This window comes from Cupriavidus sp. CP313 (assembly GCF_054072015.1).
Genome location: NZ_JBSVZB010000001.1, coordinates 225,781 through 282,617, shown reverse-complemented (window position 1 = coordinate 282,617; position 56,837 = coordinate 225,781). Strand labels below are relative to the sequence as shown.

Annotated in this window: 48 protein-coding genes and 1 pseudogene (2 of these 49 only partly in view); 27 read left to right on the top strand and 22 right to left on the bottom strand. The window is 68.4% G+C overall.

Annotation, left to right across the window (positions count from 1 at the left end; translation table 11 throughout):
- The 3 genes in view from ACW4E8_RS01265 to ACW4E8_RS01255 are tightly spaced (at most 12 nt apart) and all read right to left on the bottom strand, a layout consistent with a single transcriptional unit that may run on beyond the window.
- Positions 1-6: the beginning of an ABC transporter permease gene (locus ACW4E8_RS01265; protein ID WP_456802856.1), read on the bottom strand. It extends 792 nt beyond the left edge of the window; only the first 6 of its 798 coding nucleotides appear in the window; it begins with the start codon at positions 4-6; its stop codon lies off the left edge, out of view.
- Positions 7-18: 12 nt separating this feature from the next.
- On the bottom strand, positions 19-855 hold the full coding sequence (locus ACW4E8_RS01260) for an ABC transporter permease (protein WP_456802855.1): 837 nt from the start codon (positions 853-855) through the stop codon (positions 19-21).
- A 4-nt stretch (positions 856-859) separates the two neighbouring features.
- Entirely contained in the window at positions 860-1,990 is a 1,131-nt protein-coding gene (locus tag ACW4E8_RS01255; protein ID WP_456802854.1) for an ABC transporter substrate-binding protein, read from the bottom strand.
- Positions 1,991-2,205: 215 nt separating this feature from the next.
- Between ACW4E8_RS01255 and soxC the strand changes: the two genes are divergently transcribed.
- The 7 genes from soxC (at position 2,206) to ACW4E8_RS01220 (ending at position 8,790) form a co-directional block, all read left to right on the top strand.
- On the top strand, positions 2,206-3,447 hold the full coding sequence (gene soxC, locus ACW4E8_RS01250) for a sulfite dehydrogenase (protein WP_456802853.1): 1,242 nt from the start codon (positions 2,206-2,208) through the stop codon (positions 3,445-3,447).
- Positions 3,434-4,021 carry a c-type cytochrome gene (locus ACW4E8_RS01245; protein WP_456802852.1) on the top strand — a complete coding sequence of 196 codons (588 nt, stop codon included), beginning with the start codon at positions 3,434-3,436 and terminating at the stop codon, positions 4,019-4,021. The genes soxC and ACW4E8_RS01245 overlap by 14 nt, the downstream gene beginning before the upstream one ends.
- Before the next feature lie 176 nt (positions 4,022-4,197).
- Positions 4,198-5,127: a TauD/TfdA dioxygenase family protein gene (locus ACW4E8_RS01240; RefSeq protein ID WP_456802851.1), complete on the top strand. Its 930-nt coding sequence runs from the start codon at positions 4,198-4,200 to the stop codon at positions 5,125-5,127.
- A gap of 81 nt (positions 5,128-5,208) precedes the next feature.
- The gene (locus ACW4E8_RS01235; RefSeq protein ID WP_456802850.1) at positions 5,209-6,219 is read left to right on the top strand and encodes an ABC transporter substrate-binding protein; all 1,011 of its coding nucleotides are present in this window, start codon (positions 5,209-5,211) and stop codon (positions 6,217-6,219) included.
- Positions 6,220-6,221: 2 nt separating this feature from the next.
- Positions 6,222-7,058, top strand: a complete 837-nt coding sequence (locus ACW4E8_RS01230) for an ABC transporter ATP-binding protein (protein ID WP_456802849.1) — start codon at positions 6,222-6,224, stop codon at positions 7,056-7,058.
- 16 nt (positions 7,059-7,074) lie between these two features.
- Entirely contained in the window at positions 7,075-7,956 is an 882-nt protein-coding gene (locus tag ACW4E8_RS01225) for an ABC transporter permease (RefSeq protein ID WP_456802848.1), read from the top strand.
- Positions 7,957-8,016: 60 nt separating this feature from the next.
- Entirely contained in the window at positions 8,017-8,790 is a 774-nt protein-coding gene (locus ACW4E8_RS01220) for a methyltransferase domain-containing protein (RefSeq protein WP_456802847.1), read from the top strand.
- Between the two features lie 2 nt (positions 8,791-8,792).
- Here ACW4E8_RS01220 and ACW4E8_RS01215 read toward each other — a convergent pair whose 3' ends face one another.
- Together ACW4E8_RS01215 and ACW4E8_RS01210 are read right to left on the bottom strand one after the other, a co-directional pair.
- Positions 8,793-9,161: a helix-turn-helix domain-containing protein gene (locus tag ACW4E8_RS01215; protein WP_456802846.1), complete on the bottom strand. Its 369-nt coding sequence runs from the start codon at positions 9,159-9,161 to the stop codon at positions 8,793-8,795.
- Between the two features lie 161 nt (positions 9,162-9,322).
- Positions 9,323-9,556 (bottom strand): hypothetical protein, encoded by a 234-nt coding sequence (locus ACW4E8_RS01210; RefSeq protein WP_010810922.1) that lies wholly within the window; start codon positions 9,554-9,556, stop codon positions 9,323-9,325.
- A gap of 447 nt (positions 9,557-10,003) precedes the next feature.
- On the opposite strand from ACW4E8_RS01210, the gene ACW4E8_RS01205 reads away from it, so the two are divergent.
- Positions 10,004-10,753 (top strand): IclR family transcriptional regulator, encoded by a 750-nt coding sequence (locus ACW4E8_RS01205; protein ID WP_456802845.1) that lies wholly within the window; start codon positions 10,004-10,006, stop codon positions 10,751-10,753.
- Between the two features lie 212 nt (positions 10,754-10,965).
- Positions 10,966-12,210, top strand: a complete 1,245-nt coding sequence (locus ACW4E8_RS01200) for a diguanylate cyclase (protein ID WP_456802844.1) — start codon at positions 10,966-10,968, stop codon at positions 12,208-12,210.
- 5 nt (positions 12,211-12,215) lie between these two features.
- On the opposite strand, the gene ACW4E8_RS01195 is transcribed toward ACW4E8_RS01200, so the two are convergent.
- The 3 genes from ACW4E8_RS01195 to nfsB form a co-directional block, all read right to left on the bottom strand.
- Positions 12,216-13,109, bottom strand: coding sequence for a citryl-CoA lyase (locus ACW4E8_RS01195; protein WP_456802843.1), 894 nt, complete (start codon positions 13,107-13,109; stop codon positions 12,216-12,218).
- Positions 13,106-14,305 carry a CaiB/BaiF CoA transferase family protein gene (locus tag ACW4E8_RS01190; protein WP_456802842.1) on the bottom strand — a complete coding sequence of 400 codons (1,200 nt, stop codon included), beginning with the start codon at positions 14,303-14,305 and terminating at the stop codon, positions 13,106-13,108. The genes ACW4E8_RS01195 and ACW4E8_RS01190 overlap by 4 nt, the downstream gene beginning before the upstream one ends.
- 126 nt (positions 14,306-14,431) lie before the next feature.
- Positions 14,432-15,085 (bottom strand): oxygen-insensitive NAD(P)H nitroreductase, encoded by a 654-nt coding sequence (gene nfsB / locus ACW4E8_RS01185; protein WP_456802841.1) that lies wholly within the window; start codon positions 15,083-15,085, stop codon positions 14,432-14,434.
- Between the two features lie 251 nt (positions 15,086-15,336).
- Between nfsB and ACW4E8_RS01180 the strand changes: the two genes are divergently transcribed.
- Positions 15,337-16,596, top strand: a complete 1,260-nt coding sequence (locus ACW4E8_RS01180) for an Hsp70 family protein (RefSeq protein ID WP_456802840.1) — start codon at positions 15,337-15,339, stop codon at positions 16,594-16,596.
- Between the two features lie 18 nt (positions 16,597-16,614).
- Here ACW4E8_RS01180 and ACW4E8_RS01175 read toward each other — a convergent pair whose 3' ends face one another.
- From ACW4E8_RS01175 to ACW4E8_RS01160, 4 genes are all read right to left on the bottom strand, one after another.
- On the bottom strand, positions 16,615-17,301 hold the full coding sequence (locus ACW4E8_RS01175) for a phosphorylase (RefSeq protein ID WP_456802839.1): 687 nt from the start codon (positions 17,299-17,301) through the stop codon (positions 16,615-16,617).
- Positions 17,298-19,316, bottom strand: coding sequence for a squalene--hopene cyclase (shc, locus tag ACW4E8_RS01170; RefSeq protein WP_456802838.1), 2,019 nt, complete (start codon positions 19,314-19,316; stop codon positions 17,298-17,300). Before shc ends, ACW4E8_RS01175 begins: the two co-directional genes overlap by 4 nt.
- A 59-nt stretch (positions 19,317-19,375) precedes the next feature.
- On the bottom strand, positions 19,376-20,245 hold the full coding sequence (gene hpnD / locus ACW4E8_RS01165) for a presqualene diphosphate synthase HpnD (protein ID WP_456802837.1): 870 nt from the start codon (positions 20,243-20,245) through the stop codon (positions 19,376-19,378).
- A 228-nt stretch (positions 20,246-20,473) separates the two neighbouring features.
- Positions 20,474-20,677, bottom strand: coding sequence for a cold-shock protein (locus ACW4E8_RS01160; protein ID WP_010810931.1), 204 nt, complete (start codon positions 20,675-20,677; stop codon positions 20,474-20,476).
- Positions 20,678-21,692: 1,015 nt separating this feature from the next.
- Here ACW4E8_RS01160 and ACW4E8_RS01155 point away from each other — a divergent pair.
- The 10 genes from ACW4E8_RS01155 to ACW4E8_RS01110 all read left to right on the top strand — a co-directional run bounded on the left by ACW4E8_RS01155 (position 21,693) and on the right by ACW4E8_RS01110 (position 39,874).
- Positions 21,693-24,605, top strand: coding sequence for a bifunctional glycoside hydrolase 114/ polysaccharide deacetylase family protein (locus tag ACW4E8_RS01155; RefSeq protein WP_456802836.1), 2,913 nt, complete (start codon positions 21,693-21,695; stop codon positions 24,603-24,605).
- Positions 24,568-28,662, top strand: a complete 4,095-nt coding sequence (locus ACW4E8_RS01150) for a tetratricopeptide repeat protein (RefSeq protein ID WP_456802835.1) — start codon at positions 24,568-24,570, stop codon at positions 28,660-28,662. Before ACW4E8_RS01155 ends, ACW4E8_RS01150 begins: the two co-directional genes overlap by 38 nt.
- A gap of 59 nt (positions 28,663-28,721) precedes the next feature.
- The gene (locus ACW4E8_RS01145) at positions 28,722-29,288 is read left to right on the top strand and encodes a transporter (RefSeq protein WP_041228943.1); all 567 of its coding nucleotides are present in this window, start codon (positions 28,722-28,724) and stop codon (positions 29,286-29,288) included.
- A gap of 66 nt (positions 29,289-29,354) precedes the next feature.
- A complete protein-coding gene (locus ACW4E8_RS01140; protein WP_456802834.1) occupies positions 29,355-30,794 on the top strand; it encodes a PelD GGDEF domain-containing protein in 1,440 nt (479 codons plus the stop codon).
- Positions 30,787-31,773 carry a tetratricopeptide repeat protein gene (locus ACW4E8_RS01135; protein ID WP_456802833.1) on the top strand — a complete coding sequence of 329 codons (987 nt, stop codon included), beginning with the start codon at positions 30,787-30,789 and terminating at the stop codon, positions 31,771-31,773. Before ACW4E8_RS01140 ends, ACW4E8_RS01135 begins: the two co-directional genes overlap by 8 nt.
- On the top strand, positions 31,770-33,368 hold the full coding sequence (gene pelF, locus ACW4E8_RS01130) for a GT4 family glycosyltransferase PelF (protein WP_456802832.1): 1,599 nt from the start codon (positions 31,770-31,772) through the stop codon (positions 33,366-33,368). Before ACW4E8_RS01135 ends, pelF begins: the two co-directional genes overlap by 4 nt.
- Before the next feature lie 2 nt (positions 33,369-33,370).
- A complete protein-coding gene (gene pelG / locus ACW4E8_RS01125) occupies positions 33,371-34,741 on the top strand; it encodes an exopolysaccharide Pel transporter PelG (RefSeq protein ID WP_456802831.1) in 1,371 nt (456 codons plus the stop codon).
- A 310-nt stretch (positions 34,742-35,051) separates the two neighbouring features.
- Entirely contained in the window at positions 35,052-35,780 is a 729-nt protein-coding gene (locus ACW4E8_RS01120) for a response regulator transcription factor (RefSeq protein WP_456802830.1), read from the top strand.
- Positions 35,773-37,464 carry a FecR domain-containing protein gene (locus tag ACW4E8_RS01115; RefSeq protein ID WP_456802829.1) on the top strand — a complete coding sequence of 564 codons (1,692 nt, stop codon included), beginning with the start codon at positions 35,773-35,775 and terminating at the stop codon, positions 37,462-37,464. The genes ACW4E8_RS01120 and ACW4E8_RS01115 overlap by 8 nt, the downstream gene beginning before the upstream one ends.
- A complete protein-coding gene (locus tag ACW4E8_RS01110) occupies positions 37,439-39,874 on the top strand; it encodes a CHASE2 domain-containing protein (RefSeq protein WP_456803020.1) in 2,436 nt (811 codons plus the stop codon). The genes ACW4E8_RS01115 and ACW4E8_RS01110 overlap by 26 nt, the downstream gene beginning before the upstream one ends.
- A 173-nt stretch (positions 39,875-40,047) precedes the next feature.
- Here ACW4E8_RS01110 and ACW4E8_RS01105 read toward each other — a convergent pair whose 3' ends face one another.
- From ACW4E8_RS01105 to glnT, 4 genes are read right to left on the bottom strand one after another with little or no spacing between them, the layout of a single operon-like run.
- Complete coding sequence (locus ACW4E8_RS01105) at positions 40,048-41,403, bottom strand: FMN-binding glutamate synthase family protein (protein ID WP_456802828.1); 1,356 nt, start codon at positions 41,401-41,403, stop codon at positions 40,048-40,050.
- A gap of 1 nt (position 41,404) precedes the next feature.
- Positions 41,405-42,097, bottom strand: coding sequence for a GltB/FmdC/FwdC-like GXGXG domain-containing protein (locus tag ACW4E8_RS01100; protein ID WP_456802827.1), 693 nt, complete (start codon positions 42,095-42,097; stop codon positions 41,405-41,407).
- Positions 42,085-42,993, bottom strand: a complete 909-nt coding sequence (locus ACW4E8_RS01095) for an amidophosphoribosyltransferase (RefSeq protein ID WP_456802826.1) — start codon at positions 42,991-42,993, stop codon at positions 42,085-42,087. Before ACW4E8_RS01095 ends, ACW4E8_RS01100 begins: the two co-directional genes overlap by 13 nt.
- A gap of 15 nt (positions 42,994-43,008) precedes the next feature.
- Entirely contained in the window at positions 43,009-44,403 is a 1,395-nt protein-coding gene (gene glnT, locus ACW4E8_RS01090) for a type III glutamate--ammonia ligase (protein ID WP_456802825.1), read from the bottom strand.
- A gap of 153 nt (positions 44,404-44,556) precedes the next feature.
- Between glnT and ACW4E8_RS01085 the strand changes: the two genes are divergently transcribed.
- On the top strand, positions 44,557-45,171 hold the full coding sequence (locus tag ACW4E8_RS01085; RefSeq protein ID WP_051591631.1) for a helix-turn-helix domain-containing protein: 615 nt from the start codon (positions 44,557-44,559) through the stop codon (positions 45,169-45,171).
- A 43-nt stretch (positions 45,172-45,214) separates the two neighbouring features.
- Here the strand turns inward: ACW4E8_RS01085 and ACW4E8_RS01080 are convergent, their stop codons facing one another.
- On the bottom strand, positions 45,215-46,399 hold the full coding sequence (locus ACW4E8_RS01080; RefSeq protein ID WP_456802824.1) for an NAD(P)/FAD-dependent oxidoreductase: 1,185 nt from the start codon (positions 46,397-46,399) through the stop codon (positions 45,215-45,217).
- 144 nt (positions 46,400-46,543) lie between these two features.
- Between ACW4E8_RS01080 and ACW4E8_RS01075 the strand changes: the two genes are divergently transcribed.
- Positions 46,544-47,590 carry a LysR family transcriptional regulator gene (locus tag ACW4E8_RS01075; protein ID WP_456802823.1) on the top strand — a complete coding sequence of 349 codons (1,047 nt, stop codon included), beginning with the start codon at positions 46,544-46,546 and terminating at the stop codon, positions 47,588-47,590.
- Here ACW4E8_RS01075 and ACW4E8_RS01070 read toward each other — a convergent pair.
- The gene (locus ACW4E8_RS01070; RefSeq protein ID WP_456802822.1) at positions 47,580-48,953 is read right to left on the bottom strand and encodes a heavy metal sensor histidine kinase; all 1,374 of its coding nucleotides are present in this window, start codon (positions 48,951-48,953) and stop codon (positions 47,580-47,582) included. The genes ACW4E8_RS01075 and ACW4E8_RS01070 overlap by 11 nt on opposite strands.
- Before the next feature lie 89 nt (positions 48,954-49,042).
- Between ACW4E8_RS01070 and ACW4E8_RS01065 the strand changes: the two are divergent.
- Positions 49,043-50,091, top strand: a pseudogene (locus ACW4E8_RS01065) (RNA-guided endonuclease InsQ/TnpB family protein).
- 13 nt (positions 50,092-50,104) lie between these two features.
- Here the strand turns inward: ACW4E8_RS01065 and ACW4E8_RS01060 are convergent.
- On the bottom strand, positions 50,105-50,800 hold the full coding sequence (locus ACW4E8_RS01060; RefSeq protein WP_456802821.1) for a heavy metal response regulator transcription factor: 696 nt from the start codon (positions 50,798-50,800) through the stop codon (positions 50,105-50,107).
- Between the two features lie 165 nt (positions 50,801-50,965).
- Here ACW4E8_RS01060 and ACW4E8_RS01055 point away from each other — a divergent pair, with 165 nt between their 5' ends.
- The 4 genes from ACW4E8_RS01055 to copD are packed head-to-tail and all read left to right on the top strand — an operon-like array spanning position 50,966 to position 55,190.
- Positions 50,966-52,810 (top strand): copper resistance system multicopper oxidase, encoded by a 1,845-nt coding sequence (locus ACW4E8_RS01055; protein WP_456802820.1) that lies wholly within the window; start codon positions 50,966-50,968, stop codon positions 52,808-52,810.
- A 26-nt stretch (positions 52,811-52,836) separates the two neighbouring features.
- Entirely contained in the window at positions 52,837-53,835 is a 999-nt protein-coding gene (locus ACW4E8_RS01050) for a copper resistance protein B (protein ID WP_456802819.1), read from the top strand.
- A gap of 35 nt (positions 53,836-53,870) precedes the next feature.
- Complete coding sequence (gene copC, locus ACW4E8_RS01045; protein ID WP_456802818.1) at positions 53,871-54,257, top strand: copper homeostasis periplasmic binding protein CopC; 387 nt, start codon at positions 53,871-53,873, stop codon at positions 54,255-54,257.
- The gene (copD, locus tag ACW4E8_RS01040) at positions 54,258-55,190 is read left to right on the top strand and encodes a copper homeostasis membrane protein CopD (protein WP_456802817.1); all 933 of its coding nucleotides are present in this window, start codon (positions 54,258-54,260) and stop codon (positions 55,188-55,190) included.
- An 11-nt stretch (positions 55,191-55,201) separates the two neighbouring features.
- On the opposite strand, the gene ACW4E8_RS01035 is transcribed toward copD, so the two are convergent.
- The 3 genes from ACW4E8_RS01035 to ACW4E8_RS01025 form a co-directional block, all read right to left on the bottom strand.
- Positions 55,202-55,714, bottom strand: coding sequence for a DUF6644 family protein (locus tag ACW4E8_RS01035; RefSeq protein WP_456802816.1), 513 nt, complete (start codon positions 55,712-55,714; stop codon positions 55,202-55,204).
- Between the two features lie 15 nt (positions 55,715-55,729).
- The gene (locus ACW4E8_RS01030; protein ID WP_456802815.1) at positions 55,730-56,101 is read right to left on the bottom strand and encodes a DUF6152 family protein; all 372 of its coding nucleotides are present in this window, start codon (positions 56,099-56,101) and stop codon (positions 55,730-55,732) included.
- A 61-nt stretch (positions 56,102-56,162) separates the two neighbouring features.
- Positions 56,163-56,837 carry the 3' portion of a tetratricopeptide repeat protein gene (locus ACW4E8_RS01025; protein WP_456802814.1) on the bottom strand. 654 nt of this gene lie beyond the right edge of the window, so only the last 675 of its 1,329 coding nucleotides appear in the window; its start codon lies off the right edge, out of view — the gene reads right to left on this strand; the stop codon is at positions 56,163-56,165.

The window sequence follows — 56,837 nt, the reverse complement described above, 5'->3', positions numbered from 1 at the left end:
GGTCATCGCGGCCCCGCCTCAGAAGCCCGGCTTGCGCCAGCGCAGCACCGCGCCTTCGGCCAGCGCCAGCGTCTTGTCCAGCGCAAAGCCCACCACGCCCACCACCACCACGGCGGCCAGCACCATGTCCAGCTGGAACAGCTGGCGCCCATAGACGATCATGTAGCCCAGCCCTTCGGACGAGGCCAGCAGCTCCACCACCACCAGCGCCAGCCACGCGTGCGTCAGGCCGTAGCGCACCCCGTTCCACACCGGCGCGGCCGCGGCGGGCAGCACCACGCGCGACAGCGTCTGCCAGCGCGTGAGCTGCAGCACCCGCGCCACTTCCAGGTAGCGGGTCGGCACGCTGCCGATGCCCTTGTACGTGTTCAGCGCCACCGGCACGAAGGCGGCCTTGGCGATCAGGATTACCTTGAGCGCCTCATCGATGCCGACCAGCAGCATCAGCAGCGGCAGCCAGCCCAGCACCGGCACCTGGCTTAACGCCTTGAAGGTCGGGTAGACGTAGTCGCGGAAGGTCGGCGACAGGCCCATGGCCGCGCCCAGCGCCAGCCCGCCGGCCAGGCCCACGGCAAAGCCGCCGGCCACGCGCAGCGCGCTGATCGCCAGGTTGGCCTGCAGCTCGCCGCTTTGCCACAGGTCGGCCAGCGTGCGCGCCACGTCCTCGGGTGCGGGCAGCACCTGCGGCGGAATCCATGCATTGCGGGCGGCCATATACCAGATCAGCAGCAACGCCAGCGGCACGGGCCAGGCCAGCAGCCAGCGCGTGGCATCCTGCCAGCGCAGTGGCTTGCGCGGAGTAGCCACGCGCGGCGCTGCTGCGGCGGGCAGTGAAAGCGAATCGGTGACGGACATGATGTCAGGCTCCCAGGATCTTGCCGTTGGGTTGGTAGACGGGCCAGTAGCTCTGCAGGCTCAGGTCGGTGAGCGCCGCCTTCAGGAAGCGCTGGTCGATCCACTGGTCCACGTCAAAGCGCGCACGGCTCAGCTTGAAGCGATAGGCCTGCTCGACCGCATCCTTGTAGCGGCTGACCAGGAAGGGATCGAAATTCGGGTTCAGCCGCACCCGCAAAGGCTCGCCGTCAAAGTCTTCCTTCCAGTGGTCATAAGGCGTACCCGCACGCGCCCAGGTGCGCAGCACTTCTTCGCGATGGCTTTCGTCCGAGGCCCACCGCGCCGCCTCGACCGCGGCCTTCACCAGGTGCTGCGTGGCCTCCGGATAGCGCCCGGCGAAATCGTCGCTCACCAGCACGTGGCTTTGCCGTGTGTAGATCGGCGACTGGTTCTTGCTGGAGTACAGGATGCGCACCGCGCCCTTGTCGCGCAGGCGCAGGATGTCCATGGCGCCGATGGCGGCGTCGATGTCGCGCGTGGACAGCGCCGCCAGGTAGCCGGCCGTGTCCAGGTTCAGCAGGCGCAGGTCCTTGTCCGACAGCCCGTTCGCTTCCAGCAGGCGCAGCGCGGGCAGATGCATGTTGGTGCCCTTGAACAGCGACACGCGCTTGCCGCGCAGGTCGCTGACCGTCTTCAGCGGCGAATCGGGCGGCACCCCCACGTAGATGTTGGCGCGCACGCCGGTGGCCAGCACCAGCCGCGTCTTCAGGCCGGCGGAGCGCGCCACGATGGACGGCAGGTCTCCTTGCAGCGCAAAGTCGAGCTGGCGGTTGGCCAGCGCCTCGTTGACGGCGGGGCCGGCGCCCTTGAAGAAGAACCACTCCACGCGCGTGCCGGTTGGCTTGAACGATTCCTCCAGCCAGCCGCGCGCATGGGCAATCGCCAGCGAACTGCCGGCAAAGCTGGGCGGCGTGCCGGTGGCGGGCTGGGCCACGCCGACGCGGATCACGTCGGGCCGCGCGGCCGGGCTGGCGCTGAACGCGGACAGCGGCGACAGTGAAGCCGCCATGCCCAGCCCAGACCAGGCCGCGCGGCGCAGCAGCTCGCGGCGGGTCAGCGTGTGTGCAGCGGTGGCATCGGGGCGCGGGGTCGTCATCGTGCAGACCTTCTTGAAGTGGAGGACGGCTCCACGATAAGCGGCGCTGCGCGCGGACCTGAACGAATGATTCCGGCTTTGGTTATCGGCCCCGCGCATATGGCGCGCAGCGCGGCGTTGGCATATCGGCATGCAATCTTCTTCGTTGGCCGAGTGCCTGCGCTGTCCTACAGTCTGCACATTTTGAATCCTGCCAGGCGGACCACGCCCTCACGATGAGCAATAACCTTCCTTCCGGCCGCCGGCGCTTCCTGCAGCGCGGGGCGGTGCTGGGTGCCGCCGCGGCTGGCGCCGCCACCGCAGCGCGCGCTGAACCCCTGACGGTTGCGCCGTGGACGCGCACGCCGGGCGAGCCCGTGCTGTGGCATCCCTATGGCCAGCCGTCTCCGTTCGAGAAAGACGTGGTGCGGCGCAGCCGCAGCGCGGCGCCGCTGCCCGGCGCCAATTCGTCGATGACGCCGCTGCAGGACCTGCGCGGCATCATCACGCCGACCGGGCTGGTGTTCGAGCGCCATCACGCCGGCATTCCGCTGATCGACCCGGCGCAGCACCGGCTGGCGGTGCATGGCCTGGTGGCGCGTCCGCGCATCTTCACCATGGACGACCTGGTGCGCCTGCCGTCGGTGTCGCGCATCCATTTCCTGGAGTGTTCGGGCAACACCGGGCGCGAGTGGAAGGCGCCCGGTGCGAAGTCCGTGCAGATTAGCCACGGCTTGCTATCTTGCTGTGAGTGGACCGGCGTGCCGTTGTCCGTGGTGCTGGACGAAGTTGGCGTGGCGCCGGATGCGGCCTGGGTGCTGGCCGAAGGCGCCGACGGCGCGGCCATGACGCGCAGCGTGCCGCTGGCCAAGGCGCTGGAAGACGCGCTGCTGGTCTATGCGCAGAACGGTGAGATGCTGCGGCCCGAGCATGGCTATCCGCTGCGGCTGTTCCTGCCGGGCTACGAAGGCAACATGAGTATCAAGTGGCTGCGGCGCCTGAAGCTGGGGCGCGCGCCGTTCATGTCGCGCGAAGAGACCGCCAAGTACACGGATTCATTGCCCGACGGCAGCGCGCGGCAGTTCACCTTCCTGATGGACGTGAAGTCCGTGATTACCTTTCCAGCGCCGGACCACAAGCTGCGTGAGCGCGGGTTCTATGAGATCTCGGGCCTGGCATGGTCGGGCCACGGCCGCATCCGCCGCGTCGAGGTGTCGGTCGATGGCGGCCGCAGCTGGCGCGAGGCGCAGTTGCAGGACCCGGTGCTCGACCGTGCGCTGGTGCGCTTCCGCCTGCCGTGGCGCTGGGATGGCGGGCCAGTGTCGCTGGAGAGCCGCGCCATCGACGAAGCCGGCAACGTCCAGCCCACGCCGGACCAGCTGGTGGCCGCGCGCGGCGTGGCTTCCACCTATCACTACAACGCGATCCAGCGCTGGCGCGTGGCCGCGGACGGGAGTATCGCCAATGCGCGCGCTTGAACGGATCAGTGGTACCGCCGCGGTGCTGGCGCTGGCTTGCGCTGCGCAAACGGTCCTTGCGCAGGCATACGGCATAGGCCGCCCCGTCAGCGAGCACGATCTTGCCGCATGGAATATCGACGTAACCCCGGACGCCGCCGGCCTGCCGCCGGGCAGTGGTACGGTTGCGCGGGGCCAGCAGGTCTATGCGCAGCACTGTGCCGCGTGTCACGGCGCCAATGGCGAAGGCAAGCCGGCCGATGCGCTGGTGGGCGGGCAGGGCACGCTGAAGGACGCCGCCAGGGGCAAGGACCCCGTCAAGACCATCGGCAGCTTCTGGCCCTACGCGACCACCGTATTCGACTTCATCAACCGCGCCATGCCCTACAACGCGCCGCAGAGCCTGGCGGCGGACGAGGTCTATGCGGTCACCGCGTGGCTGCTGCACAAGAACGGCATTTTGCCCGCCGATGCGGTGCTGGATGCGCGCACGTTGCCGCAAGTGAAGATGCCGAATCGCGATGGCTTTGTCGCCGACGCGCGTCCGGACACGGCCAACGTGCCGTGCCGCAGCGGCTGCCCCGGCAAGCCCTGATGGCCCGGGAGTACGGCGCTTGCCGTGGGCCAAATGTCGAGACATGGATATGCGATAAGCGGATAAGGGCCAGCAATATGATTCGTTGACCGTGCAATGGCCGGCTCTCTACAGTGCAAGCTTGTACGCGGCATCCCGGATGCCGCATCGGCTTCCCCCGTATGCCAGAGCTTGCCATGACGACCGCAACCGCCCACGCCAGTGTTTTGCGCCAGCAGAGCGCGCCACTTTCCACCGCATTTTCTGCAGACGCAGGCACCTTCGAGATCCGTCCGCTGGACGCGCCGCTGGGCGCGGAAGTGATAGGGCTCGACTTGTCGCAGCCGCTGTCCGACGCGGATTTTGCCCGCATCCATCGCGCCCACCTCGACTACCACGTGGTGGTGTTCCGCGACCAGCAGATCACGCCCGCGCAGCAGATCGATTTCAGCCGCCGCTTCGGCCCGTTGCAGATCCACGTGCTGCACCAGTTCCAGCTGCCGGGCCATGCGGAAGTGCTGGTGGTGTCCAACGTGGTCGAGAACGGCAAGCCGATCGGGCTGGGCGATGCCGGCCACTTCTGGCATTCGGACCTGTCGTACAAGGAAAAGCCCAGCCTCGGTTCGCTGCTGCATGCGCGCGAGCTGCCCGCCGAGGGAGGCGATACGCTGTTCGCCAACATGCACCTGGCCTGGGACACGCTGCCGGCTGCGCTGCAGCGCGCCGTCGATGGCCTGCAGGCCGAGCACACCTACCTGGCGCGCTACGCCGAGCTGCAGCAGCGCAGCCCGTGGCGGCCCAACCTGACGCCGGCGCAGATTGCGCAGGTCAGGCCGGTGCTGCAGCCGGTGGTGCGCACCCATCCGGAAACGGGGCGCAAGGCGCTCTTCGTCAGTGAGCACTTCACCACGCGCATCGCCGGCCTGCCCGAGGATGAAGGCCGCGAACTGCTGGAGCAGCTGTTCGCGCACAGCGTCAAGCCGGCACATATCTACCGCCACCAGTGGCAGCCACATGACCTGGTGTTCTGGGACAACCGCTCGCTGCTGCATCTTGCCGCGGGCTGTCCGCCGGAACTGCGGCGCGTGATGTACCGCACCACCATCGAAGGCGACGTGCCGCGCTGAAGGCGGCAGCGGTATCGCAAGTCATCCCAGGGCGTTCGCAGTGGCGAGCGCCAATCCAACGCATTCCCCGGAGTCTTGATCATGTTCTCTCGTTTTTCCCGCAAGCTTGGCCTGCTGGCGCTGAGCGCCGGCCTGGCATTCACCGGCACCGCACACGCCGAAGGCAAGCTGCGCATTGCCGAGCAGTTCGGCGTGGTCTACCTTGTGCTCAACGTGGCGCGCGACCAGCAGCTGATCGAAAAGCACGGCAAGCAGCAGGGCGTTGACATCAAGGTCGAATGGACCCAGCTGTCGGGCGGCGCGGCAGTCAATGACGCGCTGCTGTCCGGTGCCATCGATATCGCCGGCGCCGGCGTGGGCCCGCTGCTGACGCTGTGGGACCGCACTCACGGCAAGCAGAACGTGCGCGGCGTGGCGTCGCTGGGGAACTTCCCGTACTACCTGGTCAGCAACAACCCCAAGGTGAAGTCGATTGCCGACTTCACCGAGAAGGACCGCATCGCGCTGCCAGCCGTGGGCGTGTCGGTGCAGTCGCGCGTGCTGCAGCTCGCCGCCGCCAGGCAATGGGGCGACAAGGAGTACAACCGCCTCGACAAGTGGACCGTGGCGGTGCCGCACCCGGATGCCGCCGCGGCGATCATTTCCGGCGGCACCGAGATCACCGGCCACTTCGGCAATCCGCCGTTCCAGGAGCAGGAACTGGCCGGCAACCCCAACGCGCGCATCGTGCTGAATTCGTATGACGTGCTGGGCGGCCCCAGCTCCTCCACGGTGCTGTACGCCACCGAGAAGTTCCGCAACGACAACCCCAAGACCTATCGCGCCTTCGTCGATGCGCTGGCCGAGGCCGCGGCGTTTGCCACCGCCAATCCGGAAGCGGCCGCCGACATCTACCTGCGCCAGAGCAAGGCCAGGACCGACCGCGCGCTGCTGCTGCGCGTGCTGAAGAACCCGCAGGTGCAGTTCCGCGTGGCGCCGCAGAACACCTTTGCGCTGGCCTCGTTCATGCACCGCGTGGGCGCGATCCGCAACCAGCCGAAGTCCTGGCAGGACTATTTCTTCCAGGACCCGGTCACCGCGCAGGGGAGCTGAGCATGGCCATCCACAATCTGCGCGTGGTGTCGGAGCGCGCCACGCCCCTGCTGCAGGTGGACGGCGTGTCGCTGGAGTACCGCACGCCCGAGCGCATCGTGCGCGCCACCCATCGCGTCAGCTTCGACGTGCATGCCGGCGACCGCTTCGTGCTGCTGGGCCCGTCCGGCTGCGGCAAGTCCACGCTGCTGAAGGCGGTTGCCGGGTTCGTGCCGCCCAGCGAGGGCGAGATCCGGCTCGAAGGCCGGCGTGTGCTGCAGCCCGGCCCGGACCGCATCGTGGTGTTCCAGGAGTTCGACCAGCTGCCGCCGTGGAAAACGGTGGTGCAGAACGTGATGTTCCCGCTGCGGCAGGCGCGCAAGCTGTCGCGGGCGGAGGCCCGCGAGCTGGCGCTGGACAGCCTGCACAAGGTAGGGCTGGCCGATTTTGCCGATGCCTACCCGCATACGCTGTCGGGCGGCATGAAGCAGCGCGTGGCGATTGCGCGCGCACTGGCCATGCGCCCCAAGGTGCTGCTGATGGACGAGCCCTTTGCCGCGCTGGACGCGCTCACGCGCCGGCGCATGCAGGAAGAGCTGCTGGCGCTGTGGGACGACGCGGCCTTCACGCTGCTGTTCGTCACGCATTCGATCGAAGAGGCGCTGGTGGTGGGCAGCCGCATCCTGCTGCTGTCGCCCCACCCGGGCCGCGTGCGCGCGGAACTCAACAGCCACCAGTTCAGCCTGGCCAGCCAGGGCGGCGCTGAATTCCAGGCCGCCGCGCAACGCATCCATACCTTGCTGTTCGACGAGCCCGCCGCCGAGGCCGCGCCGCGTGCGCGCAGCGCGGCGGGCCGCTGAACCGGGACATCGCATCATGACGCAACCGACACTGACACTGGCCGACACGCTTCGGCCCGAATACGAACGCGAGCCTGAATCCTTCACCGAAGCCCCGCTTGCGCGCGCGCTGCCGTGGCACCAGCGCCTGTGGCAACACGGCTGGCTGCGCAAGGCGGTGATCCTGCTGGCGCTGGGGCTGATCTGGGAGCTGGTGGCGCGCGTACAGGACAACGACCTGCTGCTGCCGTCGTGCCTGGCCACGATGCGCGCCTTTTCCGAGGCGGTGGCCAGCGGCGAGCTGCCGGGCAAGGCGGCGATTTCGCTGTCGGTGCTGCTGCGCGGCTATGCGGCCGGCATCGTGCTGGCGTTCGTGCTGACCTCGCTGGCGGTGTCCACGCGCTTCGGGCGCGATGTGCTGGACACGCTGACGGCCATGTTCAACCCGCTGCCGGCGATCGCGCTATTGCCGCTGGCGCTGTTGTGGTTCGGGCTGGGCACCGGGAGCCTGGTCTTCGTGCTGGTCCATTCGGTGCTGTGGCCGCTGGCGCTGAACATGTACGCGGGCTTCCAGGCGGTGCCGCCGACGCTGCGCATGGCGGGCCGCAACTACGGCCTGCGCGGGCTGCGCTATGTCGCGCTGGTGCTGGTGCCGGCGGCGCTGCCAGCGATCCTGTCGGGCCTGAAGATCGGCTGGGCCTTTGCCTGGCGCACACTGATCGCGGCCGAGCTGGTGTTCGGCGCATCGTCGGGGCAGGGCGGGCTGGGCTGGTTCATCTTCCAGAACCGCAATGAGCTCTATACCGACCGCGTGTTCGCGGGCCTGGCCGCGGTGATCCTGATCGGACTGCTGGTGGAGGGGCTGGTGTTCACCACGCTGGAACGGCTGACCGTGCGCCGCTGGGGTATGCAGCACTAGCCTTGCCCGACGCCGGTATGAAGCGTAGGCTCGGCACCGGTAACCAACCGGAGCCCGCCGATGACCGCCGCCATCCACCACGCCGCCGCACAGGGATTCGCCAGCCAGGCCGATACCTACGCGCGCGGACGCCCCGAATATCCCGCTGAAATCGACACCTGGCTGCGCGGCACGCTGGGCGTGCGCGCGGGCCGCACCGTGCTGGACCTGGGCGCTGGCACCGGCAAGTTCACGCGCCGGCTGGTGGAGACCGGGGCGACGGTGATCGCGGTCGAACCGGTGGCGCAGATGCGCGCGCAGCTGGCCGCGGCGCTGCCGTCGGTGCAGGCGCTGGAAGGCAGCGCCGAAGCCATCCCGCTGCCCGATGCCAGTGTCGATGCCGTGGTCTGCGCACAGGCCTTCCACTGGTTTGCCAATGCGCGTGCGATGGCGGAAATCGGCCGCGTGCTGCGCCCCGGCGGCCGGCTCGGGCTGGTATGGAACGTGCGCGATGAAAGCATGGACTGGGTGGCGCAGCTGACGGCCATCATGACGCCGTACGAAGGCGACGCGCCGCGCTTCTACAAGGGCGACTGGAAGCGGGTCTTTCCCGCCGAGGGCTTCGGGCCGCTGGCGCTGCAGAGCCTGCCCTACACGCATGTGGGGGCGCCGCAGCAGGTGATCGTGGACCGGGTGATGTCGGTGAGCTTTATTGCCGCGCTGCCGGCGGCGGAGCAGGCCCGCGTGCGCGCACGGCTGCAGGCGGTCATTGACGGGCATCCCGCGCTGGCGGGCCGTGCCGAGGCGGCTTTCCCTTATCGCACCGAAGCCTATTGCTGCGAACGGCTGGCCTGACGCTACATCGTCGCCTGCCGCACCCAGAATGCGGCGCCGTGGCGCGCAATGGCGCCGGGCTCGGGTTCCCGGGCCGTCGCGGCAGGCTGACTGGCACGGATGCCGGCCTCGATCTGTTCCCAGATGGCCAGCATGGCGACGACCTTGGGCAGTGCGTTCACGCCCGTGGATGTCGGCAGCCAGTCCGGGCCGCAAGTGCGGAACAGCGGCTTGTCGAGCGCGGCCTCGAGGCGGCGGATATGGTAGTACAGCCTTTGCGGATGGATGCGCAGCGCTTGCGCGGCGCGGACGGCATTACGGTGCCGCATCACTGCGACATAGGCGCGCAACGACAGGAAGCTGACGCGCCGGTTGCTGGATGGGTAAGCCATGCCTGGGCCATGGCCGGGGCATGCTTGGCGCTTGACTGAAAGCACGGTGCCCGGCGGATCGAAAGTGAATCGATCTTAGCGGGACGCAGGCTGGCTGGAGAGTGCGGCTTTCCGAAATGACCCCGGGAAATTTCTGCAATGCGGGGTGGCGCGAACCGGGCTCAGTGCATCGGCAAATGGCCGATAGCGGTCAGCGCCTGCACCACTTCGGGCGACAGGCGGCGTTCCCTGCATGGCACGCCCGCGGTCTCCAGCGTGGTCCACAGGTCTGCGTCGCCGGTGACAATACGCTGCCGCAGGTGGGCCAGGTATGTGTACTCCGCGGAAGTCAGCGGGCGCGGGGCGCTACGCAGGTCATCCAGGATGGCGCCAAGCGAGAGGGCGGGAACGGTCATACCAGGGTCGGGAAAAGCACGGCGGTGAGACATTGCAGCGAGAGTACGGAAAGCAGCGCAGGGATTGCGCAAAGGTCAGCAACACATGATTTTATCCACCCCGTGCAGCGGCTGCTGAATCAAAAGCAGCTAACTTTCCCTCTAATTCCGCTTGCAAACCGGGGAGTGGCGAGTACGCGTACACAATGTGGCGCATGCGGTAGCCGAGGGGGCGGCGAAGGCGCTTGGGCGGCGGCCGGGGCGGCAGCAGGCGCCGGCCACGGTGTTGCAGAAAAACGCCAGCGCGCCGCGCGGTTACATGAATTCGTGCGGCGTCTGTTGCGCGAGGGCGCCGGACGTGTGCCGGTTCATTGACACGCAGCAGGGCGGATTGACAAGCCGGGATGCGTTCTATACGTTGGCGCATCGTTCCGTCATCCGGTCCAGCCAGGATCGCCGCCGTCCGCCATGCCACGCAAAGCCGCACAGGTTTCAGAAGCCGACAAGCACGCCGCCGCAGGCGGCGCCATCGCCGTGGACCGGGCGCTGTTCGTGCTGTCGGTGTTCCGTCTTGGCGATACCGCGCTGGGGCTGGCCGAGCTGGCGCAGCGCAGCGGCCTGTACAAGAGCACGCTGCTGCGCCTGCTGGCCTCGCTTGAGCACGCCGGGCTGGTGCGGCGCCAGTCCGACGGGCGCTATGGCCTGGGTCCCGAGGTGGCGCGGCTCAATGCCGTCTACGCGGCGTCGTTCTCATTGGAGGCAGTAGTGATGCCGGCGCTGCGCGAGCTGGTGCGCATCACGCGTGAAAGCGCGGCCTTCCATGTCGAGCAGGGCGAGCACCGGCTGTGCCTGTACCGCGTCGATTCGCCGCAGCCGGTGCGCGACCATGTCCGCGCCGGCGAACTGCTGCCGCGCGACCGGGGCGCCGGCGCGCGCGTGCTGCGTGCCTTTGCCGGCGAGCCCGGCCAGCTCTATGAGCGCATCCGGCACGAGGGCGTGGCGGCCCTGGTGGGCGACCGCAGCCCCGATCTTGCCGGGGTGTCGGCGCCGGTGTTCGGTCCCGGCGATGTGCTGTGCGGCGCGCTGACGCTGACCTGCCCGGCCTCGCGCTATCGCGAAGACTTCCGCGTCGATGTGCTGCATGCGGCGCGCGTGCTGACCCTGGCGCTGGGCGGCACCTTTCCGGACAGCATTGCGGACAACGCCACCCCGGGCTGAGCCGCCGGGCTTGCGTGTGCAGCCGGCCCGACCCGGCTTGTCGGGGGTGCCACGGCCCGGCGTGCGCGGGCTATCATGCGGCTGGCATTGAAAACAACGCACGTCACATGTTGTGAAAACAAGTGCGGGAGATGCCTGCATCGTGCCCCTGTGGCCTGATGCCCGCCGCTCGATATTGACGGTGCGGCAGACGGCATCCTTGAGGAAATCCCGTGCACCTGGACCAGCAGACCATTGCGGTGGTGATGATGGTGTTTTTCTGCAGCACGCTGATTATTGCGGTGGGGCTGGTGTTCGCGCTGCGCGCGAGCGAGGCGGGGCGGCTGTGGGCGTTCGGGCACGTGCTGGTCTCGGCCGCGGGCCTGGCGCTGGCCATCAGCGCGGCCAGCGGCACGGGCCAGCTGGGCACGCTGGGTGCGTTGGCGTTCGTGGCTGGCTGGCTGCTGATCTATCGCGGCGTGCGGGTCTATTACGGCGTGCCGGCCCATCCCGCGGCGCTGGCCGCCGCGGGCGTGATCGTGCTTGGCTTGATGGCGGCCACCAGCGGCATGCCCGACGGGCAGCAGGTGGTGCTGCGCATCGTCTACGGCTTGCTGGCGCTGGTGTCGATGGCCACCTTTGCCACGCTGGCGCGCGCCGGGCGCGGGCGCCGCAGCATCGGCGCGCCGCTGGTGCTGGTGGCCAGCCTGGTGCATCTGGCCACGCAGCTGGCCGGCTTCAGCCATGCCATGAACCTGCCCGTGGCGGGCGGCGCGCCGCTGACGCTGTTCTTTGCCGGCCCGGCCGGCTCGGCCTGGGTGCTGGCGCCGCTGATCGCCACGCTGCTGGGCCTGTTCGGCTTCACCATGATGGCGATGGAGCAGATCGTCGCGCACAACGAAAGCGGCGCGCGCGTGGATGCCCTGACCGGGCTGCTCAACCGCGGGGCGCTGGAGATGTCGGCACTGTCGCTGGTGGCGCGCTGGCAGCGCGACGGGCAGGCGCTGTCCTGCCTGGTGATAGACATCGATTATTTCAAGCAGGTCAACGATACCTTCGGCCACCACGCCGGCGACGCCGTGCTGCGCGAGGTCGCGCATGCGCTGGACAACTCGCGCCGCGCCTCGGACGTGGCCGGGCGCTACGGTGGCGAAGAGTTCTGCATCCTGTGCCCGCATACCGACGAGCAGCAGGCCTCGGCGCTGGCCAACCGGATCCTGCGCAAGGTGCGCGCGATTGAACTGCCCGCCGGGCACGGCCATGCCAGCGTCAGCATTGGCGTGGCGCAGCTGCGCGGCGGCCCGGGCAGCAAGGAAGCGCTGTGGCGCCTGTTGTTTGCCGATGCCGACCGCGCCCTCTACCACGCCAAGGAACATGGGCGCGACCGCTACGTGCTGGCCTCGTCCATGGCGGCGCCGGCGGCCGCGAGCGCATCACCCGCGCCGTTGCTGGAGCCAGAGCCCGACCTGGCCGGCTGACCCCGTTATGCCTGCCGGCCTGGCTCCGGCACGTCGCGCTGCGGCGCACCGTCATAGGTCCACAGGAACTGGCGCGGCATCGGGCCCTTGTTGCGCCCGCCCTCGCAGGTCTGCTCCCAGGCATGCGCCAGGATGCCGACCGAGCGCGACAGGCAGAACAGCCCCCGCGCCAGCGGTGCGGCAAAGCCCAGCTCGGCATAGATCACCGCGGTGGCGCCATCGATATTCATCGGGATGGGTTTGCCGCGGCCGGCACCCAGCGCCGCCTCGACCGCGCGCGCGATCCCCGCGTAGCGCCCGCTGACCACGCCGTTGGCCGCGGCCTGGTCGACCAGCGCCAGCAGCCGCGGCGCACGCGGGTCGACCGGGTGGAAACGGTGGCCAAAGCCGGCAATGAACTTGCCGTGCAGGTCGCGGTAGTGCTGCAGCGCGGCGGCGACGGCGTCGTCCATGGCGCTGCCCGCATCCAGCCGCTGCGCCACGTCCTGGTACAGCGCCACCGCCTGTTCGCCGGCGCCGCCATGCACGTCGCCCAGCACGTTGACGGCGGAAGCCATGGCGTTGTTCAGTCCCACGCCGCAGGTGGCCGCCATGCGTGCGATGGCAATGCTGGGCGCCTGCGGGCCGTGGTCGACCGCGGCCATCAGCGCCGCGTCCAGCAGCTCGCCCTGGCCGGGGCCGGGCAGCTCGCCGCGCAGCATCAGCCAGATCATCTGCGCAAACGAGACCCGGCCGATCAGTTGTTCGATCGGGTAGCCGCGGTAGCGGATCTCGCCCGGGCGCATGTCGATGATGCCGGTGCGCCACCAGTCCTGCGACAGGCGCTGGCCCGGGTCCATGGCGTCATGCTGGGGGTGGCCGGGGTGGCCGGGGTGGCGGTCGGTGTCGATGCCGCTCATATCGCGCGCTCCTCGCTCAGTTGGTCGATGTCCGCATCGCTGTAGCCCAGGCTGGCCAGCACCTGCCGCGTATGCTGGCCCAGCTCCGGCGGCGGCGTGTCCACGGCCGGGGCCTCGCGGTTGAGCTTGAAGCCGGTGCGCACCACGCGGATATCGCGGCCCACGCCGGGCGCATCGGCAAACTCGCCGATCATGCCGCGCTCGCGCACCTGCGGATGGGCCAGCGTCTGCGGCACGTCCAGCACCGGGCCGGCCGGCACGCCGGCCTCGGTCAGCAGCGGCCACCATTCGGTGGCCGGCTTCTTCGCCAGCTCTGCTTCCAGCGCTTGTGTCAGTTCCCCCCGGTTGGCCAGCCGCGCCTGGCGCTGCGCGAAGCGCGGATCGGCGGCCAGCTCGGGGCGGCCCAGCACGCGGCACACGGCTTCAAACTGTTCCTGCTTGTTGGCCGCGATATTGAGCAGCCCGTCCGCGGTGCGGAAAGTGCCCGAGGGGCTGGCGGTCATGTTCTCGTTGCCCATCGGCGCCGGCACCTTGCCGGCGATCAGGTGGTTGGACACCACCCAGCCCATGGTGGCCAGCGTGGCTTCCAGCATCGATACGTCGATGAAATAGCCTTCGGTGCGCTGGTGGTCCGCCAGCGCCGCCGACACCGCCAGCGCCGCGGTCAGCCCGCCGATGGTGTCCGAGACCGGATAGCCGACCCGCAACGGTGCGCTCTGCGCATCGCCGGTAATGCTCATCACGCCGGCCATGCCCTGGATGATCTGGTCATAGGCCGGCAGCCCGGCCAGCGGCCCGTCCTGGCCAAAACCGGAAATCGCGCAGTAGATCAGGCGCGGGTTGTCCTGCTTCAGGGTCTCGTAGCCCAGCCCGAGCCGGTCCATCACGCCGGGGCGGAAGTTCTCCACCACCACGTCGGCGCTTTGCACCAGCTTGCGGAACACCTCCTTGCCGCGCGCGTGCTTCAGGTTGAGGGTGACCGACTGCTTGCCGGGGTTCTGGGCCAGGAACGACACGCCCATCAGGCGCTGGTTCAGCCCGGCATCGGCGCCCAGCTGCCGGGCCAGGTCGCCGGTGCCGGGGGTTTCCACCTTGATGACTTCGGCGCCCAGGTGGGCAAGCTGGTGGCAGCAGAACGGCCCGGCCAGCACATTGGTGAGGTCGAGCACGCGGATATGGCGCAGGGGCTTTTGCATGGGGCTACGTCCGGCCGCGCATTCTTTGATGTTCCGTAGAACAGAATGACGGTCTTTAATATAGAACAGACGCAGCATAGGAGGGACATGCTGGCGTGTCAAGGCACGCGCATCCCCCGTCCGGACTTACAGGAACGTGAACACCTCTTCGCGCGTGAGCCGCGACTTCGGCAGCGCGGCATTGAAGTCCTGCGCGCTGCGATAGCCCAGGCTGACCAGCGCCACGCTGGTCAGTCCGCGCTCGCGCAGGCCCAGTTCGAGGTCGAGCGGGCCGGTATCGATGCCTTCCATCGGCGTGGCGTCCACGCCCAGCGCGGCCGCGGCCATCACCAGGCCGCCCAGCGCCAGGTAGACCTGGTGCGTCATCCAGTGCTGCAGGTCGCGCAGGTCGTAGCGGTGCACGTCGACAAAGCCGCGGCGGATCTTGTCCATGCCGACGCGGGCAGCATCATCGGCAAAACGCCCGTCGCGCTGCTCGGCCGCCAGGATGCCGGCCAGGTGGGCGGCATCCATTTCCGTGCGCACGCACAGCGCGATCACATGCGAGGCGTCCTGGATCTTCTGCGTGTTGTAGGGGTGGCGGTCGACGGTGGCGCGCGTCATCCGGGCCCGGCCTTCGGGCGTGGCGGCAACCACGAAGTGCCACGGCTGGGAATTGACCGAGGACGGGCTCTTGTGCAGCACGGCGAGCAGCTGGTCCACGGTGGCCTGGGGCAGGGTGCGGCCTGCCTCGAAGGCTTTTGTGGAATAGCGGGTGTCGACGATGTCAGAGAGATTCATGACCAGGCTCCAGGTGGATAGCGGGTGATGCAGGCAGCACCACGCCGAGGACGCCATGGTTCCAGTTGCCGTGCCATTGAAAAAGAGACATTTGGTTAGTACTGCCTTCAATGAATGTTTGAAAATAGCTTCCCGACAACACCGTCTGCCGGTCGGGCCTCCACGGTCCGCGCGACTGCCCTACAATGACGCCCCCGCCCGCGCCGGCCTTGCGCCGCGCGGGCCACTTTGTCTTGCAGGGAACGGAATCGATGATGTCAAACGCATGCGGCCTGGACTTCGGCACGTCCAACTCAACGGTCGGCTGGAGCCATCCGGAGCGGCCGGCGGCGCTGCTGCCGCTGGAGGACGGCAAGGTGACGCTGCCCTCGGTGATCTTCTTCCACGCGGAGGATCCGCTGGTCAGCTATGGCCGCGCCGCGCTGGGCGATTACCTGGCCGGCTATGAAGGCCGGCTGATGCGTTCGCTCAAGAGCCTGCTGGGCACCTCGATGATGGACGACAGCACCGAGGTGATGGGCCAGGCGATGCCGTTCCGCAAGCTGCTGGCGCACTTCATCAGCGAGCTGAAGACGCGTGCCGAGCAGGCTGCCGGCACGGAATTCTCGCGTGCGGTGCTGGGCCGCCCGGTGTTCTTTATCGACGAGGACCCGGCCGCCGACCAGCTGGCCGAAGACACCCTGGCCGAGATCGCGCGCGACGCGGGCTTCGGCGAGATCGCGTTCCAGTACGAGCCGATCGCCGCGGCCTTCGACTACGAGGCCCGGATCACGCGTGAGGAACTGGTGCTGGTGGCCGACATCGGCGGCGGCACCTCGGACTTCTCGCTGGTGCGCCTGTCGCCCGAGCGCGCCGCGCGCAGCGACCGGCGCGACGACATCCTGGCCAATGGCGGCGTGCATATCGGCGGCACCGACTTCGACCGTGCGCTCAGCCTGGCGCGCGCGATGCCGCTGCTGGGCCTGGGCAGCGCGCTGCGCAACGGCAAGGCGATGCCGTCCAGCCAGTATTTCGACCTGGCCAGCTGGCACACCATCAACCTGGTCTATACGCGCAAGGCGTGGTCGCTGGTGATGGACAACTACCGCGACGCCGCGGACACCGTGAAGCTCGACCGCCTGGTGCGGCTGATCCGCGAGCGCGCCGGCCACTGGCTGGCCATCCAGATGGAAGCCGCCAAGATCGAGCTGTCCGATGCCGGCAGCACCGACGTGGACCTGCACCGGCTGGAGCAGGGGCTGACGCTGAGCATCACGCGCGACGAGTTCGATGCGTCGATCGACAAGCTGGTGGTGAAGACCGAACAGACCGTGCAGAAGCTGCTGGTGGATGCCGGCGTGGATGGCGCCGCGGTCGATACCATCTTCTTCACCGGCGGCTCCAGCAGCGTGCCGCTGCTGCGGCAGCGGCTGGCGGCGCTGTTGCCGGAAGCGCGTTGCGTGGAAGGGGACCGGTTCGGCAGCATTGGCAGCGGGCTGGCGCTGGATGCGGTGAGGAAGTTTGGCGGCTGACGCCGTCAGCGGATCCCTTCAGCCGGCCAGCGTCCGCACATCGCGCAAGCCGTATTCATCCCCCAGCGCCAGCCGGGCCGCCCGCAGCGCGCCGCGAGCGGCCGCCGCATCGCCCGCCAGCCGCAATAGCGCCGGCAGTTCCCACGGCGCGCGCAAGAGCGCGCCCAGCACCGCGCCCACATCCGTCCTGCCGCCGTCCCCCATGCCCGCCGCCGCGGCAGCCGGGACCGCGCGACTGGCCGGGTCGAGCACCACGCGGCAAGCCGCGAACGGCAGCCGGCAAGCCGCCGCCATGCGCGCGGCGAGGTGCGATTCCATGTCGACGCAGAGCGCCCCCGTGGCCCGGTGCAGCATCTGCTTGGCGGCAACCGAAAGCACCGGCTGGTCCGCGCCGGCAAGTATCCCGACCCTGGCATGCGGCAGCGCCGCGTGCATCGCCCGGGTCCAAATCATGTCGGTGTCGTAGCGTTCGCCTGCCGCGCAGACCGAGTCCGCCAGCACGAGATCGCCCGGCGCCAGCGCGGGATCCAGCCCGCCCGCCACGCCAAAGCTGAGGATGCCCATGCAGTGCCGGCTCGCCATCGCGGAAACGCCTTGTTCCAGCGCATTGCCGCGCAGGCCGTGCACCACGCGGCAATGCGGGCCGGCGGCGATGCGCGCCTCGAAAGCCATGCCGGTGACGACCAGCACGAACGGTGACGTCATAGCCCCCACGACACCTGGTGCGCGCCGCCGCGCTGCAGGTTGCGGTAGCGCGCCAGTGCCCACAGCGGAAAGTAGCGCGCATAGCCGTGATAGCGCAGGTAGAACACGCGCGGAAAGCCCACGGCGGTGAAGCACGGCTCATGCCACAGGCCGCCGGATTGCTGCGTGCGCAGCAGGTAGTCGATGCCGCGTGCCACCGCAGGATGCTGCGCGGCGCCGGCTGCCATCAGCGCCAGCAGCGCCCACGCGGTCTGCGAGGCCACGCTCGGCGCGGGCTCGTAGCCGCGGTAGTCGAGCCGGTAGCTGCTGCCGTCCTCGCCCCAGCCGCCGTCGGCGTTCTGGATCTGTGCAAGCCAGGCCACGGCGCGGCGCATCTCGGGGGCTTCCGGGGCCAGGCCCGCGGCGTTCAGCGCGCACAGCGCGCTCCAGGTGCCGTAGATATAGTTGGTGCCCCAGCGGCCGAACCAGCTGCCGTCGGGCATCTGCTCGGCCAGCAGGTAGCGCAGGGCGCGCGCGGCCGGTTCGCTCTTGCCCGGCGTGGCGCCGATCTGGCACAGCATCGACAGGCAGCGCGCGGACACGTCCGCGGTGGGCGGGTCCAGCAGCGCGCCATGGTCGGCAAAGGGGATGTTGTTCAGGTAGAGATGCGTGTTCTCGGGCTCGAACGCGCCCCAGCCGCCGTCGCCGCTTTGCATGCCGACGATCCACTCGGCGGCGCGCGCCACGGCTTCGTCATAGCGGCCCGGCACATCGTGCGCGCGCATGTAGCGGTCCATCGCGGCGGCCACCACGGCGGTGTCGTCCACGTCCGGGTAATAGGCATTGGCGTACTGGAAGGCCCAGCCGCCGGGGCGCACCCGCGGGCGGCGCACGGCCCAGTCGCCGCGCACGTCCAGCACCTGCAGCGGCCTGAGCCAGTCCAGGCCGCGCCCGGCCGCGGCCGTTGCGCGCGCCTCGCCGGTTTCCAGCAGCGCGTGCGCGGCCAGCGCGGTATCCCACACCGGCGACAGGCAGGGCTGGCAATAGGCTTCGTCGCCGTGCTCGACCAGCAGCCGCTCGACGGATTGCCGCGCCACCGCGCGCGCCGGGTCGTCGGGCGGCACGCCCAGCACGTCGAACATCATCACGCTGTTGGCCATTGCCGGGAAGATCGCGCCCAGGCCGTCCTCGCCGTTGAGCCGCTCACGCACGAAGGCCTGCGCCGCGGCAATGGCGCGCCGGCGCAGCGTGCGCGGGAACAGCGGCTCGGCAACGCGCAGCAGCGCGTCCAGGCCGCGGAACACGGTGTACCAGCCGGCGTGCTGGTGCGTCGCGCGCGGCGCCAGCCCCACCGTATGGCAGTTGCCGACGAACAGCTCATTGATGCCGACCCCGCGCGGGTTGCGCGCCTGCGGGCGCAGGCTGTTCAGCACCAGCAGCGGCACGATCACCGTGCGCGCCCAGTACGAGACCTTGGACAGGTGGAACGGAAACCACTGCGGCAGCAGCATGATCTCGACCGGCATCATCGGCACTGCCGACCACGGCATCACGCCGTACAGGGCCAGCAGAGTGCGCGTGAATACATTGCTGGCCTCGGCGCCGCCCAGCGCGTGGACGGCCCGGCGCGCGCGCTGCATATGCTCGGCCTGGGGGTCGTCGCCGGCCATCTTCAGCGCGAAATAGGCCTTCACGCTGGCGCTGACGTCGGAGCGGCCTTCATGGAACAGTGGCCAGCCGCCATCGGGATTCTGGATGCGGCGCAGGTAGCGGGCCAGGCGGGCTTCAAGCTCCAGGTCCGGGGCTTCGCCGAGGTAGTGCACCATCAGCACGTATTCGGCGGGAATGGTGGCGTCGGCTTCCAGTTCGTAGACCCAGTGGCCGTCGGGGCGCTGCTGGTGCAGCAGCGCGTCGATCGCGCGGCCGATGCCGTGGTCAAGTGCCTGCGCGGCGCCGCGCGGCGAGGGGCTGTCCCCCGCGCTGGCCGGCGCGATCCGTGGCACTGCCGTGGCAAAGGCGGTCTCGTTCATCGACATGCAGACTCCTTGTGCCGGCGCACGGCGCGGCCGCGCCCGGCATGCATCGGGTGCAGCGCTCAGCCAATGGCGTGGCGCAGCACGATCCAGAGCAATTGGGCGCGCGGCAGGCGCACGCGCTGGCGCGGCGCGCGCCAGCCCTGCGTGCGCAGCCGCGCCAGGATGCGGTGGTAGACCTCGGCCATGATGCGCGGCGAGCGCACCTGCCGGGACGGGCAGCGCGCCATGATGGCGTAGGCCCGGTCGTAGTGCGCCTGGGCCTCGCGCGCCACGGCCGCGCAGGCCTGGCCGACGGCGGGGTGGGCCACCACGGCCTGGGGCGTGTCCGCCCCGATGCCGGCCGCGGCCAGCGCCTCTGCCGGCAGGTAGAGCCGGCCGATGGCAGCGTCTTCGTCGATATCGCGCAGGATATTGGTCAGCTGCAGCGCGCGGCCCAGGTGGTGCGCAAGCGCGATGCCGCACGCTTCTTCCAGGCCGAACACGCGCACCGCCAGCCGGCCGACAGCGCTGGCGACGCGATCGCAATACAGGTCAAGGGTGGCCGCGTCGGGGGCGCGGATGTCCTGCACTACGTCCATGGTCATGCCGTCGATCACGGCGAGGAAATCCTGCTGCTGCAGGTGGAAGGCCCGGATCTGCGCGCTCAGCGGCTGCAGGGCGCGAGGCGGATTGCCGGTGTAGCAGGCGGCGATGTCGTGGCGCCAGGCATCGAGGGCGGCAAGACGCTCGGCGTGCGGTGCGTTGCCGTCGGCGATGTCGTCGACCGCGCGGCAGAACGCATAGATCTCGAACATGGCCTGGCGCTGCGCTGGCGGCAGGATGCGCAGCGCGGCATGGAAGGAACTGCCGGCCGAGGCCGCCGGGCCCGCCTGGCTGCCATGGTCGGCGGCGACAGGGGCGTCTTGCGCTGCGATTTGAGTACCGGCCACGTAACTCCTCGACACGCTGCATACCGTCCCGCACTGGCCGCGCAGCATCCGTGCGCGCCCACTGGCGGGAGGGTGGTTGTGGGTCGGCCGATTATAGCAATTTCACCCGTTGCAAGACCGCCGCATCCGCGGCCCCGGTGCCGGCGCGCCAATAAAAAAAGCCCCGCGCCGAAGCTGCGGGGCTTTCCTTCCGGCCGGTCCGCTGGACCGGCCCGGACTCCACCGGTATCAGAGGGCCTGAATCTTGGTGGCTTGCTCGCCCTTCTGGCCCATGGCCTTGACGTAGCGTACCTTCTGGCCTTCCTTCAACGACTTGAAGCCATTGCCTTCAATTGCGGAGAAGTGCGCGAACAGATCATTGCCGCCTTCATCCGGCGTGATGAAGCCGAAGCCCTTGGCGTCGTTGAACCACTTAACGGTACCGGTTTCCATATCTATCTCAACCTTGAATTTCAAAATGAGCGAAAACGCTCGTTATACACCGTGTGCAACGCACCCAGCGGATCCTTTTTATGTTCCCCGCCAGCGCATTCCATATGACTTCGATATGTCGCTGTCGTGACAACCGAAAACGTCACGGAACGACAACACCAAAAGACACACCGCATGGGCGCTGCACAAGTGGGAATCATTCTGCCGAATTTTCCCGGCGTGTCAATCAGGCTAAGCGCCTAATCATGATGAGAGGTTCCGATAGGAGATATTAGCGTTTTCTACTTCGGCTTCAGTTCAGTGAATTCCCTGATTTTCTATTGGCGCGTTTGGTTGTGCGTGCACCGTCAGCGAGCGCGATGCCACGCCCCCGTGCATAATGCCTGCCGTCCGGTGCATGGGCGTGCCATCTTTCTTACAAATTCTTACGGCGCGCAATGCCTACCGCGTTCGGGGGAAGCCGGCGCGGCCCGGATATATCATTATGCTGAGAATAAAGGCCAGGCCGGTGGCCGCGCTCGCGTCGTGCACCGACATACATGAGCGCCCCCACTGTATGCGGGCCCATACATAAAAGATCGGAACGGGGAATCCATCATGGCGTTTCAAACCTAGCTGTCCGGCATCGTGGTTGCGGACAGCCTCACCGCCCGTCACGCACGGGGCCTGGACTGTTCTCCGTTGTTTGCAATTGAGCTGAGGCACGCCTCCGGTACGCCCGTACCGCGAGCGGGCCGGCGCGCGCCTTGCGGCATGGCGGCGCGCGTTAACGCGCGAGCCGGCTCAATGTCTCAGTGATGGGACAATTGTTGACAATGTGATCCATGCGTCTGTCCTAGCATTCGTTTGCCGGATACCATCGGATTTTTCCGATTCTGATATCCACAGTCAGACACAAGGCGGCGACGACCGCCTCAGGAAATGTTGCGCGTGAGGCACTTGCCGGCGTGCGCAGACAAGAGGAAGCAAGCCTGTGAAGCAGCTGGAGGAAGCACAAGGGAGCCGGGGCGGCCGCATGCCGTTCCGATCGGGGTGGGTAGGGATGCGCATGGCGCAGCGGGTGCAAGGCATCGCGCTGGCGCTGTCGCTGGCCTTTGGGGCGGCGACGGCTGCGGCCGCGCCGGCGCCCGCGGCGCAGACGCCATCCATGCCGTCGATCGCCTTGCACTACGGCGCCAAGCCGCCGGTTGACGCCCTGCAGGCCTTCGACATCGCCGTGGTCGAGCCCGACAGCGGCTTCGACCCGCGCCAGGCGGCGACGCCGGCCACCGCCTGGTTTGCCTATGTCAGCGTGGGCGAGGTGCTGGACAGCCGCCCCTACTTCAAGGACATCCCCAAGGCCTGGTTCGTCGGGCGCAATGACGCCTGGAACGCCCCGGTCATCGACCAGGCAGCCGACGGCTGGCCTGCCTTCTATGTCGACAAGGTGATCGCGCCGCTGTGGGAGCGCGGCTTCCGCGGCTTCTTCCTCGATACCCTCGATTCCTACCAGCTTGCCGCCAGGACCGACGCCGAGCGTGCGCGGCAGGAAGCCGGGCTGGTGCGCGTGATCCGCGCCGTCAAGGCGCGCTACCCCGAGGCGCGCCTGGTCTTCAACCGCGGCTTCGAGATCCTGCCGCAGGTGCATGACCTGGCCTATGCCGTCGCCTTCGAGTCGCTGTTCCGCGGCTGGAACCAGGCCCAGGGCCGCTATGTCGACGTGCCGCAGGCGGACCGCGACTGGCTGCTGGCGCAGGCGCGCACTATCCGCGAGCAATACCGGCTGCCGGTGATCTCCATCGACTATTGCCCGCCGGCGGACCGCCGCTGCGCACGCGAAACCGCGCAGCGCATCCGCGCGCTGGGCATCACGCCCTATGTGGCCGATCCCGGGCTGCAGACGGTTGGCATCGGCAAGGTCGAGGTGCTGCCCCGGCGCGTGCTGGTGGTGCAGGAGCGCCGCCCCGGGGTGTCGATCGATGATTCCGAGGGTGTGCGCTTTGTCTCGATGCCGCTCAACTACCTTGGCTATCGCGTGGATTTCGCCGAGACCAGCGATGACTTGCCCGAGATCGGGCCGGACCGCTACGCCGGCGTGGTGGTGTACCTGTCAGGCAATGTCACGGCGCAGCCGGGACGCTTCTATACCTGGGTGCAGGCGCGCATGGCGCAGGGCATGCCGGTGGTGTTCCTCAACGACTTCGGCACCAATGTGAGCGGCGCGGTGGCGCGCAGCTTCGGGCTGAAGACCGTCAAGGGCCGCGTGTCGGGCCCGGTCGAGGTGCTGGCCAAGGACCGGATGATGGGCTTCGAGATGCCGGTGGCCCCCGACCGCACCCAGGCCGAAGCGATCCAGGTGCCGGACGGCGATGGCTACCGTTCGCTGCTGCGCCTGCGCTCGGGCACGCTGACCTATGACGCCGCCGCGATCACGCCGTGGGGCGGCTATGTGCTGGGGCCGTACGCGGTGCGCCAGAGCGGCAACGGCAATGGCCAGAGCCGCTGGGTGGTGCAGCCGCTGGACTTCCTGCGCGAGGCGCTGCGCCTGCCCGCCATGCCCGTGCCCGATGTCACCACCGAGAACGGCCGGCGCTTGCTGACCATCCATATCGACGGAGATGGCTTTGCCTCGCGCGCCGAGATTCCCGGTGGCGGCTTCTCCGGCGAGGTGCTGTTCCGCGAGATCTTCGACCGCTACCGGCTGCCGATGACGATGTCGGTGATCCAGGGCGAAGTCAGCAAGGACGGCATGTACCCCAGGCTCAGCGCCGAGCTTGAGCCGATCGCGCGCAAGATCTTCGCGCAGCCCTATGTCGAGGTGGCCAGCCATACCTTCTCGCATCCGTTCGAATGGTCGCGCACGGTGCCGGCACAGCCAGGGCAGGCAGCGCAATCCAGCGGGGCCGCCGTGGTCGAGGGCGACGAGGCCTTCCACCTGAGCATCCCCGGCTACAGCATGGACCTGAACCGCGAGATCGGCGGCTCCATCGACTACATCAACCGCACGCTGGCGCCGGCCGGCAAGCCGGTCAGCATGCTGCTGTGGTCGGGCGACTGCCAGCCGCCGGCCGAGGCGCTGCGGCTGACCGACAAGGCGCGCGTGCTCAACATGAACGGCGGCGATACGCTGATCACGCGCAGCAACCCGAGCTGGACCGCGATTGCGCCGCTGGGCATCAACAAGCCCGGCGGTACCTTCCAGGTGTTTGCGCCCAACCAGAACGAGAACGTCTACACCAATCTCTGGCACGGCCCGTTCTACGGCTTCGAGCGCGTGATCGAGACCTACGAGCTGACCGACAAGCCTTATCGCTTCAAGCCGGTCAATATCTACTACCACAGCTATTCGGGCACCAAGGCCGCGTCGCTGAAGGCGCTGCGCAAGGTCTATGACTATGTGCTGGCGCAGCCGTTGCTGCCGCTGCACTCGACCGACTACGTGCGCAAGGTGCTCGACTGGCAGGACATGGCCGTGGCGCGGGACGTCGGCGATGGCCGCCAAGGCAGCACCGGTGCCGAATGGATCGTGCGCGGCGACGGCAACCTGCGCAACCTGCGCTGGAGCGGCGCGGGCATGCCCGACGTGGGCGCGGCGCACGGCGTGACCGGCACCTCGCCGGCGCCGGGCGGCGGCGTCTACCTGCACCTGGATGGCGGCGATGCGCGCTTTGCCGTGCGCGACACAGTCACTGCTCCGGCCGCGCCGCAGCTGGCCGAAGCCAACGGCATCGTGCGCGACTGGTCGCAGCGCGACGGCGTCACGCGCTTCGCCTTCAGCGGCTACTTCAAGCCATTCTTCCGTCTTGCCAACGCCGGCAGTTGCCGTGTGAGCGTCGATGGCAAGCCCGTACAGGCCGTCCGCGAGCGCAACACGCTGCGCGTGGATACCGCACCCGTCACTGATCCGAACCATGCCAGGCAACAAGTCGAAGTCCGCTGCGCCGGTTGAGCGCGAGCGGCTGCTGCCGCCGGCGCTGGTGCTGACTTTCACCGCGATGGTGGGGATCGGCCTGGCGCTGATGTTCCCGCGCGAGACCCTGCGCGAACGCCTGCTGGGCCAGGGCCGCACTATCGACGGGCTGACCATGGCCTACCTGGAAGCCTGGTGGAAGGTCACGCCCGACGACCCTGGTTTCATGGGCGTGCTGGCCGAACAATACGCGCGCACCGGCCGGCTGGAAGAGGCGCAGGCCATGCTGGCGCGCATGCAGGCCGTGCAGGGCACCGACCTGTCGGGCCAGATCCTGCGCACGCGCATCGAGATCGCGCAGCAGCGCGCCTGGGCCGCGCTGCCGGATACGCCTGAGCGCGAGCAGAACCTGGTGCAGCTGCGCAGCCTGCTGGACCAGGCTGCCGGGCGCAGCTGGGGGCTGGCCGACCTGCAGACGCTGGCCACGCAGTCCAGCCAGGCGGGCGCCCAGGACGCCATGCGCAAGTTCTATGCGGCGCTGGCCAGCCAGGACCGCAACAACGCGGCCTTCTGGAACCGCCAGCTGGCCGACATGGCGATCGCGGGCGGCGATTATCGCGACGCCGCCAACGCCTTGTTCGCGCAGCAGGCGGCCGCCACCACGCTGGCCGAGCGGCGCGCGCTGTTCCTGAAGGCGGTGCAGACGCTGCAGTCAGGCAACCTGCTGGACGAAGCGCTGGCGCAGGCCGAGCGCCACGGCGGCAAGCTGCTGGACGATCCGGAGGTGCTGCGCTACCTGACAAAGCTGGCGCTGGCGGCCAACAGGCCGGAGCAGGCCAGCCGCTATGTCGAGCGGCTGCTGAAGGTCTCGGCGCGCACGCGCGACGCCGGCCCGGCGGCGCTGGCCGCACGCCAGGCCGAGGTGCGGCGCATCGCCGCCAGCCAGCCCTGGGCCGAGCGCGGCTTTGTCTTCCTCGACGGGCCGCGCGGCCTGGCATTGCGTGAAGCGCTGGCCGCTTCCGGCCAGCTGGGTACGCGCAAGATTGCGGCGCAAGGTGCTGCGCCCGCGCAAGCACCGGCGGAGCCAGCCGACAAGCCGTTCAACGCCGACGACTACGACCTCGCCTATCGCGTGTTCCTGTCGGCCGGCAAGCTCGATCAGGCGCAGCGCGTGGCCGAGACCGCGGTGCGCCGGCTGCCGGGCGAGGCGATCTGGCGCGAACGGCTGGCCCAGGTGGCCGAATGGAACCGCCAGCCCGCCGTGGCCCTGAAGAGCTGGCTCGACTATGCCCGCGCCACCAACGACGAGCGCGCGTGGGATGCGGTCATGCGGCTCGCCCCGGGCCTGTCCGACGACCGCGCCTACCTGGCCGCGCTGCGCCACCGCGCGGGCGGCTCGGACCTGAAGACGGTGGATGAGGTGGTGGCCGCCTATGAACGCCTGGGCGAGCCGGAAGAGGCCATGCGCTTCCTCGAAGGCCTGAGTCATGGCCCCAGGGCGCGCGACATCATGGAACGCCACGCCGCGCTGGCCGAGCGCGCTGGCAAGGACGAGCGCGCGTTCCAGGTCTATACGCAGCTGCAGCAGCGCTTCGGCCCGCGCCCCGCCTATGCGCTCAAGCTGGCCAACCTGCTCTATGTGCGCGGCAAGCTCGCGCAGGCGCTGGACGCAATGCTGCCGGCGCGTGCCACGGCGGGCAAGGCCGACATCCTCTACTGGCGCACTTTTACCGAACTGGCGCGGCTGAACCAGCGCGACGACCTGCTCAAGGACGGCTATCGCGAGCTGATGCTGGCGGCGGCGCAGACACAGGACGAGCACTGCCTGCAGATGCCGGCCGGCCCGGCGCGCAACGACTGCCTGGACGAGGTCCGCGACACGCAGGAGGCGGATTTCTCCAACCTGATCGCCTACTACGACAAGACGCCGATCGACGCCGGCCGCATCGCCGAGGCCGACTGGCGCCGCAGTGGCAAGCCGCAATCGCTGGAACTGGCGCTGTACTACTACACGCGTGCCCATGCCTACCCGCGTATCGGGCGCCTGCTGCAGGATATGACGCCCGAGCAACGCCGGGCGGCAGCGCAGTCGAGCCGCTTCCTGATGCGGCGCGCGGAGTACTACCGCGTGACCGGCCAGCGCGACCTGGCCCTGGCCGATCTGCGCCGCGCCGCGGGGCGGCCGGACGCCGACAGCGAAACGCTGGCGGCGCTGCTGTGGACGCTGGTCGACCAGGGCAGCGATACCGAGGTGCGCGCGGTGATGCGCCGCGTGAAGGACGACGCGGAAGACAACCCCGACCTGTGGGGCGCCTTTGCCGCAGGCCATATGCGCTTCCAGGACGGGCGCGCGGCCATGCACTACCTGCGCAAGCTCAATGATGGCAAGAGCGCCGATCCGCTCTGGCTCAGCCTGATGGCCGATGCCTATGAAGCCATCGGCCAGACCGACATGGCCTGGCGCGTGCGCCGCCAGGCCTGGATCGACCTGCACCACGGCTGGTCCCAGGGCGGGGTACGCTATGCCCGGCTGCGGCCCGACAACACCGACGGCGACGAGGAGTACGAGAACGAATCCGGCGCGCCTTCGCGCGCGGACCTGCGTCGGCAGACCGTGGCGCTGGGGCAGATCTTTGCCTCGGGCGATGTCTCGCGCGGGCTGGTGATCCAGATGCTGCGCGCGGACCGCGCTTCCACGGCGGCGCGCGAACTGGTGCCGCCCATGGCGGGCGCGCCGTCGCAGCTGGGCGAGGTGGCTGGGCTGCCGCCGCTGCATGAGGCAGCAATTGCGCCCGCGCCCGCGGAGCTCGTGCGCAATGCGGCCCGCCGCGATGCCGCGCTGTCCGCTGCCGGGCGCGATGCCGCGCTGGCATGGGCGATGTCCGCGGAATCCAACGAACTGGAGCGAGCCTGGCTGGCCCGCCAGTACGTCAACCGGCTGCAGCGCCCGGCGTATGCCGAGGTGGCGATCGCGCTGGACCGGCAGGACATGAACAGCCTTGACCGTATCCTGGAGCGCCAGGCCGGCCGCGTGCCGGTGGCCAACCAGATCGAGGCCAACCAGCGCCTGGACCGCATCAGCGCCGCGCAGACGCTGGCCTTCGAGACCCAGGAGCGGGCCCGCTCCGACGACACGCTGCAGGAAACCCTGCAGGAGACGCTGCTCTACAACGCCCAGGCGATCGAGCCGCGCGTGAGCTTCATGCACCAGAAGCCGCTGGAATATACCGAAGGCAGCCTCGCGGGCGGCGTGCGCCTGTGGGACGGGTATGACCTGAACCTGCGCGGCACCTGGCGCGACCAGCGCAGCACCGATCCGCAGCAACTGGTGAACGTGCCGTCGTCCGACCGGCGTGCCGACCTGTCGCTGGGTTATCGCGACAACAGCAAGCGCTGGCGTGCCACGGCAGGCTACCGCGAGGGGCTGGACACGATGGCGACCGCGCGCTTCTTCGGCGAGTGGAACCAGCAAGGCCGGCTGCAGTTCAGCACGCTGGCCGGGCTGAACCAGCCGGCCGATGAATCGGCGCCGCTGCGCGTGGGCGGGGCCAAGGACGTTGTGGGGCTGGGCGCAACCTACCGCTTCAGCCTGCGCGAGTTCGTCGGCGCGCGCATCGAGTACAGCAGTTTCCGCGGACAGGACCGCAGCGCGCTGGGGCATGGCATGGTCTATGACGTCGAGGCCGGCTACAAGATCCGCACCTCGTATCCGGACTACACCGTGCGCGTGGTCGGCACGCATGCCAACTACAGCGCCAACGGCGGCAGCCTGACGCCGCGCATGGCATCGCTGGTGCCGGTCGACGACGAAGCCACGCCGGCGTTCTACATGCCGCAGGGCTTTACGCAGGCCGGCGTGCTGTTCGGCTTCGGCACTGAGTTGCTGGATGAGTACACACGCAAGTGGCGGCCGTTCGGTGAAGTGGGGCTGCTGCGCGACACGCGCGCACGGCAGAACTTCCGCGTGCAGGGCGGGGTGGCCGGATCGGTGTTCGGCAACGACCACCTGGCGCTGTATATCTCGCATGAGACCGCGGCGCGCAATGGTGGCACGCCGCTGACGGAACTGGGAATGCGCTATCGCTGGCTGTACTGAGCCGGTGGCAGCGGATGGCAGGGATCGGGTAACAACAGGACATGGAAAAGGGGATGAAGATGAACAAGCAAACCACGGCAGTGACGGGCAAGACGGTGGCCAGGCGGCTGGCGGCATGGTGCGGCGCGCTGGGCGCGGCACTGTGGCTGGCGGGTTGCGCGGTGACGGATGTCGGCCGCGCGCCGGCGCTGGCACGCGGCGAGACCATCGCGGTGCTGCCGATCGTGAACTACACCGAGACGCCGCAGGCCGGCCTGCGCGCCGAGGCCATTGCCGAGAGCCTGCTGAAGACCGGCGGCGTGGCCAGCCTGAAGCGCTATCCGGCCAGCCTCAACCCGGAAACGCTGTTCGAGCCGGCCGAGCGCGAAGCCGTGGGCAAGGCGCTGGAATGGGCGCGTGCCGAGAAGGCCCGCTACGCGCTGACCGGCGCGGTGCAGGAATGGCGCTACAAGGTGGGCGTGGACGGCGAGCCCGCGGTCGGCATCTCGCTGCAGCTGCTGGACGTGGCCAGCGGTGAAGTGGTGTGGTCGGCCACCGGCAGCGACAGCGGCTGGAGCCGCGCGTCGCTGTCGGGCACCGCGCAGAAGCTGCTGCGCCGCCTGCTGGCGCCGCTGATGCAGGGCTGAGGCGGCGGCAAGCCATCAGGAAGAGGCTGCACACCGATGCAGCGATGGAATGGTTGAAGCAAGGGGATGAGCGTGGCCAATACGGCTGACAAGACATATCGCGCGCGGCAAGGACAGGGCATCGGCCTGGGTGGGCGCTATGCGCGCCTGCTGGCGCCGGCGGTCAGCGGGCGCGCGGCCGTGGTGGAACTGGTGGTGGCCATGCTGGCGGCAATGGGGCTGGCGTGGCTGGTGCTGCCGCAGAATCCACTGCTGCTCGGCATGGGCTTTCCGTGGGCCTGGCTGCTGCCGGTGATCCTGGCGCTGCGCTATGGCACGCTGATCGGTGTGGGCAGCGTGCTGATGCTGCTGGGCGGCTGGTACTTCTACCAGCAGACCGGCGTGATGGCAGGGCCCTTCCCGCGCCTGTTCTTCCTCGGCGGGCTGCTGCTGGTGCTGGTGGCCGGGCAGTTCGGCGATATCTGGGGCACGCGCCTGGCGCGCGCCCGCGCCGTGAACCGCTACCTGGACGAACGCCTGGCGGCACTGACCAAGAACCACTACCTGCTGCGCATCTCGCATGCGCGGCTGGAGAACGACCTGCTGGCGCGGCCCACCACGCTGCGCGACACGCTGTCGCAGCTGCGCAGCGTGGCGCTGGACGAGGCGGCACGCACCGGCCAGGTGCTGGCCGGCGCGCAGCCGATGCTGCAGGTGGTGGCGCAGGCCTGCCAGCTTGAGGCGGCCGCGCTTTATGCCTGCGATGGCGAGCACGTGGACGGTGCCCCGGTCGCCAGCGTCGGCCCGGAATTCACGCTCGATACCACCGACCCGCTGGTGCGCCACTGCCTGGACACGCGCCAGCTCGCGCACCTGCGCGCCGACGGCCTGCAGCATGGCGCGCAGACGCGCTACGTGGCGGTGGCGCCGGTGCTGGCCGGCTCCGACCACCTGATCGGCCTGCTGGTGGTTGAGCGCATGCCGTTCCTGTCGCTGACCTATGAGAACCTGCAGATGCTGATGGTGCTGCTGGGCTACTACGCCGACGGCGTGGAGCACGCCGGCGCCACCCGCACCATCCAGGCGGCGCTGCCGGCCTGCCCGTACCCGTTCGCGCTGGACTATGCGCGGCTGTCGCGGCTGCGGCGCGAGACCGGCATCGAAAGCTCGGTGGTGGCGCTGGTGTTCGACGCGGATCCGGAGCGCGATGCGCTGTTCGAGCAGGTGGTGCGCAGCCGGCGCGCGCTGGATGTGGCGTGGCCGGTGGTCAACGCCCATCACCGCGCCATGCTGACGCTGATGCCGCTGTCCGATGCGCAGGCGGTGGCGGCCTACCTGGTGCGCATCGAAGACATGCTGCGTGCGCAGTTCGGCACCGACTTCACCAGTGCGGGCATCGGCGTCTATACGCTGGCGGTGCCCGGCGCCGGCTCGGAAGACGCGCTGGTCAAGCTGCTGCGCCGGGCCCAGGTGGATGGCGCGATCGCGCCCGCCACGCTGCCGGCCGGGGAAGCGCCCCATGTTTAAGCTCGGCGCCAGCGGGCTCGCCGCCCAGATCGCCGCGCTGGCGCTGCTGGCGCGCGCCGGCAACAGCACCGCGCTGCTGCTGGCCTTCTTCGGCATGCAGGCGGTGGCTGCCGCGCTGACGGCGCTGCTGGTGTGGCGCCTGCTGCCGCGGCGCTTTCGCGTGCCGTTCGGGTGGAGCTATGGCTTTCTCGCGCTGTTCTGCTTCTTCGTGCCGCTGGGCGGCGCGCTGGTGTGCCTGGGCAGCTACCTGTTTTCGAAGCTGTTCCCGCGGCGCGTGGACACCAGCGGCATCGGCACCGTGGGCTTGCCTGAGTTCGTCACGCACCTGATGTCGCGCGTCACGCACGGCGGCGGCGCGCGCCTGCGTGCGCAGCTGGGCAATGCGCGTGCGCCCCTGCCCGAGCGCATGACCGCGCTGGTGGCGATGCAGTCGATGCCGGCGCGCACCGCCAGCCCGGTGCTGCGCGAACTGCTGGCCGACAGCGTCGACGACGTGCGGCTGCTGGCCTATGGCATGCTGGACGGCGCCGAGAAGCAGCTGACCCAGCAGATCCTGGCCGAGCTGCCGCGGCTGGAGAGCGCCAACAGCGCCAGCGAGCGCGCCGAGATCAGCAAGCGGCTGGCCGACCTGTACTGGGAACTGATCTACCAGAACCTGGTGCAGGGCGACGTCTACCGCTACACCGCCAGCCAGGTCGAGCGCTACGCCAGCGCGGCACTGGCGCACGACGACAGCAATGCCTCGCTGTGGTACATGCGCGGGCGCCTGGCACTGGCGCGCAATGCCCCGCGCGAGGCGCGCGAATGGCTGCAGCGCGCCGAATCCCTCGGCTTCGCGCGCGAGCGCGTGCTGCCGCACCTGGCCGAAGCCGCCTACCTGGAACGCGACTACGCCGCGGTGCGCCAGCTGATGGCATCGTTTGACAGCCCCTCGCCGCTCCCGCTGGTGCGGCCCCTGCTGCGGTACTGGCAATCATGAGCGAGATCCTGGTAAAAGGGACGTCGGTCGACGTCATGTTGCTGCTCGAAGGCACCTTCCCGTATGTGAGCGGGGGCGTGTCGAGCTGGGTCAACCAGATGATCCGCGCGTTCCCGGACCTGCGCTTCGGTATCGTCTTTATCGGCAGCCGGCGCGAGGACTATGGCGACATGGCCTACCAGCTGCCGCCCAACGTGGTGCACCTGGAAACGCACTACCTGTACGATTTCCCGCCGCCGCCGCTGGTACAAGGCACCACTGGCGATGCCAAGGCGTTCGACGCCTCGGACCGCCTGCACGAGCTGCTGCGCGACCCGGGCCGCGAGGCCGAGGCCGGCGCCATGATCCGCGAGCTGATGCCGGCGCTGCGCGAGGGCGGGGCGCTGGGCGAGGACGCCTTCCTGTACAGCCGCCGCGCCTGGCAGACCATCACCGAGCAATACCGGCGCTTCTGCACGGACCCGTCGTTCACGGACTATTTCTGGACCGTGCGCATCATGCACAAGCCGCTGTGGCAGTTGGTGCGCATTGCCGACAACCTGATCCCGGCGCGTGTCTACCACACGGTTTCCACCGGCTATGCGGGCTTTCTCGGGGCGCTGCTGCGCCACCGCAACCAGCGCCCGCTGCTGGTGTCGGAGCACGGCATCTACACCAAGGAACGCAAGATCGACCTGTTCCAGAGCCAGTGGATCCGCGACAACCGCAATGTGTTCGAGCGCGACATCGCCCAGATCAGCTACTTCCGCGAACTGTGGGTGCGCTTCTTTGAAACCATTGGCCGGGTCTGCTACGACGCCGGCGACGACATCGTCGCGCTGTATGAGGGCAACCGCCGCCGCCAGGTGCAGGACGGCGCCCCTGAGGTGCGCACGCGCAGCATCCCCAACGGCATCGACCTGCCGCGCCTGGCGCCGCTGCGCGCCCGCCGCAAGCCGGGCGTGCCGCCGGTGCTGTGCCTGATCGGCCGGGTGGTGCCGATCAAGGACGTCAAGACCTTTATCCGCGCGATGCTGACAGTGGTGCGCGAGTACCCGGATGCCGAAGGCTGGATCGCCGGCCCGGAGGACGAGGATCCCGACTACGCGCGCGAATGCCGCAGCCTGGCCGAAAGCCTGGGCCTGGGCCAGAAGGTGAAGTTCCTGGGCTTCCAGCGCATCGATGCGCTGCTGCCGCAGGTGGGCGTGCTGGTGCTGAGCTCGATCAGCGAGGCGCTGCCGCTGGTGGTGCTGGAAGGCTTTGCCGCCGGCGTGCCGTGCGTGACCACCGACGTGGGCTCGTGCCGCGAGCTGCTGTTCGGCCTGCCCGGCGAGGACGCCGCGCTGGGTTCGGCCGGCGAGGTGGTGCGCATTGCCGACCCCGCGGCACTGGCCGCGGCGGCGCTCGGGCTGCTGCAGGACCCGGCGCGCTGGCAGGCGGCGCAGGCCGCCGGCGTGGCGCGCGTGGAGCGCTACTACACCCAGGACCGCATGGTGGGCAGCTACCGCGAACTGTATCAACGGCTGATGGCGCAACCGGACGGCGCCGGGCATGGCGGACATGAGCGGCAGGGCGGCGGCAATCCCGCGCGCTGCCCGGTCCACGGAGGAGCCTGAGCATGGCTGGCATTGGATTCGAGCTGCGCAAGATGCTGCGGCGGGACAACCTGTCGGGCATGCTGAGCGCCTACGCGTATGCCGGCATCATCAGCTCCGGGCCGTGGATCCTGTCGATCGTCGGCATCCTGCTGATCGGCATGCTGAGCCTGCCCTTCGTGGTGCCGGGCTCGCTGATCACGCAGTTCCAGGTGTCGGTGACCTACCTGATCGCCGGCAGCCTGATCCTGACCGGGCCGATGCAGCTGGCGTTCACGCGCTTCACCTCGGACCGGCTGTTCGAGAAGCGCGACCACCTGATCCTGAGCAACTACCACGCGGTGGCGCTGCTGGCGACGGTGCTGTCTGGCGGCATCGGCGTGGCGTGCGCGGTGTTCAGCTTCGGCGAGCAGTCGGTGCTGTACCGGCTGCTGATGGTGGCGGGCTTCGTGGTGCTGAGCAATATCTGGATTGCCGCGATCTTCCTGTCGAGCATGAAGCAGTACAAGGCCATCGTGTGGACCTTCCTGCTGGGCTACGCGATCTCGGTCGGGGCCGCGCTGGCGCTGCGCGGCCACGGGCTGGAAGGGCTGCTGGGCGGTTTCGCCGCCGGCCAGCTGTGCCTGCTGACCGGCATGGTGACGCTGATCTACCGCAACTACACCAGCCGCCAGTTCATGTCGTTCGAGGTGTTCCAGCGCCGCTATGCCTACCCCAGCCTGGTGGCGATCGGCCTGCTGTACAACCTGGGCATCTGGATCGACAAGTTCATGTTCTGGTACGCGCCCTCCACCGGGCAGCAGGTGATCGGGCCGCTGCATGCGTCGATCATCTACGACATCCCGGTGTTCCTGGCCTACCTGGCGATCATCCCCGGCATGGCGGTGTTCCTGGTGCGCATCGAGACCGATTTCGTCGAGTACTACGACGCGTTCTACAACGCGGTGCGCGGCGGCAGCTCGCTCGAGCATATCGAGGACATGCGCAACACCATGGTCCAGACCATCCGGCTGGGTTTGTACGAGATCGTCAAGGTGCAGGCCATCGCCGCGCTGCTGCTGTTCGCGGTGGGCGTGTGGGTGCTGCGGCTGCTGGGCATTTCCGAGCTGTACCTGCCGCTGCTGTACGTGGACGTGATCGGCGCCAGCCTGCAGGTGGTGCTGCTGGGGGTGCTCAACATCTACTTCTACCTGGACCGCCGCCGCGAGGTGCTGCTGCTGACCGCGACCTTCGTGGTGCTGAACTTCGCGCTGACGCTGCTGACGCTGCACCTGGGGCCGGCCTGGTATGGCTACGGCTTTGCGGTGTCGCTGCTGGTGGTGGTGGCGCTGGCGCTATACCTGCTGGACCGCAAGCTGGACCGGCTGGAGTACGAGACCTACATGCTGCAATAGGCCCTGCCGCAAGCGCCGCGCCCGGCTCCCCGGACGCGGCGATTGCGCCAAGGATGATGCAGTTCGAAACACGATCGCGGAGGGATCGGCGCAGTTGCTGCCGCCACCCCTCGTCGGGGCATCTCGACGAAAGGGCCCGCGATTGGGTAACATGGCGGCAGCCGGCGGGCTTCGGCCTGGCCCGTCGGATCAGATCGACGGCCGCGCCCCCCTGGGGGTGAATATGAGGAATGACTTGCCGGCCGAGCCGTCGACATGCCGTGGCAGAGACCGCAGTTGCAGTCGGAAGCTGGCAGAAGGATGTAGAGGTATGCGTATTGCCTCCGTGGAGGATGATCCGGATCAGGCCGAACTGATCCGGCAGATATTGGGCGAAGCCGGCTTCGAGTGCGAGTCCTTCGCCAACGGTGCGGACTTGCTGCGCGCGCTGCGCGAGCGCGCCTATGACCTGTTGCTGGTCGACTGGCAGCTGCCGGGCACCAGCGGCTATGAGCTGGTCAGCTGGGTGCGGCAGAAGTCCGGCAATATGCCGCCGATCCTGTTCGTCACCAGCCGCACCGCCGAATCCGATATTGTCGACGGCCTGACGGTGGGCGCCGACGACTACATGCTCAAGCCCATCCGCGCCGGCGAGCTGATCGCCCGCGTGCGCTCGCTGCTGCGCCGCGCCTACCCCGAGGCGGCGCAGGAAGTGGAGCTGATCCGGCGCGGCAACTACACCGTCGATACCCACGCGCGCACCATCACCGTCGGCGGCGAGCCGGCGCTGCTGTCGCCGCGCGAATATGAGCTGGCCCTGTTCCTGTTCCGCAATACCGGGCGCCTGCTGGCGCGCGAGGTGATGGAGCAGGGCGTCTGGGGCCGCGCCATGGGGGCGGGCTCGCGCACGCTGGATACGCATATCTCGCGGCTGCGCCTGAAGCTGGCGCTGCGCCCCGAGAACGGCGTGCGGCTGACCTCCGTGTATTCACACGGCTATCGCTTTGAAGAGGCCTCCGCGGCTGACACGGAGGCGGATGAGGCTGGGGCGGATGCGTAAGCGGATTGGATGTGCCGCGCTGGCCCTGCTGGCCGGCGTGGCGGTTCCGGCGCATGCCGGGCCAGCGGGCGCGGAAGGCGCCGATTTTATCTACCTGGTGGAGCCGGGCGATACGCTGATCGGCCTGGCCTCGCGCTACATGGCGTCCGAGGAAGGCTGGCGCACGCTGCAGCGCCTGAACAGCGTGGCCGATCCATACCGGCTGGTGCCCGGCTCGCGCCTGCGCATCCCGCTCAGCCAGATTCCCGGACAGGCCGCCTCGGCGCGCGTGGTCTATGTGGCCGGCGAGGTCCGCGCCAATGGCCGGCCGCTGCAGGCCGGCATGACGCTGGACGAAGCCGCGCGCATCGAGACCCCCGCGGGCGGCTCGGTCACGCTGGAGCTGCCGGACCGCAGCCGCGTCACGGTGCCGCCGGCCACCACGCTCTCGGTCAGCCGGCTGCGCACGTTCGCGCGCAGCGGCCTGACCGACACCGTGATCCGCATCGACAAGGGTGCCGCCGATACGCGCGTGGCGCCCACGGGCGGCGGCGTCGGGCGCTTCGAGCTGCATACGCCGATGATGGTGACCGGCGTGCGCGGCACCCGCTACCGGGTCTCGGCCGACACGGCAGGAAGCCGCAGCGAGGTGCTGGAAGGGCGCGTCGGTGTCAGTGCGGCGCGGGGCGCCCGCGCCCGGCCGGCATCGGACCGCGCCATGACCGCGGCGGCGGCGGTCGGTGCCGGCTATGGCATCGGCGTGTCGGCCGGCGGCAAGCTGTCGCAGCCGGTGGCGCTGCTGCCGGCGCCGGCCCTGCTGCCCCCGGCCGATACCGTGCTGGGCCCGTCCTTCGAGGCCGCCTGGCAGCCGGTGCCGGGCGCTACCGGCTACCGCGTGCTGGTGGCGCGCGATGCGGCGCTGAGCGAACTGGCCTGGACCGGCACCGCCAGTGGCGCCAATGCCACGACCGCGCGCGTAGACGGCCTGCCCGAGGGCACGCTGTACCTGAGCGTCAGCGCCATCGACAAGCACCAGCTGACCGGGCACGGCGCCCAGGCGCCGGTGGCGGTGCGGCTGAACCCGCCGGCGCCGTTCACGCAGCAGCCTGCTGCCGATGCGGTGCGCTATGCCGACACAGTCGCCTTCGAATGGGCCACCGTGCCGAGCGCGGCGCGCTACGAACTGGCGCTGGCCGCCGATCCCGCCTTTACGCGGGATGCCGCGGTGCAGGCGGCCTCCGAGCCCGCCGCTACGCAAGCGCTGGTGCCGGGCCGCTGGTGGTGGCGCGTGCGCAGCGTCGATGCGGCGGGCCGGCCGGGCCCATGGTCGGATGCGGTCGCCTTCAGTGTCGAGCCCAAGCCGCCCGTGCCCACCCTGCAGGACGACGGCGGCGCGCTGCATATCGGCTGGCCCGAGGGCAGTGGTGCCGGCGCGGGCTACCGGGTCCAGGTGTCGGCCGATGCAGGCTTTGCCACGCTGCTGGCCGACGAGCACACCACCACCAACGCCATTGACCTGCCGCGCCCCGCGCCCGGCGTCTATTTCATTCGCGTGGCACGTGCGGCGCCGGGCGTGACGCCGGACCCGGCCGCGTACTCCGCACCGCAGCGCATCGAAGTCTTTGCCTTCCTGCGCGACGCGCAGGGCGGTGCAATCGGGTCGGGCGACCGGCCGGCCGGTGGTGGCCGCGTCCGGCTCAACTGACGCGCCAGGCCCGGCACCGGCCGCGCCCGCGCGGGCAGGCGGGCGGGCTTTCGGGCGGCGCACGCTGATCGAATGGTGCCTGCTGGTTGTGGCCGTGCTGGCCCTGGTGGTGCTGGCCGCGCGCCAGGGCTGGGCCGAGCGCGCCGACCTGGCCGCCTACGACATCGCCATCAGCGCCCAGCACCATCCGGCCCGCGACGACATCGTCATCGTCGGCATCGATGACGCCAGCATCACCGCCATCGGCCGCTGGCCGTGGCGTCGCGCGGTGCTGGCGCAACTGGTCGAGCGCATCGCCGCCGGCCGGCCGCGCGTGATCGGCGTGGACGTGATCCTGTCCGAGCGCGACACCCGCTATCCGCAAGACGACGCCGTGCTGGCCCGCAGCCTGGCCCAGGCCGGCAACGTGGTGCTGCCGGTGGTGGCCGAATCCGGCCCCGCCGGCATGCTGGTGCGCTACCCGCTGGCCGGGCTGGGCGCCGCGGTGGGCCATATCAACATGGTGGTCGATACCGATGGCGTGGCGCGCCAGGTTTACCTGCGCGAAGGGCCCCATCCGGTGGCCGCCGCGGGCGTGCCGCACCTGGCCGCGGTGATGGCGGCGTTCGGGCGCGCCGGCGAGCCGCCCGGCATCGCGCGCCAGGAGCCGGCCCGGATCACCGAAGCCAACGGCTGGGAGCGCAGCGGCCGCCTGCGCATCCCGTATGCCGGCCCGCCCGGCACCTTTGCCCGCGTGTCGGCGCGCGACGTGCTGGACGGCCGCGCCAACCCCGCCATCTTTGCCGGCAAGGCCGTGCTGATCGGCGCGCTGGCCACCGGCATGGGCGACGTGCTGCCGACGCCGGTGTCGCGCGATGGTCGCGGCATGAGCGGGGTGGAGATCCTGGCCAATACCGTGCAGGCGCTGACCGACGGCGACGCCATCGTGGCGGTGCCGCGCGCCTGGCAGGTCGGTGGCACGCTGCTGGCGGTGCTGCTGGCCGCACTGGCCGCGCTGCGCCTGCCGCCGCGCGGCGCGCTGGTGGCCACCGGGCTGCTACTGGCTGGCCTGCTGGGCGGCTCGCTGTTGCTGCTGGCGCTGGCACGGCTGTGGATTGCCCCCGCTGCCGCGGCGCTGGGCTGCGTGCTGTTCTACCCGCTGTGGAGCTGGCTGCGCCAGGAGGCGGCCCTGCGCTTCCTTACCGACGAGCTGGCGCGGCTGGAGCGCGAGCCTGGCCTGATTGCCGCGCCGCGCCATACCGGCGCCACGCTCGACAGCCGCATGCGCGCCGTCTACGGCATGAGCGCGCAACTGCGCGGCACGCGCCGCTTCCTGTCCGATGGCCTGGAAAGCCTGCCCGATGCCACCGCGATCTGCGACCTGGATGGCGGCGTGATGCTGGCCAACCGGCGCTGCGTGGCGCTGGCGCCCGCGGTGCTGGACGGCGAGCCCGCGCGCGCGCCGGGCGAGGCCGGGCCGCCGCGGCCGACCATCCACGCGCTGATCGAGGCGCTCTTTCCCGCGCCGGCACCGGCCCTGGCGTACTGGCAGTCGCTGCACGACCGCCACGCCGGCGCCCGCATCGCCCCGGTCCCGGTCCCCGACGGCGGCATTGAAGTGGCCGGGCGCGGCGACCGCCGCTACCTGCTGCACGGCGCGCCGCTGCATGCCGAGGCCGGCGCGGTGGCCGGCCTGATCGTCAGCGTGATCGACATCACGGCGATCCGCATTGCCGAGCGCCAGCGCGAGCAGATGCTGCGCTTCCTGTCGCACGACATGCGCTCGCCGCAGGCGTCGATCCTGGCCTTGATCGAGCTGCATGAGCGCCGCGCGCGGCGCGATGGCGCAGCCGCCGGCGATGTCGCCACGGACAGCGGCGTGCTGGCCCGCATCGCCGCCCATGCACGCCGCACGATGACGCTGGCCGACGACTTCATCAGCGTCGCGCGCGCGGAGTCGAAGACCCTGGCGTTCATGGAAGTGGAATTGGGTGGCCTGGTGCTGGATGCGACGGACCAGCTCTGGGCGCTGGCCAAGGCCCGCGACGTGACGCTGCAGATCGACCTGCCGGACGAGCCCGTGGTGCTGCAGGGCGAACCGGCGCTGCTGGCGCGCGCCATTGCCAACCTGGTCAGCAACGCGATCAAGTTCAGCCCGCCTGGCGGGACCGTGACGGTCTCGCTAACGCGTGAGCCGGGCAGCTTTGTCGTTGCCGTGCAGGACCACGGGCCGGGGATTGCCGAGGCCGACCAGGCACGATTGTTCGAACCGTTCGCACGCTTGCATGAGGGGCAGCAGGGCGCGCCGGAAGGCGCGGGTCTGGGGTTGGTGCTGGTGCGGGCCGTGGCCGAGCGGCATGGCGGCAGGGCCAGCGTGCGGAGTGCGGCTGGGGCGGGGGCGGTGTTCCGCATCGAATTGCCTGTGGCCTGAGCGAACTGCCGCAAGCCACGTTACGGCCGCCGACACAATTGTTGGCAGTCGCCACAGGCGGATTTGCGTAGCATCGGATCGCCGCTGGAGCCGCATCCGGTGGTCTTCGCGCCCACGCCAGCTCCCCCAATGGCCGTAACTGGCGTGGGCGGCTTTTTTTGGCGCCCCTAAACTCAGTATCCACCTTGCCCTGGCACCCAGGCGGTGCCGGCAAGCGGCACCTGTGTCATCGCTGCCGCCTCAACGGTCAGCGCAACGAGGTCTTCGGGCTCCAGGTTATGCAGGTGCGACTTGCCGCAGGCACGCGCGATGATCTGTGCCTCCATCGTCATGACCGACAAGTAGTTTGCCAGGCGCCGCCCGGCCTGTACCGGATCCAGGCGAGCAGCCAGTTCCGGATCCTGTGTCGTAATGCCTGCGGGATCCTTGCCTTCATGCCAGTCGTCGTAAGCCCCCGGAACGGTCCCGAGCTTGTGATACTCGCTGGCATGGCGCGGATCGTTGTCTCCCAGGGCGACCAATGCAGCCGTGCCGATGGCAACAGCATCTGCCCCAAGAGCGAGGGCCTTGGCGACGTCTGCGCCGTTGCGAATGCCGCCCGAGACAATCAGCTGGACCTTGCGATGCATGCCCAGGTCCTGAAGCGCCTTCACCGCGGGCCGGATGGCCGCAAGGATGGGGATGCCCACATGTTCGATGAACACCTCCTGCGTCGCGGCCGTGCCACCCTGCATGCCATCGAGCACCACCACATCGGCGCCAGCTTTTACGGCCAGGGCCACGTCATAGTAGGGGCGGGTGGCGCCAACCTTGACGTAGATGGGCTTTTCCCAGTCGGTAATTTCCCGCAGTTCAAGGATCTTGATCTCGAGGTCGTCGGGGCCGGTCCAGTCCGGATGCCGGCACGCCGAGCGTTGATCGATGCCTTCGGGAAGGCATCGCATCTTCGCCACGCGCGGGCTGATCTTCTGTCCCAGCAGCATGCCGCCGCCGCCGGGTTTCGCGCCCTGTCCGATGACCACTTCGATGGCGTCAGCCTTGCGCAGGTCATCGGGGTTCATGCCGTAGCGTGAGGGCAGGTACTGGTACACCAGCGTCTGCGACTGGCCGCGCTCCTCCGGAGTCATGCCACCGTCGCCCGTCGTCGTGCTCGTGCCGGCGATGGTGGCACCGCGTCCGAGTGCTTCCTTGGCCTGGGCGGACAGCGCGCCGAAGCTCATGCCGGCAATGGTGACCGGCGTCTTCAGGTGAATCGGCTTCCTGGCGTAGCGCGTTCCGAGTACGACGTCGGTTCCGCACTTCTCCCGATAGCCTTCCAGCGGATAGCGGCTGACCGAGGCACCCAGGAACAGCAGGTCATCGAAATGCGGCAGCTTGCGCTTGGTGCCGCCGCCGCGGATATCGTAGATGCCGGTGGCCGCGGCGCGACGGATTTCGGCCAGGGTGGCCGGGTCGAACGTCGCGGAATAGCGCGGGGGAGTCTGGGTGGAGCTCAATGCCAGCTCCTGCAGTTGGGTCGGGGCATTCACTTCAGTAGGCTCCTGCGTTATCGACATGGAAGTTGTAGAGCGTGCGGGCCGAGCCATAGAGCTTGAACGACGACGGGTCGACATCCACATGGCCGGCGCGGTGGAGCAGGTCGGCCAGCACCTCGCGTTCGCGCGGGCCCATGGCCTTCTCCTCGCAATCGGCGCCCAGGCTCTTCACGTTGCCGCGCACGTAAATTGCGGCTTCGTAGAGCGAGTCGCCCAGCGCTTCGCCGGCGTCGCCGAGCACCACCAGGTTGCCTGCTTGTGCCATGAACGCCGAGAAGCTGCCGACGGAACCGCCGACGACGATATCGGCGCCCTTCAGGGAAATCGCGCAACGCAGGCCGGCATCTCCGTCGATCACCAGCAGCCCGCCGTGGGCGGTGGCACCTGCGGCGTTGGAAGCGAAGCCCTTGACGTGGACCTTGCCGCTCATCATGTTTTCGGCGACGCCCGTGCCGGCGCTGCCGTGGATCGTCACGGTGGCCCCTTGATTCATTCCAGCGGCGTAGTAGCCGGCATGGCCTTCGATGACCACGTCGACAGGCGCGTTCAATCCGGCGGCGATCGCGTGCGCGCCGTTCGGGTTGTCGATCTGCACGCGCAAGCCGCCTTGCGCAGGCACGTTCTTGTGCAGGTACTGGTTGACTTCGCGCAGCGGTGTGACCGCGAGGTCAAACTTCACGCTTTCCATACGTACATCTCCTCGGGTGCGGGTTCGAAAACATGGGCGTGCCTGACGCCGGGAAGGTGGGCCAGCGAGCGGAATTCCGACGCGATGGCGACGTAGTCGTCGGTTTCGGCCACCACGGCGGGCTTGCAGGCAAAGGGGTCGCGGATCAGTGCCAGTTCCGTGGGCGTTCCCATCAGGAAGGTGTAGAAACCATCCAGGACATCAAAGCCTGCCTGCAGCGCCTGCTCGAGCGTGTCGCCTTCGCGCAGCCGCCATTCCAGGAAACGCGTGGCCGCCTCGGTGTCGTTGTCGGTGTCGAAGTGGATGCCGTGGGGCGCCAGCATGCGCCGGATGCCGTTGGGGTTCGACAGGGAGCCGTTATGCACCAGGCAGAAGTCCTCGCCGGCGGTGAACGGGTGTGCGCGATCTGGCGTGACGGCAGACTCGGTGGCCATGCGGGTATGGCCGACGAGGTGGCTGCCCTGAAGGTCGGCGAACCGGTAACGGGCTGCCACTTCGGCCGGGGTGCCGATGTCCTTGTAGAGGTCGATACTGCGACCAGTGGAGAACACATGCAGTTTCGGGTCGTTCGCGGCGATCCAGTCCCTGACACGCTTGGGCTCGCCCCGGAAGGTCACGATGCCATGGTTTCCCTTTGCCTGCACCGTTGCGCTCACATCGAGTGCCGCATTCAATGCGTCGGCCAGGCGATTCCAGTCATAGCGCTCGCCGTCATCGGTGTATCCGGCATAGACGCTGATCTTCCGGTGGCGCTCTTCCACCGGCGCGGAGAACACCGCCAATCCCGCTGAATCCGGGCCGCGCTCGGTCATCCCGATCAGCATGGGTACCATCAGCTCGCCAAGCTTTTCCCGCAGCGAAGGTGTCTTGACTAACAATCCAACTATTCCGCACATAGCGTGATTCCCTTCTTAAAAGAATTCCAGGTACTGCTTCACTTCCCAGTCCGAGACATGCCGTTGATATTCGAACCACTCCATGCGCTTGAGCTTCAGGAACTCTTGCGCAACGGGTCCCAGTGCCTCGGTCATCAGCGCATCGGCTTCGAGGGCATCCAGCGCGCTGCCAAGGTTCTGGGGTAGCAGGCCGATGCCGGCTTCGGCCAGTTGCGCCTCACTCCATTCATAGAGATTGGTGTTGCGCGGGGCGCCGGGATCCAGCTTCCGGTCGATGCCGTCAAGCCCCGCCGCAATCACAGCCGCTGTGGCGAGGTACGGGTTGGCGGCGCCATCGGGCAGCCGGAGTTCCAGCCGGCCCTTGGGGATGCGGATCATGCTCGAGCGATTGTTGTCGCCATAGCTGATATACGCGGGCGCCCAGGTGGCGCCGGTGAGGGAACGGCCCACCACGAGCCGCTTGTAGGAATTGACGGTGGGCGCGCAGAGCGCCGTGAGCGCTGGCGCATGGGCCAGCAGGCCGCCAAGGAAGTGATAGGCCAACTGGGACAGGTCCAGCCCGCGCGGGTCGCTCTTGTCAGCAAACAGGTTGCGCTGGCCATCGCCGATCGACATGTGCATATGCATGCCGTTGCCAGGGCGGTTCGCAAAGGGCTTCGGCATGAACGAGCACACCAGGCCCAGCTCATTGGCGATTTCCGATGCCGCCATCTTGAAGAAGATGAAATGGTCGCAAGACGTCAGGCAGTCGGTGAAGGTGTAATTCAGCTCGAATTGCCCGTTGGCGTCTTCGTGGTCGATCTGGTAGACATCGATGCCCGCCGCGCGCAGGCCGTTGGACAGACGCTCCAGGAAAGTGCGCGTGCGCGACAGCCCCTTGTAGTCGTAACAAGGCTTGGCCAGCGTATCGCTCGGGTCGCACGGCGCGATGCCGCCTTTGTCGTCACGGCGCAGCAGGGAAAATTCGGGCTCGAGGCCGGTATAGAGCGTGTAGCCGCGTTGCGAGAGCCTGGCGACCTGTTGCTTCAGGACGACCCGGCTGTCGTACTTCCATGGCGCACCATCGACATGCCCTTCGCATACGATCCGGGCCAGGCCCGGCTGCCATGGCACGAGCCCAATGGTGTTGAGGTCCCCGCGAGCCATGAAGTCCGGGCCATGCGGCTCGATGCCAACGCCCCAGATGGCAAAGCCGGCAAAGCCTGCACCCTCCGACAGGACCGAACCAAGATGCGCCACGGGCACCGATTTGGCCTTGGCGACGCCGTGGATATCGACGAACTGTGCAAGGACGTAGCTGACGCCGCGCGCCAGCAGATAGTCCTGCGCTTCTTCGACGGTGTTGAGCCGCGGAGCTGGGGTCAGCGCCCCGGCTGGCGCGGCAAGATGCGCACTCAACTCTGACTTCATGGATCAGGCTCCTTACGACTTTAGAATGCGCCTCGCAGCGCCAGGCGCATGATTTGCTCCACTGGGAAGCAAATCTGCGATGATTCCTGTGGAGCAACAAGTGTGCCCATCAGGAATCTAGTTCCTGGTGCGTCAATGACTGAGAAACCCCACATGAAGACCCATGCCGAGCCCCCTTTTGAAGCCCACGTGCCCCACATTGAGGAATCGGTGGGCATGGTCATCCGCGAGCTGCGACTGCGGGAAAGGCTGACGATTGCCCAGGTCGCGGAACAGGCAGGTCTGAGCCGCGGGATGCTGTCGAAGATCGAGACGGGCAGCACCATGGCCGGCATGGATACGCTTGCACGTATCGCCCGCGCGCTGGGTGTGCCAATGGCGGTGCTGTTCAGCAAGTACGATGGCGCGTCGGCCGCCGCGCAGCATGTCAGGCATGGAGCGGGGATGGAGGTGGTGCGACGCGGCACCAAGAGCGGCCATACCTATCATCTGCTGGCCTATGACCAGGGCCCTGTGAAAGCCTTTGAGCCGTTCCTGATCACGATCGAGGACGACACCGAGCGCTATCCGACCTTCCAGCACCCTGGCACCGAATTCCTGTACATGCTGGAGGGCGTGGTCGAGTATCGCTGCGGACAGCAAACCTATACGCTCGAACCCGGCGATTCCCTGACCTTCGCCGGCGAGATACCGCATGGCCCGGTAGGCCTGACCAGGTGCCCAATCAGGTTCCTGTCCATCACCATCTATCCGCGCCAAGGGGAGTGATGGTGCCCTGCGATCAGGATCGGCAGCACTGCAAAGGCGGGGCTCAGGACACCGCGCCGAGACCGTACTTGCCAGTCAGCAGCGCACCATTGCGGAAGCGCTCCAGCGAATAAGGGGCGATGTCAATCTCGGTCTCGATGCCCAGGGCTGCCTGGGCCAGCACGCGTCCGACCGCGGGAGCCAGCTTGAAGCCGTGGCCCGAGAAGCCGTAGCCCACCACGAGACCCGGTACATCGGGCAGATGCCCGAGCACAGGGTTCCAGTCGGGCGTCACGTCGTAGACGCCCGTCCAGGACGAAGCAATCCCGGCGTCCGCATAGGTGGGGAAGCGCTCGGCGACTTGCGCGCCGACTTCCACCATGTAATCCATGCTGATGTCGCCTTGCTCGTTGTCCGGCGACGACAGCGTCTCGCCGACGGTGCCCTCGCTGACCAGCATCTGCCTGCCGCCGTAACTGCGGCAATACAGCATGCCGGGCGAGCCGAGGTCCTTGTACACCGGCATCTGGAACGTATAGGGCGATGCAGCATCCAGTGCCAGGACGGCATGGCGCTCGGGAACGACCGGGCTGGCGATGCCGGTCCAGCGCTCGATTTCGGTCGCCCAGATATTCTGTGTGCTGATGACGGTGCCGGCGAGGAAAGTGCCTCGCGAGGTTTCAACGCCGGCGACTTTGCCGCCGTCGAGCAATAACCGTTCGACGCCGACGCCTTCGAGGATCCTGACCCCGAGGCGGCGCGCCGCCCGCGCAAAGCCGGTTGCGACCAGGTAAGCGTCGGCAAAGCCGGCTTCCGGCTCGTAGCCGATCAGCGCGGCGTCATCGAAGCGGGCAATCGGAAGCAGGCCTTGCGCTTCCTTTGCATCGAGCAAACGCACGTCGATCCCCTGTGCCTGCTGGGCCTCCAGCGAGGCACGCAGCGGGGCCAGCTTGGGGCCATCCGGCGCGGCGATCAGGTAGCCGCACTTGACCATGCCCGCAGAGGCCTCTTCATCGCCCAGGTAAGCGGGAAAGTCGTTGAACACCTGCCACGACGCTTGCGCCAGCCGGACGTTCTCAATGACCGAGTAGTGCGTCCGCAGAATGCCGCTGGATTGGGAGGTGGTTCCTGTACCGATCTGCATGCGGTCGAGAGCCAGTACGTTGGTGCAGCCCTGGCGGGCGAGATGACAGGCGACAGAACTGCCGATCACGCCGGCCCCGATAACGATCGCGTCGTAGCTTTGCATGGAGATTTCCTGGTAGGAACAGAACTGGATGCAAGCCTAGAAGCGACGGCAGCCGGGAGCCTTAGATGAAGAAATATTTATATAAAAATTTAAGATTTCTTAAGTTACAGTGTGCCGACACCGCTCACCATTGCACGCAAGCACATGGCCAAGTCCGCTCCCATGCCCTCCGCGATTTCCCCGACCCGGCGCCGCGAGCGCGTGCCCGACCTGCACGCACTCCAGGTTTTCATGGCCGTCTGCGAATCCGGTTCCATGGCATTGGCCGCACAACGGCTCGGCGTTAGTCAAAGCGCGGTCAGCCAGATGATCCGCTCACTCGAGGTCGAGTACGGGATCCAGCTCTTCGACAGGGAAGTTCGGCCTGCCAGGCCCACGCGCGCAGGGAACATCCTGCTGGAGATGGCGGACCGCCTGCTGGCCGACGCCAGGCATGTGGATGAGGAGCTGCGCAAGCGCGTGCGGCTGGAGCACGCCCAGATACGGTTCGGTTGTGTGGACTCCTTTGCAGCGACGTTGGGGCCGGCGTTGATTCGCGGCCTGTCAGGGTCTGCCAGGCAAATGCAGCTATGGTCTGGCTTGACCCCGGGCCTGAATGCCCAGCTGCTGGGCCGAGAGCTGGACCTGGCGATTTGTACCGAAGTGCCGGTAGCCGACGCACGCATTTTCCAGCGACTTCTGTTTTCCGAAAGCTGGGTGGCGGTATTTCCCAAAGGCAGCCACGTATTGCCGTTGTCCGAGGCGCGAGACCTCGCTGACCGTGTCGGCGACCTGCCGCTGATCCGGTATACGCAGCGCTCGGTCATCGGCCAGCAAGTCGAGCGATACCTGCGCCACATCGGCGTGGAAGCGGCACGTCGGTTCGAGTTCGATGCGACGGACCCGCTGCTGAGCCTGGTGGCTGCGGGACTCGGATGGGCCGTCAGCACGCCCCTTTGCCTCTGGCAATCGCGGGTGTGGCTGGATCAGGTCGACCTGGTGCCGATCCCGCCATCCCGGCTGGGCCAGCGCGATTTTTACCTGCTCTACCGAATGGCGGAATGGTCCGGCCTCGCCGAAGACATTGCCCGGATCACGCGGACCGTGCTCACGCGGGAGCTTGTCCCCGCGATACGCGCCATGCTGCCTGGGTTACCGGCGGATGCGATCACCGCTGGCACGGCTGAATCTCCCTCACTCCCTATCCCCTGAACGTCAAGACAAAGCGCGTCCTCCCCTCCACCGACTCCACCCCAATCCCCCCGCCATGCGCAGCCACAATCGCCTGCGTGATCGCCAGCCCCAGCCCCGCACCATCGGACTCTGGCCGCGCCCGCGACTTGTCCGCACGGAAGAACCGGTCAAACAGCGAGGGCAGCAACTCAGGCCGGATAGTCTCGCCTTCGTTCTCGACGACCACGGTCACCCCTTCGGCAGAGGGCAAAATCTCCACCACAATGCCCTTGCCCGCAGGCGTATGCCGCAGCGCGTTCGACAGCAGGTTGCTCAACGCCCGCCGCAGCATCAGCCGGTCGCCGGTGATGCGGCCACTGCCGCGCAGTGCCAGGCGCACACCCTTGTGCTCAGCCAACGCATCGTAGAAATCGAACAGCGCAGCGACTTCATCAGCCACCTCGATCGGCTCGGCGTTCGGCAGGGTGATGCCGTGCTCCATCTTCGCCAGGTAGAGCATGTCCGACACCATGCGCGACAGCCGCTGCAGCTCTTCCACGTTGGACGCCAGTACGTCGCGGTACTTGTCCGCATCGCGCGGCTGCGACAGCACCACCTGGGTTTGCGTCATCAGGTTGGTGATCGGCGTGCGCAACTCATGCGCCAGGTCCGATGAGAATTCCGACAGGCGCGCGAAATCGCGCTGCAGGCGCTCCAGCATGGCGTTGAGCGTCGCGGCCAGGTCGGCCATTTCCACCGGCACGGCATCGACCGGCATGCGCTCGTCCAGCTTGTGCGCAGTGACGGTGCGCGCCCGCGAGGCCATGGTGCGCAGTGGCCAGAGTCCGCGGCGCGCGGCCCACCAGCCCAGCAGCCCGCTCGCCAGCGCGGCCAGCGCGGTGTAGAAGGCCAGCGACTGGCGGAAGGCGTGCATGAAGTGGGCATGCAGCGCCGTGTCCATGCCGACCACGACCTGCAGCGGACCCGGCTGCCCGGGCGGCACCTGCGCCAGCGCACGCATGCCGCGGTAGGTCTGGCCACCCTGTTCCCAGGTGAAGGCATGCCGTTGCGCCGGCAGTTGCGCGGCGGCGGCCAGGGCCATGCCGAAGTCGAAGTCCTGCGTGGCATACAGGCGCTTGCCGTCGGCGGCGCGCACTTCGGCGACGAAGCCGGCATGGTGTTCCAGCACCGGGCCCAGGCGTTGCGGCAGCGACGCCGCCGGGCCCTCGGCCGCGATCTTCTGGATCAGCCGCACGTTGTCGCCCAGCACGGCGTAGTCCTCGTCGGCGAAATGATTGTCGATCGCCAGCCAGATCAGCACGCCCAGCCCCAGCAGCACCGCGGCCGACGACAGCGAGAACAGGATGGTGAGCCGTGCCGTCAGCGACATCCGGACCTTCATCAGACTTGCTCCGAGGAACCTCGCCCTTCAGGGCGGGGTGTGAAAGGAGTGCCGCCGGCAGCAAGCACTTCCAATTTAGAATGACCGGCATGCTTCTGGTCTATCGCTACCGGGTGAAGTCGCTGAACGGCCTGCTCAATCAGCAGAGCCGCGCGGTGAACTACGTCTGGAACTTCTGCAACGACACGCAGAAGCACGCACTCAAGTGGGGCAAGAAATGGCCCACGGTTTCGATCTGAACGTGCTGACCACCGGCAGCAGCAAGGAACTGCGCATCCATTCCGGCACCGTCAACGCGGTTTGCGAGCAGTACGCCAAGTCGCGTAGCCAGCACCGCCGGCCGTACCTGCGCTATCGCGGTCGCAGGTCCCTCGGTTGGGTACCCCTCAAGGGGCGAGATCTCAAGCGTTCTGGCGATGCGTTCCGCTTTGCTGGCAATACGTTTCGCGTTTTCAGCTCCCGTCCCCTTCCCGAAGGCAAGATCAAGGACGGTACGAATTTCTCCCGCGACGCCCGGGGCAACTGGTTCCTGAATATCGTGATTGAAGTTGCCGACACTCCGGCCCGTGCCCCGCAACCTGGCATTGGCATCGATCTTGGCTTGAAGGACCTTGCCACACTCTCGACCGGCGAGAAGATCGAGAATCCGCGTCACCTTGGCCAACTCGAGCAAGCCCTTGCCAAGGCGCAGCGTGCGCGCAAGAAACGACAGGCCACGAACCTCCACGCGCGCATCGCCAATGCGAGGCGCGACTTCCTGCACAAGCTCTCGCATCGCATCGTGCGGGACTTCGACTACATCGCGGTGGGTAATGTGAATGCCGCCGGCCTCGCCAGGACCAGCATGGCGAAGTCCGTCCTCGATGCGGGCTGGTCGTCCTTCCGAACAATGCTCGCGTACAAGGCGATTGCGCATGGCGCGTGGTACGAGGAAGTCGACGAACGTTTCACCACCCAGGTCTGCTCTTCGTGCGACGCGATGCCGCCGGAGAGGCCGAAAGGTATCGCAGACCTCGGAATAAGGCAGTGGGTATGCAGTGAATGCGGTGCTGTACATGATCGCGATGTGAACGCTGCGCTAAATATTCTTGCCCGATCGGGACATCGATCGCCTGCAGAGGGAATCTCCTCCCTTTAGGGAGGGGAGGATGTCAATCAGCGTCCTCCGCTGCCTCGGGGGCTTCCAGCACATAGCCCATGCCGCGCACGGTCTGGATCAGCTTGGGCTCGAACTCATCGTCGATCTTCGCGCGCAGGCGCCGGATGGCGACGTCGATGACATTGCTGTCGCTGTCGAAGTTCATGTCCCACACCTGCGAGGCGATCAGCGAGCGCGGCAGCACTTCGCCGCGGCGGCGCGCCAGCAGTTCCAGCAAGGCGAATTCCTTGCTGGTCAGCGTGATGCGGCGCCCGGCGCGCGTGGCCCGGCGGCGGCCCAGGTCCAGCACCAGGTCGGCCACCTGGATGCGGTCCAGCGCCATCTGCGCCGTGCCCCGGCGCAGCAGCGTGCGCACCCGCGCGAGCAACTCGGAAAAGGCGAAGGGCTTGACCAGGTAGTCGTCCGCACCCAGCTCCAGCCCCTTGACGCGGTCGGCCACGCTGTCGCGCGCGGTCAGGAACAGCACCGGCACGGCGATCTCCGCCGCGCGCAGCGCCTGCACGATGCGCCAGCCGTCGACGTCCGGCAGCATCACATCCAGGATGACCAGGTCATAGGGCTCGGTCATCGCCATATGCTGGCCGTCCAACCCGTTGGCCACCAGGTCGACGACAAAGCCCGCCTCGGTCAGCCCCTGGCGCAGGTATTCGCCGGTCTTGGACTCGTCCTCCACCACTAGCAGTTTCACAGCACTTTCCTTGATCGATCGGCCCTTTGGGCAGGGTCCGGCAACTCTACGCCGGCAACGCGGGCGCCAACATGACCGGAAGATTACCGGAATGTCATGTTCCAGTCAGACGTGCGTAGGGTGGCCTTCGCTACGCTTGGCATGCTTTCAACCAGGACTGATGACATGCGACGCCACCCCAGTACCGGCCTTGTGCTGCCCGATCTTCCCCGCCGCCGCTTCGTGCAAGGGCTGGTTGCCGGCGGCGTGGTGGCCAGCCTTGCCGGCGTTGGCGGCAGCGCGTGGGCGCAGCATGCGGGCCAGCGCGCCGGGCAGGCTGCCCCGGCCGGCTCCGGATCGGCGCCGGTCCTGCGCGGCACCGAGTTCGATCTGGTGATCGGCGAGTCGCTGGTCAACTTTACCGGCAAGCCGACCATTGCCACCACCATCAACGGCATGCTGCCCGGCCCGACGCTGCGCTGGCGCGAGGGCGACACGGTCACCATCCGCGTGACCAACCGCCTGCGCGAGGCCACCTCGATCCACTGGCACGGCATCATCCTGCCGTATGAGATGGACGGCGTGCCCGGCATCAGCTTTGCCGGCATTCCGCCCGGCGAGACCTTCACCTACCGCTTCAAGGTCGCGCAGACCGGCAGCTACTGGTACCACTCGCATTCCGGCTTCCAGGAAATGACCGGCGTGTACGGCGGCATCGTCATCGATCCGGCCTCTGGGCAGGAAACCGTGCGGGTCGATCGCGACCACACCGTGCTGCTGTCGGACTGGACCGACGAAGACCCGATGCGGGTGCTGACCAAACTCAAGGTCCAGGGCGACTACTACAACTACAACCAGCCCACGGTGGTGGACTTCTTCCGCGATGTCTCGCGCGACGGGCTGAAGCAGGCGCTGGACAAGCGCAGCATGTGGAACCAGATGCGGATGAGCCCGACCGACCTGGCGGACCTGTCCAGCGCCACGCTGACGCACCTGGCCAACGGCGTCACGCCGGCCGGCAACTGGACCGGCCTGTTCCGGCGCGGCGAGACCGTGCGCCTGCGCTTTATCAACGGCTCGGGCAACACCTTCTACGACGTGCGCATCCCCGGGCTGAAGCTGCGGGTGGTGCAGGTCGATGGCCAGGATATCGAGCCGGTCACGGTCGACGAATTCCGCTTCGGCCCCGGCGAGACCTGCGATGCCATCGTCGAGCCGCGCGACGACGCCTACACCCTGTTCGCGCAGTCGATGGACCGTACCGGCTATGCGCGCGGCACGCTGGCGGTCAGGGAAGGGCTGGCGGCGCCGGTGCCCGCGCTCGACCAGGCCGTATGGCTGACCATGACCGACATGATGGGCGAGATGACGGGCCACGGTGGGCATGGCGGGCATGCCGGACACGGCGGCATGCAGCACGGTGCCATGCCGATGCAGGGCATGGACCACGCCGGCATGGACCACAGCCAGCACGCCATGGCCGCCGCCGATCCGCTCAAGGTCCCCAGCAAGACCGCCCGCCACGCCCGCACCGAATACGGTCCGGGCACCGACATGCGCGTCGACATGGCCCGCACCAACCTGGACGATCCCGGCATTGGCCTGCGCAACAACGGCAGGCGCGTGCTGACCCTGGCCGACCAGCACACCATCGGCGGCGCCATGGATGCGCGCGGCCCCGGGCGCGAGGTCGAGCTGCACCTGACCGGCAATATGGAGCGCTACACCTGGTCCTTCGACGGCGTCGAGTTCGGCAAGTCGACGCCGATCTACTTCCGGCACGGCGAACGGCTGCGCGTGATCCTGCACAACGACACCATGATGACCCACCCCATGCACCTGCACGGGATGTGGAGCGAGCTGGAAGCGCCGGACGGCAGCTTCCAGGCGCGGCGCCACACCATCCCCGTGCAGCCGGCGCAGCGCATCAGCTTCCTGGTCACTGCCGATGCGCTGGGACGCTGGGCCTGGCATTGCCACCTGATGCTGCATATGGATGCGGGCATGTTCCGTGAAGTGGTGGTGGCGTGATGGCTCAACCTGAATTCGCAATCTCCATGCACAGGCACACGAAGACGATACTGGCCGCGGCGCTGGCATTGACCGCAATCGGCGCAGCTCAGGCGCAGGATCCGCATGCCGGCCATGCGCACAAGCACGATGCCCCGGCCGCCATGCAGGGCATGGACCATGGCCAGATGCAGGGCATGGAGCAGGACGGGATCCAGACCATGGACGGTGGCGGCGCGCCGATGCCGGACATGCAGGGCATGGCCGCCCCTGCCATGGACCACGGCGACATGAAGATGCAGGGCGGCAGCGCGCCGCCCGACGCCCGCGATCCGCATGCCTATTCCGGCGGCTACCAGCTGGGCGTCGGCAAGTACGCGCTTGGCGACAAGCGCCAGCTGGTGATGGCCGACGAGCACCTGTTCGCCTCGGTGCTGGTCGACCGCCTGGAGTGGGCCCACGCCAGCGGCAGCAATGCCGCCGCCTACGAGGTGCAGGCATGGTTCGGCAACAGCTATGACAAGCTGGTGCTCAAGGCCGAGGGCGAAGCGTCGAAGGGCAAGCTGCACGAGGCCCGCACCGAGCTGCTGTGGGGCCACGCCGTGGCGAGCTACTGGGATACCCAGCTGGGCCTGCGCAACGATGCCGGCAGCGGGCGCCCGGCGCGCAACTGGCTGGCCTTCGGCGTGCAGGGGCTGGCGCCGTACTGGTTCGAGGTCGATGCCACTGCCTATGTCGGCACCAGCGGCCGCACCGCGCTGCGGCTGTCCGCCGAATACGAATTGCTGCTGACCCAGCGCCTGATCCTGCAACCACGCATCGAAGCCAACCTCTATGGCAAGAACGACCCGGAGGTGGGCATCGGCAGCGGCTTGTCCAACGGCACCGTAGGGCTGCGGCTGCGCTATGAGTTCAGCCGGCAGTTTGCGCCGTATATCGGCGTGGAGCGCTACCAGACCTTTGGCAATACCGCCGACATGATCCGGACCTCTGGCGGCAAGGCGGGCGAAACGCGTTTCGTCGCCGGTGTCCGCGTCTGGTTCTGACACGACAACTTCATCATCCCCAAGCGGAGACAACCATGCATGCCAATCGCCCCCTGATCCAGACCCTGCTTGCCGCAACCGCCGCGCTGGCCAGCAGCATCGCCTTCGCGCACCCGAAGCTGGTGTCGTCCACGCCGGCGGACAAGGCCGAGGTGGCGGCGCCGCAGAAGATCGAACTGCAGTTCTCCGAGACCCTGGTCACCCAGTTTTCCGGTGCCAGCCTGGTGATGACCGGCATGCCGGGCATGGCCAGTCATGCGCCGATGAAAATGGCCGCGAAAGTCTCCGGCAGCGACGACCCCAAGGCCATGGTGATCACGCCGGCGCAGCCGCTGCCGGCCGGCAGCTATCGGGTGGACTGGCGGGCGGTGTCGTCCGATACCCATCCCGTCAACGGCAATATCGCCTTCACGGTGAAGTGATTGCCGCAACCGGACTGGGTGGCCGCCGGGCTGCGCCTGGCGCTCTATGTCGACCTGGCCTTGCTGTTCGGGCTGCCGCTGTTCTGCACCTATGCGCTGCATCGGGGTGAACGGGCCTCACGCTTTGCCATGCGATGCCAGGCGCTTGCGCTGGGCTGTGCCGTAGCGGGCATCGTGCTCTCGCTGGGCGCCCTCGTCGTGATGGCCCGGGCGATGACGGGGGTGTCCGACTACGCTGCATTGCAGGGCCACGTCTTCGCGATGATCGTCACGGGAACGGATTTCGGCGTGGCCTGGTCGGTGCGCCTGGTGGCCTTGCTGCTCTGCGTGCTGGCCAGCGTGTCCTGGCGCAGGCGGCCGGGCGCGCGCTTCGCGGTGCTGGCCGGGTTCGGCGGGATTGCGCTGGCGACGCTGGCCTGGGGCGGCCACGGCGCGATGCATGAAGGCGCCATGCGCTATGTCCACCAGAGCGCCGACGTGGCACACCTGCTGGCCGCCGGCGCCTGGGTTGGCGCGTTGGCCGCGTTCTTGCTGCTGTCGCTGGCGCGGCCGCCATCGGACCAGGCGGCCGTGGCGCTGCTGAGCCGCACCTCGAACGGGTTCGCCCGCGTCGGCACCATCATTGTTGCCACGCTGCTGCTGACCGGCGTGCTCAACTACTGGTTCATCGTGGGCCCGGCGCTGCCGGATTTTGCGCCGATGTCCTATGGCGGGCTGCTGGCCGCCAAGCTCGCGCTGTTCGTGGCGATGCTTGGCCTGGCTGCCGCGAACCGCTTCCGCCTGAGCCCGCGGCTGGCGTTGGCGGTGCAGGCCGGGGAGCATCGGGTGGCGACGCTGGCGCTGCGGCGCAGCCTGCTGCTGGAGGCCTGCGCCGCAGCGCTGGTGATGGCCCTGGTGGCGATGCTGGGGATGCTGTCTCCGGCGCCGCTGTGAGGCCGGGGCAATCAGACATAGGCAATCAGGCGCCCGGCACAGATCACCAGCGACCACGTCACCATCGAGACAATGGCGCTGACCCGCGCGCCGGCTGGCGGCGCGACGCCGCTGTCCCAGCCCCGTTGCCCGGCATGCAGGCTGCGATATGGCCCGAGGTGGAACCACAGCACATTGGCCAGGGCCAGCGCGATCAGGCACAGCTTGGCCAGGAACGCGGGATTGGCGGCCAGCTCATCGGCATGGGCCAGGAACAGCAGCACGCCGCTGCCCGCGACCGCGACGAAGGCGCCGGCGGTGAAGGGCAGCGCATGGCGCAACAGCAGGCTCACCGGCAGCCGCCGGCCGAGTCCGGCCAGGCGCATGTCGACCACGAAGATGGAGCCGAACAGCAGGGCCATGCCAGCCAGGTGGACGATCTCCACTGCGGGATAGGCCCAGGCCGAACTGCGCAGGGCGATCGAGAACGGCAGCCGTGCCAGCGCGCCGGCCCATTCCGTCCATTGCGCGAACAGCACCGACATGCGGCGCGCACCGGCTCAGCGCAACTCGACGGTCTTGCCGTCCACGGTGATGCGCTCGGCGCGCAGCTCGTCGGCCTTGTCCTTGCTGGCGTAGCCGACCAGCGTGACCTCGCGCCCCACAGCGACCTTGTCGGCGGTGGCGCCGCGCGCCGCCATCCGCGACACAGGCGCCAGCACAGCCAGCCAGTGCTTGCCGCCGGCGTCAATGCGGATATGCGCGTGGGGGTTCTCGTAGTGGCTTTCGACGATCTTGCCGGTCAGCGTCAGCGGCCTGGTCTCGTCGTAGGTGGACCAGCCGTGATGGGCAATAGCCGGCACGGCGGCCAGCGCCAGCGCGGCGCTGGCAGCAAAGAGGGCGGGGCGGAACAAGGCGCGGATGCTGGGCATGGGGGGTCTCCGGTCAGGACAGGTGCAGTATAGGCGCCGATCCAGGCCGTGGCAGGGAGACTTATGCGCGGCACGAGTCGGCGCGCTGCACCAGCCGGTGCAGGCTAGGGCTCATGGGCTTGAGCGCGGCGCGTTCGGCCGTGAGCGCGATCGCCAGGTTGCTGCGGCCGCCGCGCAGCGCCGCCTCGAGCAGGGTCAGGCTGATGAAGTCGCGCTGCGCATGGCTGCCGCCGAAGCGGTGGGCGATCAGGCGCACCGGCATCAGCAGGTCGATGGCGGTGGTGTAATCGCCCTGGTCGAACGCGATCAGGGCATCGGCCACCGGCAGCCCCACATCGCGCGACATCATCGCGTTGGTGCCGTTGCCAAGGGCGGCGCGCTCCAGCGCGGCACGGACCTGGTCGGCGGCGGCGGGCCGGTGCGCGCCCAGGCTGGCCATCACGGCATGGACATCGTTGAAGGCGTAGTAGCCGGCCGCGCCGCGGCCCAGCCAGTCGTCCGCCACCGGCTGCCAGCGCCCGCCCACGTCCACGCCGCGCAGGTGCAGCCGCCACAGCAGCGCGGAGGCATCCACCAGGTCCAGCGCGATCGCCGGCGCGGGGCGCTTGATATAGCGGTCGTACAGCGCCAGCACCTCGTCGGTCCTGCCCTCTTCCAGCTGGAGCAATGCCAGGTGCCACCAGTTGTGCACGGCCAGCATATTGTCGTCGGACCAGTCGTCGCGGCGCCCGTCCAG

What these genes read in the sequence shown, in the direction of transcription:
- ACW4E8_RS01260 (WP_456802855.1), bottom strand. Translation starts at nt 855, where the DNA reads ATGTCCGTCACCGATTCGCTTTCACTGCCCGCCGCAGCAGCGCCGCGC.
- ACW4E8_RS01255 (WP_456802854.1), bottom strand. Translation starts at nt 1,990, where the DNA reads ATGACGACCCCGCGCCCCGATGCCACCGCTGCACACACGCTGACCCGC.
- soxC (WP_456802853.1), top strand. Translation starts at nt 2,206, where the DNA reads ATGAGCAATAACCTTCCTTCCGGCCGCCGGCGCTTCCTGCAGCGCGGG.
- ACW4E8_RS01245 (WP_456802852.1), top strand. Translation starts at nt 3,434, where the DNA reads ATGCGCGCGCTTGAACGGATCAGTGGTACCGCCGCGGTGCTGGCGCTG.
- ACW4E8_RS01240 (WP_456802851.1), top strand. Translation starts at nt 4,198, where the DNA reads ATGACGACCGCAACCGCCCACGCCAGTGTTTTGCGCCAGCAGAGCGCG.
- ACW4E8_RS01235 (WP_456802850.1), top strand. Translation starts at nt 5,209, where the DNA reads ATGTTCTCTCGTTTTTCCCGCAAGCTTGGCCTGCTGGCGCTGAGCGCC.
- ACW4E8_RS01230 (WP_456802849.1), top strand. Translation starts at nt 6,222, where the DNA reads ATGGCCATCCACAATCTGCGCGTGGTGTCGGAGCGCGCCACGCCCCTG.
- ACW4E8_RS01225 (WP_456802848.1), top strand. Translation starts at nt 7,075, where the DNA reads ATGACGCAACCGACACTGACACTGGCCGACACGCTTCGGCCCGAATAC.
- ACW4E8_RS01220 (WP_456802847.1), top strand. Translation starts at nt 8,017, where the DNA reads ATGACCGCCGCCATCCACCACGCCGCCGCACAGGGATTCGCCAGCCAG.
- ACW4E8_RS01215 (WP_456802846.1), bottom strand. Translation starts at nt 9,161, where the DNA reads ATGGCTTACCCATCCAGCAACCGGCGCGTCAGCTTCCTGTCGTTGCGC.
- ACW4E8_RS01210 (WP_010810922.1), bottom strand. Translation starts at nt 9,556, where the DNA reads ATGACCGTTCCCGCCCTCTCGCTTGGCGCCATCCTGGATGACCTGCGT.
- ACW4E8_RS01205 (WP_456802845.1), top strand. Translation starts at nt 10,004, where the DNA reads ATGCCACGCAAAGCCGCACAGGTTTCAGAAGCCGACAAGCACGCCGCC.
- ACW4E8_RS01195 (WP_456802843.1), bottom strand. Translation starts at nt 13,109, where the DNA reads ATGAGCGGCATCGACACCGACCGCCACCCCGGCCACCCCGGCCACCCC.
- ACW4E8_RS01190 (WP_456802842.1), bottom strand. Translation starts at nt 14,305, where the DNA reads ATGCAAAAGCCCCTGCGCCATATCCGCGTGCTCGACCTCACCAATGTG.
- nfsB (WP_456802841.1), bottom strand. Translation starts at nt 15,085, where the DNA reads ATGAATCTCTCTGACATCGTCGACACCCGCTATTCCACAAAAGCCTTC.
- ACW4E8_RS01180 (WP_456802840.1), top strand. Translation starts at nt 15,337, where the DNA reads ATGATGTCAAACGCATGCGGCCTGGACTTCGGCACGTCCAACTCAACG.
- ACW4E8_RS01175 (WP_456802839.1), bottom strand. Translation starts at nt 17,301, where the DNA reads ATGACGTCACCGTTCGTGCTGGTCGTCACCGGCATGGCTTTCGAGGCG.
- shc (WP_456802838.1), bottom strand. Translation starts at nt 19,316, where the DNA reads ATGTCGATGAACGAGACCGCCTTTGCCACGGCAGTGCCACGGATCGCG.
- ACW4E8_RS01160 (WP_010810931.1), bottom strand. Translation starts at nt 20,677, where the DNA reads ATGGAAACCGGTACCGTTAAGTGGTTCAACGACGCCAAGGGCTTCGGC.
- ACW4E8_RS01155 (WP_456802836.1), top strand. Translation starts at nt 21,693, where the DNA reads ATGCCGTTCCGATCGGGGTGGGTAGGGATGCGCATGGCGCAGCGGGTG.
- ACW4E8_RS01150 (WP_456802835.1), top strand. Translation starts at nt 24,568, where the DNA reads ATGCCAGGCAACAAGTCGAAGTCCGCTGCGCCGGTTGAGCGCGAGCGG.
- ACW4E8_RS01145 (WP_041228943.1), top strand. Translation starts at nt 28,722, where the DNA reads ATGAACAAGCAAACCACGGCAGTGACGGGCAAGACGGTGGCCAGGCGG.
- ACW4E8_RS01140 (WP_456802834.1), top strand. Translation starts at nt 29,355, where the DNA reads ATGAGCGTGGCCAATACGGCTGACAAGACATATCGCGCGCGGCAAGGA.
- ACW4E8_RS01135 (WP_456802833.1), top strand. Translation starts at nt 30,787, where the DNA reads ATGTTTAAGCTCGGCGCCAGCGGGCTCGCCGCCCAGATCGCCGCGCTG.
- pelF (WP_456802832.1), top strand. Translation starts at nt 31,770, where the DNA reads ATGAGCGAGATCCTGGTAAAAGGGACGTCGGTCGACGTCATGTTGCTG.
- pelG (WP_456802831.1), top strand. Translation starts at nt 33,371, where the DNA reads ATGGCTGGCATTGGATTCGAGCTGCGCAAGATGCTGCGGCGGGACAAC.
- ACW4E8_RS01120 (WP_456802830.1), top strand. Translation starts at nt 35,052, where the DNA reads ATGCGTATTGCCTCCGTGGAGGATGATCCGGATCAGGCCGAACTGATC.
- ACW4E8_RS01115 (WP_456802829.1), top strand. Translation starts at nt 35,773, where the DNA reads ATGCGTAAGCGGATTGGATGTGCCGCGCTGGCCCTGCTGGCCGGCGTG.
- ACW4E8_RS01100 (WP_456802827.1), bottom strand. Translation starts at nt 42,097, where the DNA reads ATGGAAAGCGTGAAGTTTGACCTCGCGGTCACACCGCTGCGCGAAGTC.
- ACW4E8_RS01095 (WP_456802826.1), bottom strand. Translation starts at nt 42,993, where the DNA reads ATGTGCGGAATAGTTGGATTGTTAGTCAAGACACCTTCGCTGCGGGAA.
- glnT (WP_456802825.1), bottom strand. Translation starts at nt 44,403, where the DNA reads ATGAAGTCAGAGTTGAGTGCGCATCTTGCCGCGCCAGCCGGGGCGCTG.
- ACW4E8_RS01085 (WP_051591631.1), top strand. Translation starts at nt 44,557, where the DNA reads ATGAAGACCCATGCCGAGCCCCCTTTTGAAGCCCACGTGCCCCACATT.
- ACW4E8_RS01080 (WP_456802824.1), bottom strand. Translation starts at nt 46,399, where the DNA reads ATGCAAAGCTACGACGCGATCGTTATCGGGGCCGGCGTGATCGGCAGT.
- ACW4E8_RS01075 (WP_456802823.1), top strand. Translation starts at nt 46,544, where the DNA reads ATGGCCAAGTCCGCTCCCATGCCCTCCGCGATTTCCCCGACCCGGCGC.
- ACW4E8_RS01070 (WP_456802822.1), bottom strand. Translation starts at nt 48,953, where the DNA reads ATGAAGGTCCGGATGTCGCTGACGGCACGGCTCACCATCCTGTTCTCG.
- ACW4E8_RS01055 (WP_456802820.1), top strand. Translation starts at nt 50,966, where the DNA reads ATGCGACGCCACCCCAGTACCGGCCTTGTGCTGCCCGATCTTCCCCGC.
- ACW4E8_RS01050 (WP_456802819.1), top strand. Translation starts at nt 52,837, where the DNA reads ATGCACAGGCACACGAAGACGATACTGGCCGCGGCGCTGGCATTGACC.
- copC (WP_456802818.1), top strand. Translation starts at nt 53,871, where the DNA reads ATGCATGCCAATCGCCCCCTGATCCAGACCCTGCTTGCCGCAACCGCC.
- ACW4E8_RS01035 (WP_456802816.1), bottom strand. Translation starts at nt 55,714, where the DNA reads ATGTCGGTGCTGTTCGCGCAATGGACGGAATGGGCCGGCGCGCTGGCA.
- ACW4E8_RS01030 (WP_456802815.1), bottom strand. Translation starts at nt 56,101, where the DNA reads ATGCCCAGCATCCGCGCCTTGTTCCGCCCCGCCCTCTTTGCTGCCAGC.